47 protein-coding genes and 4 tRNA genes (2 of these 51 only partly in view) are annotated in these 57671 nt (G+C 62.8%); 32 read left to right on the forward strand and 19 right to left on the reverse strand.

Annotation, left to right across the window (positions count from 1 at the left end; genetic code table 11):
- Positions 1-837: the 3' portion of an HD domain-containing protein gene (locus ACYQ2T_RS04440; RefSeq protein WP_459898770.1), read on the forward strand. Its footprint begins 441 nt before the window's first position; only the last 837 of its 1278 coding nucleotides appear in the window; its start codon lies beyond the left edge, outside the window; the stop codon is at positions 835-837.
- Between the two features lie 172 nt (positions 838-1009).
- Here ACYQ2T_RS04440 and ACYQ2T_RS04445 read toward each other — a convergent pair whose 3' ends face one another.
- Complete coding sequence (locus ACYQ2T_RS04445; RefSeq protein ID WP_459898772.1) at positions 1010-1795, reverse strand: substrate-binding periplasmic protein; 786 nt, start codon at positions 1793-1795, stop codon at positions 1010-1012.
- A gap of 313 nt (positions 1796-2108) precedes the next feature.
- Between ACYQ2T_RS04445 and thiM the strand changes: the two genes are divergently transcribed.
- From thiM to glpB, 4 genes are all read left to right on the forward strand, one after another.
- Positions 2109-2939 (forward strand): hydroxyethylthiazole kinase, encoded by an 831-nt coding sequence (thiM, locus tag ACYQ2T_RS04450; RefSeq protein WP_459898774.1) that lies wholly within the window; start codon positions 2109-2111, stop codon positions 2937-2939.
- Positions 2936-3592, forward strand: coding sequence for a thiamine phosphate synthase (gene thiE / locus ACYQ2T_RS04455; protein ID WP_459898776.1), 657 nt, complete (start codon positions 2936-2938; stop codon positions 3590-3592). The genes thiM and thiE overlap by 4 nt, the downstream gene beginning before the upstream one ends.
- A 236-nt stretch (positions 3593-3828) precedes the next feature.
- Complete coding sequence (glpA, locus tag ACYQ2T_RS04460; protein WP_459898778.1) at positions 3829-5400, forward strand: anaerobic glycerol-3-phosphate dehydrogenase subunit GlpA; 1572 nt, start codon at positions 3829-3831, stop codon at positions 5398-5400.
- Entirely contained in the window at positions 5400-6698 is a 1299-nt protein-coding gene (gene glpB / locus ACYQ2T_RS04465) for a glycerol-3-phosphate dehydrogenase subunit GlpB (RefSeq protein WP_459898780.1), read from the forward strand. Before glpA ends, glpB begins: the two co-directional genes overlap by 1 nt.
- An 81-nt stretch (positions 6699-6779) precedes the next feature.
- On the opposite strand, the gene ACYQ2T_RS04470 is transcribed toward glpB, so the two are convergent.
- The 6 genes from ACYQ2T_RS04470 to ACYQ2T_RS04495 all read right to left on the reverse strand — a co-directional run bounded on the left by ACYQ2T_RS04470 (position 6780) and on the right by ACYQ2T_RS04495 (position 14124).
- Positions 6780-7526 (reverse strand): UPF0280 family protein, encoded by a 747-nt coding sequence (locus ACYQ2T_RS04470; RefSeq protein ID WP_459898782.1) that lies wholly within the window; start codon positions 7524-7526, stop codon positions 6780-6782.
- Between the two features lie 6 nt (positions 7527-7532).
- Entirely contained in the window at positions 7533-8750 is a 1218-nt protein-coding gene (locus ACYQ2T_RS04475) for a hypothetical protein (RefSeq protein ID WP_459898784.1), read from the reverse strand.
- Between the two features lie 149 nt (positions 8751-8899).
- Positions 8900-11074: a right-handed parallel beta-helix repeat-containing protein gene (locus ACYQ2T_RS04480; protein ID WP_459898786.1), complete on the reverse strand. Its 2175-nt coding sequence runs from the start codon at positions 11072-11074 to the stop codon at positions 8900-8902.
- A 179-nt stretch (positions 11075-11253) separates the two neighbouring features.
- A complete protein-coding gene (locus ACYQ2T_RS04485) occupies positions 11254-12366 on the reverse strand; it encodes a glycosyltransferase family 4 protein (RefSeq protein ID WP_459898787.1) in 1113 nt (370 codons plus the stop codon).
- A complete protein-coding gene (locus tag ACYQ2T_RS04490) occupies positions 12363-13463 on the reverse strand; it encodes a glycosyltransferase family 4 protein (protein ID WP_459898789.1) in 1101 nt (366 codons plus the stop codon). The genes ACYQ2T_RS04485 and ACYQ2T_RS04490 overlap by 4 nt, the downstream gene beginning before the upstream one ends.
- A 295-nt stretch (positions 13464-13758) precedes the next feature.
- Positions 13759-14124: a molybdenum cofactor biosynthesis protein MoaE gene (locus tag ACYQ2T_RS04495; protein WP_459898791.1), complete on the reverse strand. Its 366-nt coding sequence runs from the start codon at positions 14122-14124 to the stop codon at positions 13759-13761.
- 40 nt (positions 14125-14164) lie between these two features.
- Between ACYQ2T_RS04495 and ACYQ2T_RS04500 the strand changes: the two genes are divergently transcribed.
- A complete protein-coding gene (locus ACYQ2T_RS04500) occupies positions 14165-16783 on the forward strand; it encodes a tetratricopeptide repeat protein (RefSeq protein WP_459898793.1) in 2619 nt (872 codons plus the stop codon).
- Positions 16784-17209: 426 nt separating this feature from the next.
- On the opposite strand, the gene ACYQ2T_RS04505 is transcribed toward ACYQ2T_RS04500, so the two are convergent.
- From ACYQ2T_RS04505 to ACYQ2T_RS04535, 7 genes are all read right to left on the reverse strand, one after another.
- Complete coding sequence (locus tag ACYQ2T_RS04505) at positions 17210-17527, reverse strand: TusE/DsrC/DsvC family sulfur relay protein (protein ID WP_404844252.1); 318 nt, start codon at positions 17525-17527, stop codon at positions 17210-17212.
- A gap of 240 nt (positions 17528-17767) precedes the next feature.
- Positions 17768-19498, reverse strand: coding sequence for a YcaO-like family protein (locus ACYQ2T_RS04510; protein WP_459898795.1), 1731 nt, complete (start codon positions 19496-19498; stop codon positions 17768-17770).
- 5 nt (positions 19499-19503) lie between these two features.
- Positions 19504-20241 (reverse strand): class I SAM-dependent methyltransferase, encoded by a 738-nt coding sequence (locus tag ACYQ2T_RS04515; RefSeq protein ID WP_459898797.1) that lies wholly within the window; start codon positions 20239-20241, stop codon positions 19504-19506.
- A 94-nt stretch (positions 20242-20335) separates the two neighbouring features.
- Positions 20336-20410 (reverse strand) — tRNA-Gly (locus tag ACYQ2T_RS04520).
- Between the two features lie 7 nt (positions 20411-20417).
- A tRNA-Cys gene (locus tag ACYQ2T_RS04525) sits at positions 20418-20492 on the reverse strand.
- 179 nt (positions 20493-20671) lie between these two features.
- Positions 20672-20746, reverse strand: a tRNA-Gly gene (locus tag ACYQ2T_RS04530).
- 84 nt (positions 20747-20830) lie between these two features.
- Entirely contained in the window at positions 20831-21595 is a 765-nt protein-coding gene (locus ACYQ2T_RS04535) for a Rossmann-like domain-containing protein (RefSeq protein ID WP_459898799.1), read from the reverse strand.
- Positions 21596-21817: 222 nt separating this feature from the next.
- Here ACYQ2T_RS04535 and dksA point away from each other — a divergent pair, with 222 nt between their 5' ends.
- The 5 genes from dksA (at position 21818) to ybeY (ending at position 27793) form a co-directional block, all read left to right on the forward strand.
- The gene (dksA, locus tag ACYQ2T_RS04540) at positions 21818-22180 is read left to right on the forward strand and encodes an RNA polymerase-binding protein DksA (protein WP_404844256.1); all 363 of its coding nucleotides are present in this window, start codon (positions 21818-21820) and stop codon (positions 22178-22180) included.
- A gap of 50 nt (positions 22181-22230) precedes the next feature.
- A complete protein-coding gene (locus tag ACYQ2T_RS04545; RefSeq protein WP_459898800.1) occupies positions 22231-23754 on the forward strand; it encodes an NFACT RNA binding domain-containing protein in 1524 nt (507 codons plus the stop codon).
- A 94-nt stretch (positions 23755-23848) separates the two neighbouring features.
- A complete protein-coding gene (locus ACYQ2T_RS04550; RefSeq protein ID WP_459898802.1) occupies positions 23849-24838 on the forward strand; it encodes a PhoH family protein in 990 nt (329 codons plus the stop codon).
- On the forward strand, positions 24798-27347 hold the full coding sequence (locus ACYQ2T_RS04555; protein ID WP_459898803.1) for an HD family phosphohydrolase: 2550 nt from the start codon (positions 24798-24800) through the stop codon (positions 27345-27347). Before ACYQ2T_RS04550 ends, ACYQ2T_RS04555 begins: the two co-directional genes overlap by 41 nt.
- Positions 27347-27793, forward strand: a complete 447-nt coding sequence (gene ybeY / locus ACYQ2T_RS04560; RefSeq protein ID WP_459898804.1) for an rRNA maturation RNase YbeY — start codon at positions 27347-27349, stop codon at positions 27791-27793. The genes ACYQ2T_RS04555 and ybeY overlap by 1 nt, the downstream gene beginning before the upstream one ends.
- A gap of 194 nt (positions 27794-27987) precedes the next feature.
- Here ybeY and ACYQ2T_RS04565 read toward each other — a convergent pair whose 3' ends face one another.
- Entirely contained in the window at positions 27988-29223 is a 1236-nt protein-coding gene (locus ACYQ2T_RS04565; RefSeq protein WP_459898806.1) for an ISL3 family transposase, read from the reverse strand.
- Between the two features lie 970 nt (positions 29224-30193).
- On the opposite strand from ACYQ2T_RS04565, the gene argF reads away from it, so the two are divergent.
- From argF to ACYQ2T_RS04585, 4 genes are all read left to right on the forward strand, one after another.
- Positions 30194-31096: an ornithine carbamoyltransferase gene (gene argF / locus ACYQ2T_RS04570; RefSeq protein WP_459898808.1), complete on the forward strand. Its 903-nt coding sequence runs from the start codon at positions 30194-30196 to the stop codon at positions 31094-31096.
- A 22-nt stretch (positions 31097-31118) separates the two neighbouring features.
- Entirely contained in the window at positions 31119-32315 is a 1197-nt protein-coding gene (locus ACYQ2T_RS04575; protein WP_459898810.1) for an argininosuccinate synthase, read from the forward strand.
- 9 nt (positions 32316-32324) lie between these two features.
- Positions 32325-33713, forward strand: coding sequence for an argininosuccinate lyase (gene argH / locus ACYQ2T_RS04580; protein ID WP_459898812.1), 1389 nt, complete (start codon positions 32325-32327; stop codon positions 33711-33713).
- A gap of 229 nt (positions 33714-33942) precedes the next feature.
- Entirely contained in the window at positions 33943-34311 is a 369-nt protein-coding gene (locus ACYQ2T_RS04585; protein WP_459898814.1) for a bL17 family ribosomal protein, read from the forward strand.
- A 335-nt stretch (positions 34312-34646) separates the two neighbouring features.
- Here the strand turns inward: ACYQ2T_RS04585 and infA are convergent, their stop codons facing one another.
- Together infA and ACYQ2T_RS04595 are read right to left on the reverse strand one after the other, a co-directional pair.
- Complete coding sequence (gene infA, locus ACYQ2T_RS04590; RefSeq protein ID WP_078683826.1) at positions 34647-34865, reverse strand: translation initiation factor IF-1; 219 nt, start codon at positions 34863-34865, stop codon at positions 34647-34649.
- A 268-nt stretch (positions 34866-35133) separates the two neighbouring features.
- Positions 35134-35227, reverse strand: a tRNA-Sec gene (locus ACYQ2T_RS04595).
- A gap of 275 nt (positions 35228-35502) precedes the next feature.
- Here ACYQ2T_RS04595 and ftsH point away from each other — a divergent pair.
- The 9 genes from ftsH to ACYQ2T_RS04640 are packed head-to-tail and all read left to right on the forward strand — an operon-like array spanning position 35503 to position 45862.
- Positions 35503-37569 (forward strand): ATP-dependent zinc metalloprotease FtsH, encoded by a 2067-nt coding sequence (gene ftsH, locus ACYQ2T_RS04600; RefSeq protein WP_459898817.1) that lies wholly within the window; start codon positions 35503-35505, stop codon positions 37567-37569.
- Positions 37570-37571: 2 nt separating this feature from the next.
- Positions 37572-38456, forward strand: a complete 885-nt coding sequence (gene folP, locus ACYQ2T_RS04605; protein WP_459898819.1) for a dihydropteroate synthase — start codon at positions 37572-37574, stop codon at positions 38454-38456.
- 5 nt (positions 38457-38461) lie between these two features.
- Entirely contained in the window at positions 38462-39211 is a 750-nt protein-coding gene (gene cdaA / locus ACYQ2T_RS04610; RefSeq protein ID WP_404844268.1) for a diadenylate cyclase CdaA, read from the forward strand.
- A gap of 2 nt (positions 39212-39213) precedes the next feature.
- Positions 39214-40143, forward strand: coding sequence for a CdaR family protein (locus tag ACYQ2T_RS04615; RefSeq protein ID WP_459898820.1), 930 nt, complete (start codon positions 39214-39216; stop codon positions 40141-40143).
- A 57-nt stretch (positions 40144-40200) separates the two neighbouring features.
- Entirely contained in the window at positions 40201-41553 is a 1353-nt protein-coding gene (glmM, locus tag ACYQ2T_RS04620; protein ID WP_459898822.1) for a phosphoglucosamine mutase, read from the forward strand.
- Between the two features lie 58 nt (positions 41554-41611).
- Positions 41612-42481 (forward strand): UTP--glucose-1-phosphate uridylyltransferase GalU, encoded by an 870-nt coding sequence (gene galU / locus ACYQ2T_RS04625; RefSeq protein WP_459898824.1) that lies wholly within the window; start codon positions 41612-41614, stop codon positions 42479-42481.
- A gap of 60 nt (positions 42482-42541) precedes the next feature.
- A complete protein-coding gene (gene priA / locus ACYQ2T_RS04630) occupies positions 42542-44887 on the forward strand; it encodes a replication restart helicase PriA (protein WP_459898826.1) in 2346 nt (781 codons plus the stop codon).
- A 13-nt stretch (positions 44888-44900) separates the two neighbouring features.
- Positions 44901-45638 (forward strand): sulfite exporter TauE/SafE family protein, encoded by a 738-nt coding sequence (locus ACYQ2T_RS04635; RefSeq protein ID WP_459898827.1) that lies wholly within the window; start codon positions 44901-44903, stop codon positions 45636-45638.
- Positions 45635-45862 carry a DUF2905 domain-containing protein gene (locus ACYQ2T_RS04640; protein ID WP_459898829.1) on the forward strand — a complete coding sequence of 76 codons (228 nt, stop codon included), beginning with the start codon at positions 45635-45637 and terminating at the stop codon, positions 45860-45862. Before ACYQ2T_RS04635 ends, ACYQ2T_RS04640 begins: the two co-directional genes overlap by 4 nt.
- 96 nt (positions 45863-45958) lie before the next feature.
- Here ACYQ2T_RS04640 and ACYQ2T_RS04645 read toward each other — a convergent pair whose 3' ends face one another.
- Positions 45959-46873, reverse strand: coding sequence for a Smr/MutS family protein (locus ACYQ2T_RS04645; RefSeq protein WP_459898831.1), 915 nt, complete (start codon positions 46871-46873; stop codon positions 45959-45961).
- A 181-nt stretch (positions 46874-47054) separates the two neighbouring features.
- On the opposite strand from ACYQ2T_RS04645, the gene ACYQ2T_RS04650 reads away from it, so the two are divergent.
- The 3 genes from ACYQ2T_RS04650 (at position 47055) to ACYQ2T_RS04660 (ending at position 49283) form a co-directional block, all read left to right on the forward strand.
- Positions 47055-47777 carry a hypothetical protein gene (locus tag ACYQ2T_RS04650; protein ID WP_459898833.1) on the forward strand — a complete coding sequence of 241 codons (723 nt, stop codon included), beginning with the start codon at positions 47055-47057 and terminating at the stop codon, positions 47775-47777.
- Positions 47778-47845: 68 nt separating this feature from the next.
- Positions 47846-48607, forward strand: a complete 762-nt coding sequence (locus ACYQ2T_RS04655) for a hypothetical protein (RefSeq protein ID WP_459898835.1) — start codon at positions 47846-47848, stop codon at positions 48605-48607.
- Positions 48608-48980: 373 nt separating this feature from the next.
- The gene (locus tag ACYQ2T_RS04660; RefSeq protein WP_459898837.1) at positions 48981-49283 is read left to right on the forward strand and encodes a DUF4389 domain-containing protein; all 303 of its coding nucleotides are present in this window, start codon (positions 48981-48983) and stop codon (positions 49281-49283) included.
- A 78-nt stretch (positions 49284-49361) separates the two neighbouring features.
- Here ACYQ2T_RS04660 and ACYQ2T_RS04665 read toward each other — a convergent pair whose 3' ends face one another.
- Positions 49362-50738 carry an MATE family efflux transporter gene (locus tag ACYQ2T_RS04665; protein ID WP_459898839.1) on the reverse strand — a complete coding sequence of 459 codons (1377 nt, stop codon included), beginning with the start codon at positions 50736-50738 and terminating at the stop codon, positions 49362-49364.
- Positions 50739-51035: 297 nt separating this feature from the next.
- Between ACYQ2T_RS04665 and ACYQ2T_RS04670 the strand changes: the two genes are divergently transcribed.
- From ACYQ2T_RS04670 to ACYQ2T_RS04690, 5 genes are all read left to right on the forward strand, one after another.
- Entirely contained in the window at positions 51036-52190 is a 1155-nt protein-coding gene (locus ACYQ2T_RS04670; RefSeq protein ID WP_459898841.1) for a transporter substrate-binding domain-containing protein, read from the forward strand.
- A gap of 65 nt (positions 52191-52255) precedes the next feature.
- A complete protein-coding gene (locus ACYQ2T_RS04675; RefSeq protein ID WP_459898842.1) occupies positions 52256-53224 on the forward strand; it encodes a glucokinase in 969 nt (322 codons plus the stop codon).
- 175 nt (positions 53225-53399) lie between these two features.
- Positions 53400-54698: a TolC family protein gene (locus tag ACYQ2T_RS04680; RefSeq protein WP_459898843.1), complete on the forward strand. Its 1299-nt coding sequence runs from the start codon at positions 53400-53402 to the stop codon at positions 54696-54698.
- Positions 54699-54795: 97 nt separating this feature from the next.
- Positions 54796-56541: an ATP-binding cassette domain-containing protein gene (locus ACYQ2T_RS04685; RefSeq protein ID WP_459898845.1), complete on the forward strand. Its 1746-nt coding sequence runs from the start codon at positions 54796-54798 to the stop codon at positions 56539-56541.
- Positions 56538-57671, forward strand: the 5' portion of a protein-coding gene (locus ACYQ2T_RS04690; RefSeq protein WP_459898847.1) for an ATP-binding cassette domain-containing protein. The gene runs 552 nt beyond the window's last position; only the first 1134 of its 1686 coding nucleotides appear in the window; its start codon is at positions 56538-56540; its stop codon lies off the right edge, out of view. Before ACYQ2T_RS04685 ends, ACYQ2T_RS04690 begins: the two co-directional genes overlap by 4 nt.

A 57671-nucleotide genomic window follows, 5' to 3' on the forward strand; every position in this document is an offset into this window, starting at 1 on the left:
TACGCATCCAGCTGGGAGTTTGGCCTTATCCGCGGTCTTGGCACGTGGGATGAGGAAAAGGCGGAGATTGACGAGAACTTTGCCCAAAAGCTGGAGGCGCTGAGCGATCTTGAAGGCGTCAGCGAATTGAGTCAGGGCTTGGGGTTGAACGGCGAATCGCCGGATGCAACAAAGCCCACCCTGTCCCATTTTGCCCACCTGTGCGGGCAGCTTCGCTTTCAGACCAGATGGTCGCAGACCCCGCGCATCCCCGAAACCTCGGTGCTGGGGCACCTGTTTACCGTGGCGGCGTATTCCTACTTTTTCAGCATCGCCTCCGATGCCGGGCGCGCCCAGCGGGTGAACAACTTCTTTGCCGCCCTCTATCACGACCTGCCCGAGGTGCTCACCCGCGATATCATCTCGCCGGTGAAGCAGTCCGTGGAGCCTCTTGCCGACCTCATCAAAGAGTATGAGGACAGCGAGCTGGAGCGCCGCGTGTTTGCCCGGCTGCGCAGTGGGGACTACAGCGATATTGCGGACCGGCTGGAATACTACCTTGGCATCAAGACCGGCTCGGAATTCACCGCCACGGCGTGGGTGGGCGGCAAACCCGTGAGCGTGACGCGCGAGGAATTGGCCCACCAGTACGACAGCGCGGCCTTTGACCCCAAAGACGGCGAAATGATCAAGGTCTGCGACCACCTTGCGGCCTTTGTGGAAGCCTACACCGCCGTGCGAAACGGCATTACCTCCGACCAATTGCAGGAGGCCGTGTGGCGCATCAAGCGGCAGTACGCCTCGGTGAGCCTTGGCGATGGTCTGCATATCGGCGCACTGCTCGCGGACTTTGACTAGCTGTTGGAAGTCCCCGCGCGCGGTGTGTGCGGGTGGGAAGGAGGCGCCCCGCGCGAGTTTGGCGGGGCGGGACAGAGCGCCTGCGCGGCTGGCCGCATTCCCCAAAAGAAACGCCCCGGCGTCGGATGAACCGATGCCGGGGCGTTTGTCTGTGCGAAAAGGGGACGCCGGACTAATAGCCCATAGTGTAGCGGGCGCGGATGTCCTCGATACTGCCATCCTGAATCATGGAAATGATGGCGGGACCGATGGTGCGGGCGGCCTTCTGGTGCTTGGATTTTTTGGACACGGCAAAGTAGACCGGGGCATAGCCCTTGTAGCGGATGCCTGTGCGGGCGACGCGCCGGGCTTCGTCCTGATGTGTGGCCAGCCAGTAGCCGCCTTCGGCCTCGGTGGTGGCTACGGCGTGGACCTGTCTGTGCAGCAGGCGCGAGAAGGCGGTGTCCAGCGAGTTGTAGCGCTTTTTGGCAATGCTTCGGTCCGTGGCGAATGGCTCGAAGGTTTTTTTGCCGCGCTGTACGGCCACATAGTGCCAGCGCAGTTTTTCATACCTCGGATACTGGTCGGCGGTCTTTTTGAGGGCGTAGACCACGTGGTTGCGTCCGGTGAGGTAGGGCGGCGTAATGAGGTCGGCAAAGCGGTCAACGCCGCTTTCCTGCTGGATTTCCAACATCAGGTCCGCCGCGCCCTTGGCGAGCAGGCTGTAGCACTTTTTGCGGGTGGTGTGGGTAAAGCTGAGGTCAACGCCCGCGCGGGATGCGGCCTCGCGCAGGATGTCCACGGCGATGCCCGTGGGCGCGCCGTTTTGTTTCATGCTCCATGGCGCGTCGTCGCTGTAAGCAACGGTGAGGGCGGCCGCATGGGCAGCGCCCGCGCCAAAGATGAGAATCAAAACCAGCAGCAGGGCAGGGGCAATGCGCCGGAGGGTGTGGGGAAGGTGCGTGTGAATGTGGAGCATAGTCTCGGTGGTTGTGCGCCGGATGGTCCGGCTCTGTCGTTGCGTTATGGCGAAAGGCGCGGGGCGCGCCGCAGGGGGGCATGCTCAAAAGCAATCGGGCGGGGAAGAGCCCCGTCCGAAGGGCGCTGCGGAAGAATTGGCAGTGATGCCGAAGCGTTTTGCGCTGCCCCTTGCGGGGGCTGACTGTGCAGTATCTCGGCGTGAAAGACAAGCTGTCTCACGGGGGGCGGGTGGGAATTGTGGGGGCTGGGCGCTTCCAACTGCTGGGGATGCTGTGTAAAATGCCCCCCAACACTTTGCGAAGGAGACGCCAATGACGGAACTCTCACAGGTTTGGTCCAGCGTGTGCCGCGTGCGCGAGCGCGGGCCGCTGGTGCATAATATTACGAATTTTGTGGTGATGAATACCACGGCCAACGCCCTGCTGGCGGTTGGCGCGTCCCCCATCATGGCCCACGCGCCGGAAGAGATGGCGGACCTTGTGGGCATTGTGGATGCGCTGGTGCTGAACATCGGCACCCTGTCGCGTCCGTGGCTGGACAGCATGCAGTGCGCCGGCGAGCAGGCGCTCTCGCGCGGGATTCCCGTGGTGCTGGACCCTGTTGGCGCGGGGGCCTCGCGCCTGCGAACGCAGGCCGCGCGGGAGTTGACCGAACAGGTGCGCCCGGCGGTTTTGCGGGGCAATGCTTCGGAGATTTTGGTTCTGGCGGACGCGCTTGGCGTGCATCCTGCCGGAGCGGAAGAGGGCGCGACCAAGGGCGTGGACAGCACGCAGGAGACCTTGGCGGCGGCTCCCGTGGCCATGGCGCTGGCGCGTCAAACCGGCGCAGTCGTCTGCGTGAGCGGGGAAAAGGACGTCATCACCGATGGCGAGGCCCAGTGCATTGTCCACGGCGGGCACGCACTGATGCCGCGCGTGACGGGCCTTGGGTGCACGGCCACCAGCCTTGTGGGCGCGTATGCGGCCCTTGGCGGAACGCCCCTTGAGGCGGCGGTGGACGCCATGGCGGTGATGAGCACGGCAGGCAGTATGGCCGCCCAGCGCGCCGAAGGCCCGGGCACCATGCAGGTGCACTTTTTGGACGCGCTCTACACCCTCACCGAGGCGGACCTCAGCGCCCATGTGCGGCTGGAGTGGGCATGAGCGCGCGGTACACCTTTGACCTTGGCGTGTATCTGGTGACGGATACGGCGCTATGCGGCGAGCGCGGCGTGGAGCGCACGGTGCGCGAAGCCGTGGCGGGCGGGGCGACCCTTGTTCAACTGCGCGAGAAGCACCTTGGCACGCGCGACTTTGTGGACCGCGCCCGCGCGCTGATGGCCGCCATTGACGGTACGGATGTGCGCCTGCTCATCAACGACCGTGTGGATGTGGCCCTTGCCTGCGGCGCGCATGGCGTGCACGTGGGGCAAAGCGATATGCATGTGGAGGACGTCCGCCGCCTTGTGGGCCCGCGCGCCATCATCGGCCTGTCCGTGGAGACGCTGGACGACGTGCGCGTGGCCGAGACGCTGGACGTGGACTATTACGGCGTCAGCCCCGTGTTTGCCACCCCCACCAAGACCGACACCGCCGCGCCGTGGGGCCTTGAAGGGCTGCGCGGGCTGAAGGCGCAGACGCAGCGGCCTCTCGTTGGCATTGGGGGTATTGATGCCGCCAACGCGGCGGATGTGGTGACAAGCGGCGCGGATGGCGTGGCCGTGGTCTCCGCCATATGCGCCGCGCCTTCACCGCGCGGGGCGGCGGCGGAGCTTGCAGTGACCGTAGCGCAGGCCAAAGCGTCCCGCAGAGGCTAAGGCGTGGACGGTTGGCGAATGCTCCGGGTTGGCACTGCCGCCCCAGAGGAGCATGCAGGGCCTGTTTGCCGCGCCCGGAGGAGGAGAAAATGAGGTTGACAGTCCCGCGATGACGCGCAATATCCCTTCCAAAACGTGAATCTATATCATACCATAGAACTATGCGCCCTCGCCTTGGCGGGGGCGTTATCCTTTGCGGATGCACGCCGTGAATGGATGTGCATAAGGAGATAATCGTGCGCACACAGGTTCTTATCATCGGCGGCGGCGCCACAGGCACCGGCATAGCGAGAGACCTCGCCCTGCGCGGCGTCCACTGCGTGCTGGCCGAGGCGCGGGACATTAACGCCGGGGCCTCCGGCGGCAACCACGGCCTGCTGCACTCCGGCGGCCGCTACGCCTTCACCGACCCCGAGGCCGCCGCGGAATGCCGCGAGGAAGGCAACATCCTCAAGCGGCTGGCCCCCCATTGCATTGAAGAGACGGGCGGCATCTTTGCCGCTGTGGAAGGCGACGACGAAGCCTACGCCGCGGATTTCGGCTCCTACTGCCAGAAGGCCGGCCTCTCGGCCACGGCCCTTGACCCCAAGGACGCCCGCGAAATGGAACCCGTCCTGTCGGAAAAGGTCATTGCCGCATGGCAGGTGGAAGACGCCACCATCGACCCCTTCCGCCTGTCGCTGGACAATATGGCCCACGCTGTCAGCCTTGGTTCGCATTTTTTGCGCCGCACCAAGGTGACGGGCTTTGAGCGCGAGGGCGGGCGCATCACCGCCGCCAACCTTGTGGAAACCCGCACCGGACGCGAACTTCGCGTGGAGGCCGACGTTATCGTCAACGCCGCCGGCGCGTGGTCCGGCGAAGTGGCGGCCATGGCTGGCGGACACATCGAAATGCTGTACGCGCAGGGCACACTGCTCATCACGCACTCGCGCATGTCGCAGCGCGTGCTGAACCGACTGCGCAAGCCCGGCGACGGCGACATTCTCGTTCCCGGCGGCACGGTGTCAATCCTTGGTACCACCTCGGTGCGTGTGGAGAAGCTGGACGACATCCGGCCCACCATCGACGAAGTGGACCGGAACATCGACGAGATGCTCCCCCTTATCCCCTCCCTTGAGACCACCCGCTACGTGCGCGCCTACGCCGGCGTGCGCCCCCTCGTGAAAAGCGGCGGCAGCGGCAGTGACCGTACGGTTAGCCGTGGCTACACCCTGCTGGGGCACGAGGACGAAGGGCTGGACAACTTTATCACCATCACCAGCGGCAAGCTGACCACCTATCGCCTGATGGCCGAGCGCACCGCCGACCTCGTGTGCCAGCGCCTTGGCGTGAACGAGCCGTGCCGGACGCGCACGGAGCCGCTGCCGCAGGCCTCCGCCGCCCGCTGGACCGAGCCGGGCGTGGCGCCGAAGATTTGGCTCAAGGGCCACGAGCGCGACGACCACCTGCTGTGCGAATGCGAGATGGTGCCAAAGTCCGCCGTGGATGAAATCATCGACTCCCTGAACACCGAAAACGGTGTGACGCCGGGGCTGAAGGCCGTTGGCCGTCGCAGCCGTGTGGGCAAGGGCAGCTGTCAGGGCGCCATGTGCGGCCTGCGCCTGACCGGCCACATGTACGACCGCGGCATCTACTCCGGACCGGACGACCTTGACGGGCTGCGCGAGTTCATTGGCGAGCGCTGGCGCGGCAAGCGCTCCATCCTGTGGGGCCCGCAGCTGGCTCAGGCCGAATTGCAGGAGGCTATCCACTGCGGCCTGTTCGATTTGGAACTTCGCACTGAGAAAGGCGCAGGGGAGGAGTAATGCCTGAAGAAAACATTTTGCATTGTGACGTGATGGTCATCGGCCGCGGCATTGCCGGTATGGCCGCCGCCGTCTTTGCCAAACAGCGCGGCCTTCGGGTGGCGCAGGCTGGCGTAACCGGCGAAAGCGTCTACACCAGCGGCGTGATGGACGTTATGGCCGTGCACCCCGTGAGCGAAGGCAAGCTGTGGGACGATCCTTTCGCGGCCATGCGCGCCGTGAGCGAGGACGACCCGCGCCATCCCTATTCCCGCCTCAGCGAGGATGAGGTCCGCGCCGCGTTTGGCGAGTTCCTCGGCTTCTTTGACGAGCGGGGCTTTGCCTACCGCATGGCGGAGTCCGGCAACAGCGACGTGCTCACCGCCATGGGCACCCTCAAGCGCAGCTGGGCCATCCCCGAGACCATGTGGGCCGGCGCCGAAGTGCGCCGCGACAAAAAGCCCTGTCTGTTCATCGGCTTCCGTGGCCTCAAGGGCTTTAGCCCGGACCTGCTCGCGTCCGTGCAGGGCGAAAACTGGCCCGGCCTGCGCGGCGCGGTGGTGGAATTCCCCGGCAGCGCGGAAAAGGGCGAGATTTTCCCCCAGCAGATGGCGCAGGCGCTGGAGTTCTCCCGCAACCGCGAGGAACTGGCCGAGGCCATCCGCCCGCATCTTGGCGACGCGCAGGCCGTGGGCATGCCCGCCATCCTTGGCATCTACCATCCCCATGAGGTGATGGCGGATTTGTCCGAGCGTCTTGGCGTGCCGGTGTTCGAGATTCCGTCCCTGCCGCCCAGCGTGCCGGGGCTTCGCCTGAAGGAAGCCTTTGACAGCCGCATCGTTGATGACGGCGTGTCCCTATTCCGCCAGAAGAAAGTCCTCTCCGTGCGCCACGACGCGGACGCCGACGAATTCGTCATGGAAGTGGGCTTCAATGAGCCGGAGTACACGGTGCACGCGCGCTGTGTGGTCCTTGGCACCGGTCGCTTCCTCGGTGGCGGCCTGTTTGCTGAGCGCCGCAACATCACGGAATCGGTGTTTGGCCTGCCCGTCACCCAGCCGGAAGACCGCCATGCATGGCATGACAAGGACTTCCTGCGCCCCGGCGGCCACGCAGTGAACCGCTGCGGCGTGGAAACCGACGAATGCTTCCGCCCCCTCGGCGAGGACGGCGCGGCGGCCTACGCCAACCTCTACGCCTGCGGCGCCATCCTTGCGCATCAGGACTGGATGCGCGAGAAGTGCGGCTGTGGCCTCGCCATCTCCTCCGCCTACAAGGCGGTGACGGCCATTGCCGACACCCTCGGCGCGGCCCAATAGCCCGAACAGACGACGCAAAGAAAAACGAAAGCCCCGGTTTATGCCGGGGCTTTTTTGTTGGGGAAAACGGGGACGTGCGCGCTACAGGGCGGTGAGTTCCATGTCGCCCCAGACGGTGATGGAGCCGCCGCACTGGGCGAAAACGCCGTCAATGCCGTGCTTGCGCAGGGACTGGGCAATGTCGGTGACGCGTTTGAGGTCGCGCTTGTCCCGGAGGATGTTGCACAGGGCTGTGGCGGCGGCGTCGGCAAGGCTGGCGTTTGCGGAGCGTACGACGACGAGGTCGCCACTGCCGAGGCTGAGGGAGTGCCCGATGGTGGCGGAGGAGGCGCACAGGGACAGCGGAAAGTCGTCCGCGCCAAGGGCGAGGCCAATGCTGGCTTCCCCGCTGGGGTCGGAAAGAATGGCGCAGGTGCGCGGGCGCGATGAGCGCATGTACAGGTCGCCGCCGTTCTCCACAAGAATATCGCGGCTCAGCGGCGCAAGGCGTTCGGCCACCATTTGCGAAACGGTTCCGGCGACGGCGGCCATGGGGCCTACGCCGCACAGGCTGGCCGCGTGGGCCATGCGCTGAATGATGTCCGGCGCGGTCTCCGGCACGGGGACGGGCGTGAGGCTGGCGGCAAAGTCCGGCTGGAGGGTCATCCACGCCTTGAGCTGGCCGCGCAGGTCGTGCACGGCGTCGAGGGCCTGCGGAGCAAGGTCCTGCCCCGCAACGAGAAACAGGTCCGTCTCTTCGACAACGACCTGAAACGCGGCTTCGCCGTCGCGGGCGCGGACGCCGCTGCGGTAGGCGCGGTGGGTGCTGGTATGTCTCGGGCTGGTCATGGGGCGCTAAAAGACCACGACCACGCGGCACTGGTCAAGAACGTTGCCGCCCTTGGCGCTGGCAAGGGAGCGCAGCAGCGCGGCGTCCTGCGCGGAAAGTTCGATGTCTGAGCCGCGCCCGGTGCCGCGCAGGGTCAGGGGCGAGGCCCCGGCGCGGGCGGAGCGCTGGGCCGTGGCGATGTCGCGGTAATAGCGCACGTAGCCGGAATTGACGGCTGTGGTGAAGTCCGTACCCGGTCCCGGGTAGACGACGTTGCCGCCGGAGGTGAGGCGCGGCTTGAGGGAGGGCAAAAAGTCCGTTCCCCGCGCGTCAATGACGATGCCTGTGGCCTGCACGGACCGGGCAATGGATTCGGGCGAGGGCAGGGGAATGGCTCCGGCGCCCGGCGCCGGAGCGTTGGCCGCAAGGCGAGGCGCTGGCGGCGTGGACGGCGCGCTTGGCGTGGCCGGGCCTGCCGCCTGCGAGGGCGCGCGCGGGGCCTTGGGACCGCTGCGGGGGGAGGCTTGCGATGGCGCGGTGGCTTGCTGCTCAAGGGCGCGCAGGCGCTGGGCCATGTCCTCAAGGCGGTGCATGACGCGGTCCTTGCCTGTGGTGCCGTTCGCCGGGGCTGTGGCGGCCTTCTTGGGGACCTGTTGCAGCTGGGATAGAATATCTTGCATGGCGAGGAGTTGATCTTCCAGCGAGCTGAAACGGCGCTCAAGGCGGGCCTCGTCCGGCAGGTTGGTGCTGGGGCGGGCAGTGCCCGGCGCTGCGGCGTGGGCGCCGGGTGCGGCGCTGAGCAGGTCACGGGCGAGGGCGCCGGTGAGGGGCAGGCTGACGGTGACCCGCATACTGCCGTTTGCCCGCTGATTTTCCCGGTCCACCACCGCGCCGCGCAGCAGGCCGGAGATGGTGCTTTTGACGGTGTCGCTGGAGACGATGAGGTTGTCCACCACGGTGCTGGAATCTATACGCACGTTTTTGATGACTTCCAGCAGGTTGCGGCGCGCGTCCAGCACGGCGGCGCGGCGCGCTGCGGCCCGGGCGTGGGACGGGTCCGTTGCCGTATGCGGCGGAATGCCCGTTCCCGTGGCCACCACGCGTTGCCGGTTCCAGTCGATATACCCCATGGTGCCGATGAGTTCCTGCGTTGTGGGGTCCGCAAAGGCCGGGGCGCACAGCGCGGCCAGCAGGAGCGTGGCCAGCACAATGGCGCAAGGGCGCGGAATGGGGGCGTATCGCATGGCGGCGTCCTTATGGTGCTGGTGGCAATGGGGTGCGTTTTTGTTCAAAAGGCTATCCTTGTGTTCGCCAAGAGGGGCTCCAGCGGATCGTGAGTCTTGCCCCGTGCGCGGCGCTGTGTGCATTTGCCCGACGTGTCTCGTGGGGGCGGTTATGGCGCGGGGCAGCCCGATGGGCGGGCGTCCAGCGCGGGGTGGATGATGACGCGGCCAAGAATGGTGCCGCCATCCGGCCCCGCCGCAAAATGGTTGCCTGTCAGGTCCACGGCCACGGGGGTAAAGCTTTGTACGTCAAAGGGTGTGTTGGCGGAAAAACTGGTGCGGACAATGCGCGGGGCGCAGCCTGCGCCTTCCATGACCAGCCCGCCCATGCCGCCGTTGCCGTGGATAAGGGTGCAGGTAATGCTGGGCCGCGCGCCCGCGCCAAGGTGGACACCCGCCTGTGAGGAATCCTCAATGCGCAGTCCCGTGACCTCCGGCGCGCAGTTGCGGACCGTGAGGCCCGTGGCTGCGCCGGTGATGGTGACATGGCTCAGGCTGGAGCGCTGCGCGCCATCAAGGACCACACCGGGCCATGTGCCGGGGCGCGCTGTGGCGGCATTAGGGCCGAGGTGAATAGGTGTACCGGGCGCGCCGTGGCAGACCAGCGAGCCGCCGCGGACGGTCAGCCCGCAGTCCGGAGCAAAGCGCAGAGCCGCGCCGGGACCGATATGCAGTTCACCGCCGGGGATGACTTCCAGCGGCGCACTGACGGTGTAGGGGCCACGTTCAGCGGGTAAAAACAGCATGCCGTCAATCGTGCCGCCAAGGGTGCTGGATGTGGCGGCGGCGTCCACAATGTCCTCACGCGGGGCGGGAACGGCCTTTTCCGCGGGGCTGAATCCGCTGGTGTTGCCCGCGTGGTCGCGGGTTCGTACGCGCAGGAAGACGGGCAGAAAATCCGTCAGGCCGCGCAAGGTGGCCGCGGTGTCCTGCACCGTGGCGCGTTTGGTGAAGCCGGACTGTCCGGCATGGCTGACCCAAATTTCATAGGCGGCGATATCCGGCGCGTCCGGGGCGGTCCACGCAAGGCGCACGCCCTGCGGCATGGAGGCTGCCGTCAGGCGCTGGGGCGCGGGCGGGGGCATGGTGTCGATGGTGATGGGCGCTGGAGCCACGGCCTCGGCGCGTGCTCCGGTATCCGCCAGCAGAAAACCGCGTGGCCGCAGGCGTGTGGTCTGCGTCTGCGGGGTGGGCACCCATGTGCCTTCGTAAATTTCCAGCTGGTCGATGCGGGCGAGGGTGTCCGCCAGCACCTCCGGCGAGGGCGCAAGGCCTGCGGCGGCGTAGCGGTCGCGCACGGTGGCGAGGAGTTGTCCGCGCAGGTCGGCCTTCACGGCTTGCGGCACCGGCGCCATGGCAATGGCCGGGCCGTCTGGCGTCATGCGGGCGTAGGCGCTGCATCCGGGCGCGCCCGCCATGCGCAGGGGCACAATGTCGCCCTCGCGAAAGGCGCGGCGGTTTCCTGCAATGGCAAAGAGGTCAATGCGCGGCGGCGCGGCGTCCACGGCAAGGCGCTGGGTGGGCGTGGCGATGGTGGCGGCCATCTCGCGGAACAGCTCGTCGGTTTCGCGCAGCAGTTGCACATCACGCAGGTTCCACAGGGATGAAAAAGCCCCCATGGCAAGCCCAATGGGCGAGATGGACACCCCGCCGCCATACTCGCGGCTGACGTGCTCCGCCCGCCACAGCAGTGCGCCGTCGGACAGGCGCACCATGCGCGCCGTGCACCCGACGGACACCTGCGAAACAAGGCCCGCGTAGGCGCGGTCAAAATGCGTGACCGTACCGAGGATGACGGCGTCTACGCCGAGGGCGTTTTTGAGGCGGGCGGGATTGTCACCAAGGGCGCGGTGCACGGCCTCCGCCGTATGCAGGCCCGCGCGGGTGAGGGCGGCGTCCGTGTCGAGGAGCTCCATATCCTTGTAGGGCAGGGCCGCAAAGTGGCGGTACATGCCGCGCCGCACAATGGCGCGTGGGTCCTCCTGCGCGGGCAGGGTCCGCCATGCGTCGTCCGCACCCGTGAAAGGCAGCACGGCTACGGTGCGCGGCGGGGCGGTCAGGAGCGCGTCTGTGTTTTCGTATTCGCCGTTGAACACGGTGTAGGGCGCTTCGGAGACAGGACCGGACGCCTGCGGGGCGCGGCGCTGGCCGCCACACGCCGCAAGGGCGCAGACCATGGCGAGAACAAGGCTGAAAAGCGTGATGCGCTGACGGAACATGGGGTGGCGACTCCGGTGTCCTTGGTGGTTGGCATCGGGGGTGATGCCCTGCGGGGCATGATGCAAAAGCCGTCCCTGATCGCAGGAAAGTATGCCACGTCAGGCCCGTAGGGTGCAACGCATACTGCGCGCGATGGGGCGCGCGGCGCTGCGCCCCGTCCTGCGCGGGAAAATTGACGGCTGGCGGCGCATGGGCAGCGCTAAAGAAAAACGCCGCGCCCAAGTGCTGGGCGCGGCGGAACGCATCAGGCGAGCAGTTCGTCCACAAGGTCCAGATAGGGCGGCAAGCCCGCCTTGACCTCCTCCGGCCAGACAAAGGCGTCCGGGCGGGGGCTGTCCGCGGCGCGGTCTAACATGGCGGCAAGGCCTTCATGGTCGGCGGAGTCCTCCAGAATACGGTCCTCGGTGAGGAAGAAGCTGGAGCCGTTGTCGCGGGTGGAGATAACGCGCGCGCCGCTGGCAAGGGCCTCCAGCACGGCGTTGGAGCATGTGTCGTAAAAGGACGGCAGGCAAAAGATGTCGCTGGCCCGGTACAGGCCGGGCATGTCCTCCACGCGGCCCAAAAAATGGATGCGCTCCGCAACGCCAAGGGACTCGGCCAGCGCGCCAAAGCGCCCCGGATTGCGCCCGCCCGCCACAAACAGCTTAAAGTGCGGCGGCAGCATGGACAGCGCCCGCGTCAGGGTGCCAAGGCCCTTGAGGGCGAAATTCGTTCCGGCAAAGGAGATGGCGATATCCTGCGGGGCAAGGCCGTACTCCTTACGCAGGGCGGCGCGCTCATCTTCTGTGGGGGCGTTGAAGCGTGAGAGGTCAGGCTTGTTGTAGATAATGCGCAGGTCGCGCTGGCTCAGCCCGGGGTGCGCCTCAAGAAGCCAGTCGCGCACGCGGTGGGACACCGTAACGCACACGCGCTGGTTCTGCAGGGCTGTGGATTCCAGCTGGCGGATAAGCGCGTTGGCCGGGGCAAGGCGGCGGCGCGCCATCTTCCACGTGCGGGGGAATCCGGCCTCCCATGCGCGCTGGGACAGCCGCCAAAACACGGACAGCGGCCCGCCGCTCATACGCAGGACGTCCTGCGCGATGGTTTTGCCCATGGAGAAGGACAGGTCATAGCCGCGCCGGGTTCTGGCGCGCTCCGCCGCGTAGGCGTACCATGCAATCTTGCAGGCGCGCGTGAGCGGCGGACGCCCGACGATGACGGGGGTCACGCCCTCCGGCGCGGGCACTTCCTGCCGCGCGCAGATGAAGTCCACCGCGTAGCCGCGCTGGGCAAGGGTGGTGGCAAGGCGCAGGGAAAAGCCCTCCGCGCCGCCGTAGGACGACAGCTTGGGCAGCATGACGGCAATGCGCGCGCTCATGACTGCTCCCCGTACACGGCAAGGGTCTGCTGGAGAAAATCATCCCCGGACAGCGTGGCGATGCGCGCGTTTTGCGCGGCGCGCAGCTTCAGCAGAAACTCCGGCGTGGTGGCCGTCAGGGTGAGGATGGTAGCCAGCCCCTTCACGTCCGCAGAGGGGAACAGAGCCTCCGGGGTGAGCAGGTCGGGCATGACGCCAACGGGCGTACTGACCAGCGGGATACCGCAGGACATGAACTCCAGCGCGGCGCGGGCGATGGTTTCGGACCATTTGGAGGCGATAACGCCAACATCGCAGGCGCTGATGCAGGCGGCCACGTCTGGGCAGTGTCCGGTGATGACCGTGATGTCGTCCACTCCGGCGTCGGCAATCCACTGGCGGACCTCGGCCTCTGTGGTGGCGGTCTCGAAGCCGATAAGCATCAGGCGCACGGCGCTGACGCCGTTGCCGCGCATGGTGGCCACGGCCTGAATCAGCTCGCGCTGGCCCTTAACCTCGTCAAAGCGGCCCAGCAGGCCCACCACGTGGTGGCTGTCGTCAAAGCCGTAGTGCTTGCGCACGGCGTCGCGCCCGGACTGCGTGAAGGCGAACTTCTCGCGGTCCACACCGCCAAGGATGCAATGCAATCGCGCGGTGTTGATGCCGAATACATCGCGGAAATGGGAGTACATGACGGAGTTTGTGGCGATGACCGCGTCGGCGCAGGAGCCGTGAAGCCAGCGGTTTGGCGCGTTGTCCTTCGGCAGGCGCTGGTCGCCGCGCGTGCGGATAAGGCGGAAGCCGCCGCCCAGCATTTTCCACAGGCCCCACAGCACAAAGGATTCCCCGCGGTGGCAGTTGACCACGTCCGGCTTGAAGGAGCGGACAAGGCGGCCAAGGCGCGCGATAACGCGCAGGATGGTGCAGGGATTTTTGCTGTTGAGGGGGAGGGTTTGCACGTTGAGGCCCCAGGCGAGGGCTTTGTCGTGCGTTTCCGTCCCTTCGAGGGCGACGACGAGCACGTCGTGCCCGGCGTCCTGCAGCAGGCGGCTGAGGAACAGGGCATACCATGAGGTGGCGTTGAACCACCGGACGTTGACCACTTGAATGATGCGCATGTGGCCTAGTACGGATATTGCACAGGAATTGCAAGATGCTGCGTAGCCTCTTTTGCGGCGTCGGCCTTTTGGCGGCGGGCGCAGGGCAGGCGGCACGCGGCGGCAAGGCCCACATGGGGCGGATTGCCGCGTTCTCCCCGGCCGCGCCTGTGCGTTGTGCAGGGCCGGGAAGGGCCGGACAGGCGGTAGGATTTGCCTGTTCCGGGTGCGGAAAAAAAGGGCGCACAGGCGAAAAATGCCCGCGCGCCCCAGAACGCTGTGAAGGAGAGCCGCCACGCATGGCGGCGCTGGCCGGTTAGGCCAAGGTTTCCTTCTTTGTTACGGCTTCGGACTTGATGCGGTCGAGCAGTTCAGACAGAGTGGCCTTGACGTTCTCGCGGAAGTCGCCGGCCACAATGATGAACAGGGCGTCGTCGCCGGGCTTCATCATGCCGGAGTTGCCCTTGGCGATGCAGCGCCAGATGCCGGGCTTTTGCTGGTATTCGGCGCACAGGGCGTCAACTTTGTCCTGATCGGTGGTGATTTCCACACCCGTCACCACAGCCCCGTTCGACACACGGGAGGTGGCGCGCACAATGCCGTTGTGGCACAGCACCATGCCGACGTTTTTGGTGAATTCAGGGTCCTTTTTCAGTTCTGCTATAGTCTTGGAAAGGTCCATTTGTACTATCCTGTTGCGTTAGAGGATTTGAAAAGTGGCAATGCACAAGTTTTCGACACTGCTCAAGGACCAACCGTCCATTCATGAATCACGCATGTCCTCCAAGGGCTATGCGGTGTGGATGGTGTGGTCTGGAGAGCTGTCCAGCGCCATACCTTCCACCTTCCGCGACTTTGGCGGAATGGAAGTCTCCACGGCGGAAAACCAGTCGTTGTGGTTCTTCTTTACCACCGACGTTTTTCTTGCCATGGGGCGGCTTCAGGTCTGGGCCACGCTGAACGTTCTGCCTGTGTTCATTCAGGTGATGCCCACCTCGATGCAGGTAGGATTCCAGCTTGAGCAGGCGCTGTCAATTCCTTCGGACCTTTTTGGTCAACAAACGATGCCCCCGGACGATTTTCAGGTGCTGGTGCACCCGGACTTGCGCGCCGTGGTGGAGAGCATCCCCGGCATAACGCTGGAGGATTACGACAGAAATATCACCGGCATGGCCGCCGCCTCGTGGAAGCTCTTGCACGGTGACCCGCGCATTGGGTTCAAGTCGTCCCTTGGGTGGTATTTTATCCTGAAGCCCCTTGGCAATCCACAGGATAAAAAGTTCATGGAGGGCTGGCGCGCCTACTTCGCGGAGGTGGAGGGCATCCTCAAGCGCCTGAAGCTCAAGTATATCATCAAGGACGAGTTCCTCATCTTCTCGCTGGAGAATTTCGGCGCGCTCAAGACCTGGTGCAAGGAGATTCTCAATCTCGTGCAGCAGGTCAAAAGCAATGACGACCTTGCCTATTGGCCCACGGTTATGGCCGCAGTGGATAAGGCCGGGTACCAGTTCAATGAGGAACTGCCCAAAAAGGTGGCGGTGGACTGGGACAAGATGGCCCCGGATTTTCCGCACATGAGCTACGCCACCGCCTTTATGTTGGGCGAGCCGTTCAAGATTAAGGACGTCAGCTACAGCTTTGAGCGCAGCCGGTTTTCGGATTGGTGCTATGTGCACATGCTTACCGACGGCGAGGAGGGCGCAAGTGGTTCCCTCCCCATGGTCATGCCCGTAGGTATGTTGGCGGGCGAGGAGCATCCGTGCTTCTACTGCGGCATGCGCAACCACACCGAGGCCGAGTGCCCCAGCAAGTCGCTGGTGAGCATGGACGCGGAGGTGTGGAAGGTTCTCGCGCACATGGACCTTGACGAAATGAACGAAGCCCTTGCGCAGGCCGGGTCGCAGATTAAGGACGATGCGGTGGCCATGCTGCCGCAGTTGCTCAATGGCAAGGATGCGGCCTCGCACGTGACCAAGGTCATTTACGAGATGCACGCCCCCTCGCAACTGCGCATGGTGCCGCTTATATGGCGTAGCCTCGGCAAGGAACTGCCAAGCGGGCTGAACAAGCTGGCCCCGCCCGAAAGCACCACGCCCATCCGCGCCCTGACCCTGCTGCAGGAGGGGGACGCGGCGCAGGCCGAGCGAATGGCCAAGGAAGGGGCGCTGCGCAATCCGCGCGATTATCAGTACCGGACTCTGCAAGGCTTTCTTGCGCTGGAGCGCGGCGAGATAGAGCGCGCCATCAGCTTTTGGAAGGATGCCGAACTGCTGGGCGAGACCTCCCTCCAGTATGCCTACCACAAGTATTTGCAGGGACGCGGCTATGAGGTGCTGGGCAACTTTGACAAGGCCATGGCCCTGTACAAGGAAGCCGGGGCCATGTGCCCCAAGTGGGTGGAACTGCGCTACAGGCAGAGCGCCTGCTTGGTGAAAATGGGCTTTTCGGAGCACGTTGTGGGCCTGCTGGACGACATGGTGGACGAGAGCCCGCACATCTTCAACCGCATCCTTGTGGACCCGGAGATGGAGCGCGGGCACGTACAGATTATGTCCAGCCTGTGGGACCGCTGGGTCATGGCCGAGGAAGGAGCCAAGGACGCCCTTGAAAAGCTGAGCCAGCTTTCCGAGGAGTTGGATGACTGGTTTGGCAAGGACAAGGACTTCAACAAGGAAATGCAGCACCAGACCTCGGTGCTCATGGAGCTTGACGGCACCAACAACTTTGTCGTGTTCACCCGCATCATCAAGGGCCGCATGCAGTTGGCGCGCAAGCTCAAGAATAAAATCAATGCGGAGATCAAGTTCCTTGAAAAGCAGGGGAAGACATTTCGTGAACGGCTGAAGACCATCAATGATGAGATTTCATGGTTCCCGTTCCCCCGCGCCCTGCGTGAGTTTAACAAGGACTTCAACTTTTGCGTGACCAAGCTGAACTGGATTCACCAGCAGCACTTTCAGGTGGCGCGCAACTTCCGCAAGAGCCATGAGTATCTGGACGAGGTGGAGCAGAAGCTGAACCGGCTGGGCATGCGTCTTGTCACCCTGAAAATTGTGCGCGACTCCACACTGTTCGCCCTTATTTTGAGCAAGGGCTTTATGTGGCTGGAAATCATATGCCTCGGTCTGGCACTTATTCTGGTGCCTGCGGCGGTATATGTGGCGGAAGTGCAAGATATGAACTGGCTGCGCGAGCTTATTCAGGGGCAGCGCTGGGCCTTGCAGAAAGGGCTGGTGATTATTCTGTCCGTTGTGGCGCTCATCCTCGCCACCTTGCGCACGGCCATTATCTTTGAGAAGCGCAAGAAAGAACTCTTTGAGCGCGCCAAGGGGCAAACCTGACCCCGTGGCCGAAATGGCTATAATGGCGCGTCTGCGTCACGCGTACTGCGTCTTCTGCGCCGTCCTTTGGGGCGGCGCTTTTTTTGCTCCGCAGGGTTAAGGGCCGAGGGCCCTTAACGATCCCATTTATACGCCAGTAATGCGTCCCGGACACACGGCCTCTATCCGGCCCAAGCAACGGCGGCATATCTACGCGGGCAACCGTCCACACATGAGGTAAAGCCCATCCATCCCATTTTCGGGCTGGCTTCCAGCTCGAAAATATCGGGATTCTTAAGGGGCCGCGCCCCTTAAGCCAGCGGAGCTAACCTCTTGAACCCAGCGTTACGACCACGTCGTGAACGCCGCTCACGCTGGCGGGCGTAGGGCGCAAAAAAAGGCGGAAGCAAAAGCTTCCGCCTTATAAGGCCAAATCGATGTGTCGATTTAGACGCAGCCGGTGGGCTTGGGCAGGCCGGCCATCTTACAGGCTCCCTTACCGGGTCCGGAGGGGAACAGCTCGTAGATGTGCTTCAGCTTGAAGCCAGTCACCTTGGAGAGAATGCGGACCATCGGGGCGATGCCGTTCTTCTTGTAGTAGTCCTGCAGGAAGTCGATGACCTTCTGGTGCTCGTCGGTGAGGTCTTTGATGCCCTCGGATTCCTTAACGTACTCAACCCACTCGGGGCTCCAGTCTTCAAAACGCTGAAGGAAACCGTCTTCGTCGACTTCGAAGTTTTTACCCTGGAATTCAACAGTAGCCATGTTTCGTCCTCCTTAGGATGGTTACGAACGATAACCGTTCCTGCGCATCTCCTCGAATCAAGCGGAAGAGGGAGATGCACGCCTATAGTAAGCAGCGATCCGCTGCTCAACTGCTAGATAAACGGCGTTTAGCCGTGCGTAAAACTCGGCGGAGTCTACGACCACGCATTCTTTTTTGTCAATCCTTTTCGGACACAAATCGAGTTGAACTCTGCATGGTTGTAGGTCCCAAAAGTCTGCTTACCCACCAGTGAGAATCTCGTCAAGATGGGTTTTGGCAAACTCCAGCTGGGGGTCCAGTTCAAGGGCGCTGGCAAGGCAATGGATCGCCTCGTCGGTGCTGCCGAGATTTTTGTAACAAATGCCAAGATTTGCAAGGTCCATCGCCGAGCCGCTGTCCAGATCAAGGGCGGCCTTAAAGTCCGAAATGGCGTCGGCGTAGGCCTCGCGCTTAAAGCGCGTAACGCCGCGAAGGTTGAAGTATTCCTTCACCTCCGGGCAGTGCTCAATGGCGCGGTCCAGATGCGGCTCCGCGCCGGAGAAGTCACCGGACTGCGTGAGGGCGTAGGCCTGATAGAAGGCCGCAAGGCCCTTGTCGTCCGCGCTGTGTTGGCGCGGTTCGGCTTCGGCAAACAGCGTGGCTGCGCCGTCCGTGTCGCCCATGCGCAGGCGGATGAGTGCCTCAAAAAACGGCAGAAAATGTGCACCGGGGTACACGGCTTCCAGCACGGCCAGTCCGGCGAGGGCGTCATCCAGCTCCGCGTCCTCGGCAAGGATGCGGCCCACGAACAGGCCAATGCTGGCCTCGGGCGTGCGCTCGCGAAACAGGAAGCCGGGCACGAAGCTGTAGTTGGTGGGAATGCCGAGAGTCTCCTGCTGAGTGGACACGCTGTACAGGGGATGGCCCTTGGCCTTCAGCCCCGCGCACAGGTTTTTCAGCTCTGTGGCGATGTCGTCGGCCTCGATGCTGGGCAGGTCGGACAGGGGAATGGTCTCCCCGGCGGTGATATGCGCGGTGTCCTCAATGCGGAGGTATTTCGGCAGGCCGGATGCCTCGTAGTTGGCGCCGGTCTCAAAGTCGCCGGCCAGTTGGGCGACCTCGGTCAGGGCGCGGATGGCGGCCTTGGCCGGGGAGGCCGCGGTGCCGGCGGTGTAGACAATCTCGCTGGAGTCCGGGAAGGATTTGGGATCGTAGGCCAGTGCGGCTACGGTGGGCACGGGCATGCCAAAACTCATATCCTTGAGCCAGAACGCGATGCCATTGTCACGGAAGGCCGCAACAAGCTCGGCCAACACGGGATCATCCGAGGAGTCCGGATCAATGGTGGCCATGGTGGGGGCGCTGCGGTCCGCGATGGTGCAGACGTGGCGCTCCACCAGTTCGCAGCCGCCCTGCAGGATGGACTCGGCAAAGGTGTTGCCCGCGCTGGAGCCGTTGAACTCGTTGAGCTTTTTGAACCAGTCGAGCGGGACGTAGACCTCGCGGCCATCCAGAACGTCCGTGGCCGGGTAGAAGCGCCAGCGCACAAGGTCCATCACGGTGCGCGCGTCGTCCGGGCTGATGCTGTCCCCGGCGGAGGCGATGAGTTCCTCAATCGGAATGACCTGACCGGGCCACTTGGCTTCGGCTTCGGACAGGGTGAGCTTTTCGAATTGCTCGTCGTTATTCCAGAAGGAGAAGAAGCTGTAGCGCTCCGTGAGTTCCATCAGCGCCGAGGCCTCGGCCTGAATGGGGGATGCGCCTTTGCCCATCTGCTTGCGCGTGGGCATGACGCCGCGCGCGGCGTCGCCGCACAGGCTCATATAGACGGGAATGCCAAGGCGGCCGGTGTCGATGCGCCGGACCTCGGCCAGAATATCCGCACCAAAAGCGCCGAGGCGCTCCTTCACGCGGGAGACGGTTTCTTCGGGCGGGCAGGCTTTGTCCTGCTCGCGGGAATAGGCCTTGGGGCAGCTGGTGATATCAATCATGGGCGTCAACCGACCTGTTTGCGCGGTTTAAAGCGGTGGATGGAGCACAGGTGCTTTTCATCCTCGCCGTTTTCTCCGGTCATCTTGCAGCCAACGGTTTTTTCCGCGGAGTGGAATTCCTTGTCGGCCAGCTTGAAGAAGCGCACGGACTTGCGGTTAAAGCTCCGGCTGAGGATGACCTCGGCCTGCGCGGTGGGCGCGATGTGGGCTTGCATGAATTTCACCAGCCCGCGGTGGAGCTTTTCGACGTAGAGCACCTCGGACCCGACGATGTAGTCGAAGCGCTTGCCGAGCCTGTCCGTGGAAAAATCCGCGTACTGTACGTTGACGCGGTCCGCAAGCCCGTTTTTCAGGGCGTTGATGCGGGCAAAGAGCAAGGCGTCGGGCGAAATGTCGGTAATGGTGGTGGAAAATCCGCACTTTGCGGCAAAAAGACCGCAGATGCCAACGCCGCCGCCAATTTCCAAAAGTTCTGCGCCTTCGTCACAGGGCAGGGTGCAGATGAAGTGCGACAGCAGCATGGACGCGGGCCACACCTTGGCCCAGAAGGGCAGGTCCAGTCCGTCCTTGGGTGCGGCGCTGGAGATGCGTTCCACATATTCGGCCATATTGGCGATTTGCAGGATATCAAGGGTGTGGTTTCCGGCGGACACGGGCTCGAAACGGACCTCGTAGCGCTGGCTCGCGATGTCGAGCAGTTCCTCGAGGGACGCGTCCGGGGAGAAGGGGAGGGAGCTGGGCATTCGGCCTCCTTAATCTGGCTGGGGCAGGCGCGGCGTGCGCCCGCCGTGAAGGCAAAAAAAAAGCCGGCCCAAAAAGGCCGGCTTTTATGATCGGTGGAGCGGGAGACGGGATTTGAACCCGCGACTTCAACCTTGGCAAGGTTGCACTCTACCACTGAGTTACTCCCGCGAAATGTTGGAGGCGGCATCCGGATTTGAACCGGAGAATGGAGGTTTTGCAGACCTCTGCCTTACCACTTGGCTATGCCGCCTCATCAACCGAGGAGTTAGCGTATAGTCCGTGTAAAAGCATCAGTCAATGCCTTTTTTCTCCGGCGTGAAGAACGCCAACCCCGGTGAGGAGCCTACCCCGGGCCGCGCTGCATGGCAAGGGTGTCATGCGCCCGGTTGGGGCGGTGAAACATCGTGTTACCGATGTTGGTGTTTTCGGTGGAGCGGGAGACGGGATTTGAACCCGCGACTTCAACCTTGGCAAGGTTGCACTCTACCACTGAGTTACTCCCGCTCGTTTGAAAGAGCCGCCGTCGTTGCGGTGAGGAGGTGTCTATGCAAACTCGGGACTGCTGTCAACAGGGAATTTTCAAAAAGTTCATTTTTCCTGTGATTTTTCCCAGACAAGGCCGCGCACTCCGCCGAGGCGTTTGAAGGGTCTGCCCGCCTCTATGCCGCGGAAGGCGTCCTCGGTGTTTTCCACCACAGCCCCGGCAATGGCGCTGACGCCCATATCAAATAATACGGGCGAAAAGGGCGTGCTGGGGCCAAGCAACAATATATAGGCGTCCGGGCGGCAGTGGGCCAGCAGTTCCGGCAGCGTTCCATTGAGGAGCGTGGTGCCGGTAATGGCCACGCAGTCCGCCTGCGGCAGAACCGTGGGCGCGGCTGTGGCGGGCAGGTCACCGGGGCGCGGGGACAGCTCAAGGACGGAGAAGGCGGCAAAGAGACCATCCTCCTGAGCCATGCGCTCCACAAAGGGGAAATGTCCCACGACGGCAACGCGCCGTCCACGCCCGTGTTCGCGGATGAGGTCCTGCCCTTTGCGCCGGCTGGAGGCCTGCGGCACGGGCAGCAGGGCGTTTACCGCCGCGAGGGCGAGGGAGCGGTATTGTGGATGGGGCAGGTCCGCCTGCGGCGTGGCAAGGTGGGCGGCCATGGCGTGGAGCGTGCCCGGCAGGGCGTCCGGCAGGGGCGCAAGGGAGGCGGCCCCGCCCGGGGCGTGATGGTCCACGCGTGAGGCAATGCCAGCCCGGCGGCCCAAAACCCCCACCATGTGGGACCCGATGACGGACCGGGCGAGCGGAGCATCGGGCTCGGCCGTGGCGGAAGCGACAATTTGATCAAGAAAATGGGTGTTCATTCTTGCATTCTCCGGAGCAGAAAGTAATATCTGTAACGATTGGACATACGTCTGCCCACACGGGATTGCAAGGTGGCGCGCGTCGCGGCCTGGGGGGACGAACCCGCGAAATGCGTCATCAATGCTTTACTTTTCATTGCTTCCTGTTATATGCACTCGTCTTCAATCCCGCACGTTCCGCATCGGAACCGCCAGTGGACAGCCAAGCTCGGAGGGTTGATCATGGATCAGAAAGATATCGAGATGTTCCGCACCCGGCTCAATCAAATGCTGGATGACATCCTGCGCAAGGGTGAGGAAACCATAGTCGACATGACGGACGAACATGAAAGCTATGCGGACCCGGCAGACCGCGCCACTGCGGAATCCGACCGCTCGTTTACCCTGCGCCTTCGCGACCGCGAACGCAAACTCATCAAAAAGATCCAGGCGGCTATTGGACGCATTGAGGACGGTACCTTCGGTGAATGCGAGGAATGCGGCGAGGAAATCGGCGTACCCCGCTTGAAGGCCCGCCCCGTGACCACGCTGTGCATTAATTGCAAGAGCCGTCAGGAAGAAGAGGAAAAAGTGCGCGGGGATTAAGCCCTTAGTCCCCGGGCTGTGCGCGGGCACGACACCCGCGCGTCATTCATATGGAAGCAAATTTCTTCCGGTGCCTCGCGCCCCGGTTGGGGGAGACCCTCGCCGGACGACGCATCGACCGTATCTTTAACCCCGCGCCGGGGGTGTGGACCTTTAAGGCCCGCTCTGGCGCGGGGTCCTATCTTGTTTTCAGGGCGTCCAAAAAGGGCGGCCTGCTCTTTATTTCCAAGGAAAAACCAGCAAATCCGCCCCAGCCTACGGCCATCTGCATGTGGATGCGCAAGCGACTGGAGGGGCGCAGGCTTCTTGACGCCTGTGTTGATTGGCAACAGCGCAGCATCGCGTGGGAGCTGTCTCCCGGCGAAGGGCGCTATTTGCTGCTCAATGTGGAAAAGGAACCCGCCCTCGTGGACGAGCTTCCCGCTGCCTTTGGCGATGAGGCCCCGTGGCCGGACCCGCAGCGCGTGCTGACAGACCGCGACGTCTGGCGCGAGCATCCGCAGATTTCCCCGGCCCTGCGCCGCACCATTGGCGCACTGTCCGAAGCCCGCGCCGCCGCCATGATTGGCGCGCTGGAGCGCGGCGGATGCGGTCAGTTCTTCGTCTATCCTAAGGGCGAGAACACGCGCGGCGGCGAGGCGCTGGTCTGGCGTTTGCCCGAGCCTTTGCATGCCGGGCGCGAGGAGCAGGTGTGTGACGACGTGCTCACGGCCGCGGACCTGTGGGGGCGGACGGAACTTTTTCCCGAACTTGCCCGGTTGGCCGTTGCCGGTGAGCTGGAGCGCATCAAGGCCCAGCGCCGCAAGCTCAAGCGTTCGCTGAAGAAGCTGGACGCGGAGGAAGACCGTATGCGCGGTTTTGTGGCCAAGGCGGAGCAGGGGCAGCTGCTGCAGGGCTGGCTCTATATGTTTGACAAGGACGAAAAACGTTCCTACGTGGACCTGCCGGATGCCACGGGCGAGGACGTCCGCATCCAACTGGACCCGCGCCGCACTGTGCGGGAAAACATGGACCGGTTTTTCAAGCTGGCCGCCAAAGGCCGGCGCGGCCTCGGCTTTGCCGTGGAGCGCCGCAAGGCTCTTGAGGGCGAGCTTCAGGCGCTGGATGGCACATCCGCCGCCGTGCAGGAGGGCAAGCAGGCCCCACGCACCACAGGCGAGCGCGAAGTGCGCGGGCGGTTGCAGGGCCTCCAGGTTGCGGCGTTTCGCACCTCGGATGGCTTTACGGTGTACCGGGGCAAGAGCGCCAAGGGCAATCATGAGATTCTGTCCCGCCTCGCCAGTCCTTTTGATTTATGGTTCCATGCCGCCAACGGCCCCGGCGCGCACGCCGTACTCAAGCGCGATTATCCCGATCAGGACGTGCCGGATTCCAGCCTTGCCGAGGCCGCCGCGCTTGCCGGGCTGAAAAGCCACTACGGCAGTGCCGGAAAGGCCGAGGTCATGTGCGCCCTCGTGAAGTACGTGCGCAAGACCAAGGGTGCGGCCCTTGGGCAGGTCGCCGTGGACCGTGTGGAGCATACGCTGCATGTGGACCTTGACCCCACCATACAGGACGACCTCTTCGTCTGCTGAATGACTGGACAAATTCCCCGGTTGGACGGGGCCGGACAAAAAGGGTATCGTGTTTGCTCGCTTTGAGCATAACGGCCCGAAAAGATAGGATTTTATGCCAAAAGCACAGTGTGTGGAAAAGGCGCTGGAGTTCGACGAGCTTGAGCTTGCGCGCGAGCTGTTCGGCCCGCAGGACGCCAACCTTGCGGCGGTGGCCCAGAAGACCGGTGTGCGCGTGGAATCGCGTGGCAACCGCGTGCTTCTGCGTGGAGAGGACGATGAAATGGTGGCCTTTGCCGCCAACGCTCTCATCCAGATGTACGACCACCTGCGCGCCGGGAACCGCCTGTTTCCGGATGATGTGGACTGCGCCCTCGGCATTCTTGGCCGCGAACCGTCCGCCAATATAAAGGATGTGTTCGACGGCGAAGTGTTCGTGGTGACGCCGCGAAAGCGCATCACCCCGCGCACGCTGACCCAGCGCGACTATCTGCAGGCCATTCGTGAAAACGACATGACCTTCGGCATTGGCCCCGCCGGCACCGGCAAGACCTATCTTGCTGTGGCCATGGCTGTGGGCAGTCTGGTCCGCAAGGAAGTCAAACGCATTATTTTGACCCGCCCGGCTGTGGAAGCCGGGGAGAAGCTGGGCTTTTTGCCCGGCGACCTCGTGGAGAAAATCGACCCCTACCTGCGACCGCTGTACGACGCACTCCACGACCTCTACGATTTCGGCAAGGTACAGGAGATGATGGAGCAGGGCATCATCGAGATTGCGCCGCTGGCCTTTATGCGAGGCCGCACGCTTAACGACGCGTTTATCATCCTGGATGAAGCGCAGAACACCACGCCGGAACAGATGAAGATGTTCCTCACCCGCCTCGGCTTCGGCTCCCGCGCCGTTGTAACGGGCGACGTCACGCAGATAGACCTGCCCGGCCATGCCGAGTCCGGTCTTATCAATGCCACGCGTTGTCTGGCCGATGTGGAGGGCATCTCTTTTGTCCATTTCCATGACGGTGACGTCATAAGACACCCGCTCGTGGGAAGGATAGTGCAAGCCTATGAACGCCATAAAAAATCAGAAAAAGAAAAGCGCCGCTAAGCGCAAGAAGGGGACACCCCCTTCTTGGACGGCGCGGTTTATCCCGTCGTTTTCCGGTGCGGATGGCGGCGTGCTTGGCACGCTGTTTCTGCTTTTGGTCCTGTTGGTCCTCAGCGCGCTGGCCGGTGCGGATTTTTCCTCCGGTCCCCGCCTGTACCTTGAGGGCGAAATTGCAGACCGCGACATCATGGCCGACCGGGAGTTCCTTGTAGAGAACACCCGCGCCACACGCATCAAGCGCAAGCAGGCCGCCGCAGCCCAGCCGCAGGTTTTTGACCTGACGGACGACTCCTACGAGCAGCTGGAGCAGGACGTGTATCAGGTCTTCGAGACCCTGAACACGGCCCCCGTTGCCGAGCTGGAGGACGTGCGCTGGAGCATTGCCGAGGACCTGAACGCGGAAATTGGCGTCTCCACCTTTCAGCGCTGGCGGCGCGAGGATTTCCAAAACCTCGTGCTTGGCCGCGTGCTGCCGTGGATGAAGAATTATCTCGGCGAGGGCGTCGTGCGCGAAAGCGCGGCCCTGTCGCGCTACGATTCCGGCATCCTTGTGCGCAACCGTGTGTCGGGCATTGAGTCCCTGCGCGTGGATACCTCCAGCGTGGCGGATTTTGACGTCATGCACCGCGCGCTGACGCGCTTCCTCAAGGGCGAACTGAAAAAGCCCCTTGTGGTGCGCCGCGACATTTGGACCCTTGTCGGCCCGCTCACCAAGCCCAGCCTGACGCTCAACGCGCAGGAATCCGCCGAACTGCGGCGGCAGGTGATGCAGGCTGTGGAGCCGGTCTATTTCCACGTCCGCGAAGGCGAGATTATCGTCCGCCAGGGCGAGGCCGTCAGCGAAGCCCAGTACATGAAACTCAAGGCCATGATTGCCGACACGCCCCAGACCTACGGGCTGGGCCGCGCCATCGGCATCTTTGTCCTGAGCGCGCTCCTTGTCATGGGCGTTATCATGTGCACCCGCTTTGGCCTGTGCCGCGATCTGACAGGGCGCGATTTGGTCCTTGTCTCCATCGTGCTCTTGCTGTTTGGCGGTATGGCGAAGTTTCTGTCTTTGCTGGATGCGCCGCTGGCGCTCTCCGCCGGGGCTTGGACGCGCGATATTTTGCCCTATTGTCTCCCCCTCGCGGGGGCATCGGGCGTTCTTGCGCTCTTTTTCCCCTACGCCGTGTGCTTTTACGCCACCATCATTCTCGCCTTGGTGAGTACGTGGATGTTTGGCGGGCATTTGCCGCTGTTCACGTTCTATTTCCTTGGCGGCATGTTTGAGATGTTCCTCATCAAGAACTCGCACACCCGCTACGAACTGCTGCGCAGTGTGTTTCCGCTGCTCGGCGGGTTGCTGCTGGCGTGGTCCGGCGCGGCCATCGTGGAGGCGCGCGACATTTGGGCCATCGGCATCGGCAGTGTGTACGTCATCGTTTCCGGCGTGACCTCGCTGTTACTCGTTCTTGCCCTGTCGCCCATCGTGGAGTTCTTCCTTGGCTTTACCTCGCGCTTTAAGCTCATGGAGCTCATGAACCTTGAGCAGCCGCTGTTGCAGGAGCTGATGGTTGCCGCGCCCGGCACCTATCATCACTCCCTTGTCGTCTCCAATATGGTGGAGGCCGGAGCCCGCGCCATTGGCGCCAATCCGCTTCTTGCCAAGGTTGCCGCCCTCTATCACGACATCGGCAAAATAACGAAGCCGCAGTACTTCATCGAGAACCAGCTCTCCCGCGAGAAGAACAAGCACGACAAGCTCACGCCGTCCATGAGCGCGCTGATCCTCATCTCCCACGTCAAGAAGGGTGTGGAACTCGCCCGCGCGCACAAGCTCGGCTCCGAGATTGAGGACATTATTCAGCAGCATCACGGCACCACCCTGATTTCCTACTTCTTCCACAAGGCCAAGGAGCAGGCCGAGGCGCGTGGCGAAGAGGACGTGCGCGAAGAGGAATTCCGCTATCCCGGTCCCAAGCCGCAGACCAAGGAAGCCGGACTCATTCTGCTGGCCGACGCCATCGAGGCATCCAGCCGCGTGCTGTCCGACCCCACTCCCTCGCGCATCAAGGGCCATATCGAGACCGTTATCAAGCGCATTTTCTCCGACGGGCAGCTTGACGAGTCCGAGTTGACCCTCAAGGACCTGCATCACATCAGTGACGTGTTCCATCGCATTCTCACCGGCATATTCCATCAGCGCATTGAGTATCCCGGCACCGCCCAGCCCAAGCCCGAACCGCAGGCGCACGCCGAGTGCCCGCACTGCGCCGCCCGCGAAAAGGACGATGCACCAGCCATCCCCGTCGCCGCGGGCAAGCCCGAGTCCGCCGACAAGGCCCCAAAAAAGGACCAGCCCAAGGTGGCAGCGTCCAAGAAGGACAGCGCCGACAAGGGCGACAAGCTCGAAAAAGTGCCCGAGCGCGAGTACACCCTCGACATGTCCGGACGGCTCATCATGGGCCGTGACGGTGAGGGAGGGCCTCAGCTCAAGTTCACCAAGACGCGCCTCGGGAGCCAGTAATGCAGCAGGACGCCCAGCGCATCACTTTAGAAACGCGCGCCGCCATTCGCCCCGACATGCCGCTCTCGCGCCGCGAACTGCTTCCGCTCGTCGAGCTCGTTCTCGGCGTGCTTGGCATGGATGGCGCGCAGGTGGACATTATCATCGTCGATGATGCGGCCATGACCGGGTATCATACCTCCTTCAAGGGCCGCGTCGGGCCGACAAACGTTCTATCCTTTCCGGACAAGGACGCCTCGCGCCCCGACTACATCGGCCAAGTGGTCCTTTCCGCCGAGACCTGCGCCCGCGAAGCCGACCTTTACGGGCAGCGCCCCGTAGAGCATCTCGCCCGCCTGCTGGCCCACGCCTTTCTCCATCTTGCAGGGCTCCCTCACGGTGCCGAAATGGAAGGCCTCACCGAAGGCGCCGTTGATGCCGTCGCCATGCACTACAGCAACTGCTGAGGCGCCGCGCCAGAGCGCATGCGGAACGATAGTACGAGAAATGAAAAGAGGACGCCGGGATCGGCGTCCTCTTTTCGTTTTGGCAGGCCGGGTCGTAACGCCGGGTTCAAGAGGGTGCCTCCGGCGGCTTAAGGGCCATGGGCCCTTAAGAATCCCGAGGTTTTTCGGTCTGGAAGACAGCCCGAAAAAAAGGTTCATCTCCCAATTCCGGGGAAGGCTGCTCTGATTTTGAGAAAGAAGTACTCGTCGTCGAGAAAGCCGTAGGCCATCCGTTTGATCACCTTGATCTTGTTGTTGATCCCTTCGAGTAGGCTGGTGTGTAGCGGATATCGGCAGTGTGAGATAATGCCCGAGATGTAGGGTTTGAGGCGCTTAGCGAATTTAATGAGCGGCTCGACTCGGCTTTGCATGGCGCGGCGGTACCAACCTTTCCAAAACCGCTTGGCAGCTTTGGAGTATCGGTAGTCCCAGAGTCGCTTCAAATCCTCCTTGAGGATATAAACCTTCATCAAATTTTTGTTGGCTCGAAGCAGGTCATAGAGCCGGATTCGATCTTCCTGTCGCATGAGATTCTGCCTGTTGCGCAGGAGCAGCCATCGTGAGCCTTTGACAACCTTACGGGCGTCTTTGTCATGATTGAGGCGATTGGCCTCATCGTTTCGGACGCGGTCGATTACTTCTCGGCCATACTTGGCAACGACATGAAACAGATCGTAGACGATCTCGGCTTTCGGGCATTGCGCCTTCACCTCGGCGGCATACGCACCGTTCATGTCCATTGCAACGGCCTCAATTCGGGCACAACCATCACGGCCAAGCAGTTCAAAGAATGGTCGGATGCTCTCCCGGCTGTTGCCTCTTCCTACCCACAGAACCCGCTTGGTGTAAGGCTCGACGATGATCGTGGCGTAGCGATGTCCTTTGCGGATGGCAAACTCATCCATTGCGACAACCTTGACGCCTTTCAAGTCAATGGGATTGAGTTTTTCCGCTAGGTACCGCTTGTCGATTGTCTTCACGGTCTTCCAGTTCAGGCCGTAGCATTCCGCGATGTGCTTAATGGGAAGTATGCGGCAGAGCCGAACAACGGACTCGGCCAGCCGCCTTGTGACACGCGAATACCTGTCGAGCCAAGGAAGCTGCTCCAGCTTTGGTCCACAGACGGGACAATGGACCCGACGCCGGATAACGAGCAAATGCGTTGCCGCGTCGAATACAGGCAAGTCACGAACCCAGCGTTCGACATAGTCGTGAACTGCGCAGACAAGCCTGCCGCACCCGCTGCATCTCATTCGCCTTCGCCTGATTGGAATCAACTCGATCCAGACTTCGGGGTGCTTCCGAGCTTCGCTGGCTTCAAGACGCTGAACAGTTCCAACACGATACCCTTTCCAGTCTCCCAACAACCGGGTAATCTTGCCCTTGGACAACGGTGCCCTCCTTGTAGCTCTCGTCTGTTGTGCAACTGTCGAGATTACTGAGGGTTTCCGTTGTCCTCAATTTTTTATGTTTCCCCCGGAATTAGGAGATGAACCGAAAAAAAGGGGTGGGTGCTTTTGCGGGGAGGGGTGGGCAGTTGTCCGCAGTGGCCGGGGCTGACGTGGGGGCGTGATTGCAGCTGGGTGGGGCGAGGGAGACGTGGCGTATGAAGAGGATTCTTAAGGATGAAATCCTTAAGCCTGCGGAGCACCAAAAGGGTGGCAGAGCCGACGTGGTCGTAACGCCGAGGTCAAGAGGGTGCCTCCGGCGGCTTAAGGGCCACGGGCCCTTAAGAATCCCGAGGTTTTCGGTCTGGAAGCCAGCCCGAAAAAAGGGGTGGGTGCTTTCGAGAGGGTGGGCAGTTGTCCGTTGTGGCCGTGGCAGGCGCGGGGGCGTGATTGCAGCCGGGTGGGGCGAGGGAGACGTGGCGTATGAGGAGGATTCTTAAGGATGAAATCCTTAAGCCTGCGGAGCACAAAAAGGGTGGCAGAGCCGACGTGGTCGTAACGCCGGGGTCAAGAGGGTGCCTCCGGCGGCTTAAGGGCCATGGGCCCTTAAGAATCCCGAGGTTTTCGGTCTGGAAACCAGCCCGAAAAAAGGGGTGGGTGCTTTCGAGAGGGGTGGGCAGTTGTCCGCTGTGGCCGGGGCTGACGTGGGGGCGTGATTGCAGCCGGGTGGGGCGAGGGAGACGTGGCGTATGAGGAGGATTCTTAAGGATGAAATCCTTAAGCCTGCGGAGCATAAAGAGGGTGGCAGAGCCTCCACCGTACGCCACGCGCAATTTGCCAAAATGGTGAAAAATGGCGCCCTAGACGGTTTGAGCGGGGACGAGGCTTTACATTGCCATACGTTCGGCGTTAAATGGCCGTTTGTTTCGCGACTAGAGCTCTCTGGAATAGATCATTAGAACAGGGGATTGCCATGCCCAGGAATTTTTTGAGCATTCTCGACCTGGAGAAGACCGACGCCCACGCCCTTGTGCGACGAGCACACGAGATGAAGCAGGTGGATTACCGAAGTGACCTTCTGTCTGGCAAGACTGTTGCTATGATTTTTGAGAAGGCGTCCACCCGAACTCGCGTCAGCTTTGAGGTGGGCATCCGTCATCTGGGCGGGACCCCTCTGTTCATGACGCCTGCGGAGTCGCAGCTTGGCCGCAGCGAGCCGCTGTGCGATACGGCGCGGGTGCTTTCGCGGTATTGCGCGGGCATGGTGGTCCGCACGTTTGGTCAGGAGAAGGTGGACGCGCTGGCCACGTGGGGCAGCATCCCCGTGGTGAACGCCCTGACTGACGAATACCATCCGTGCCAGGTCATGAGCGATATGCTGACCATGTACGAGCGCACGCCGGACTTTTCGTCCCTGAAGGTGGCGTGGGTTGGCGACGGCAACAACATGGCGCATTCCTTTATCAATGCTGCTGTGCATTTTCCGTTTGAGCTGGCGCTTGCCGTGCCTGAGGGCTACGACCCGGACCCCGCCATCGTGGAGCGGGCAAAGGGCCTTGGCGCGCGGATAACGCTGACCCGCGACCCGCGCGAGGCATGCGCCGGTGCCCATTACATTAATACTGATGTATGGGCGTCCATGGGGCAGGAGGAAGAGCAGAAGGCCAGAGAAAAGGCCTTTGCCGGATTTATGGTGGACGACGCCATGATGGCGCTTGCCGCACCGGATGCGAAGTTCCTGCATTGTCTTCCCGCCCACCGTGGCGAGGAAGTGTCCGAGTCCGTTATCGAGGGGCCGCAGTCTGTGATTTTTGATCAGGCCGAGAACCGCCTGCATATGCAGAAGGCCATCCTTGAATGGGTTTTTTCCGACTAAGTATTTTTGAGTAGAGGAAGCAATGAGCAAAGACATCAAGAAAGTGGTCCTCGCCTATTCCGGCGGTCTGGACACCTCCGTCATTCTGGCGTGGATTAAGGAAACCTACGACTGCGAAGTCGTGACCCTCACCGCAGACCTTGGTCAGGGTGAAGAGCTGGACGGCATTGACGAAAAGGCGCTGAAAACCGGCGCTGTGAAGGCATACGTCGAAGACCTGCAGGAAGAATTCGCCCGCGATTTCATCTTCCCCATGTTCCGCGCCGGTGCGATTTATGAAGGCCGCTACATGCTCGGCACGTCCATCGCACGTCCGCTGATTTCCAAGCGCCTTGTGGAAATCGCCCACGCCGAGGGTGCGCAGGCCGTGGCCCATGGCGCAACCGGCAAGGGCAACGATCAGGTGCGTTTTGAGCTGGCCACCGCCGCTCTGGACCCGACCCTGACGACCATTGCCCCGTGGCGCGAATGGGACCTGAAGTCCCGTACGGACTGCATCAGCTTTGCAGAGGCCCACGGCATCGAAACGCCCATGAGCCACGCCAAGCCCTACAGCTGCGACAGAAACCTGCTGCACTGCAGCTTTGAAGGCGGCGAGCTGGAAGACCCGTGGAGCGAGCCGGGACCGTTCTCCCACGCCATGTGCGTGTCCGTGGAGGAGGCTCCTGACGAGGCCGAGGTCATCACCATTGATTTTGAAAAGGGCGACCCGGTTGCCATCGACGGCGAAAAGCTGTCCCCGGCCAGCATCATGTTGAAGCTGAACGAGCTGGGCGGCAAGCATGGCATTGGCCGTGTGGACATGGTGGAGAACCGCTTTGTGGGCATGAAGTCCCGCGGCGTGTACGAGACCCCCGGCGGCGCGATTCTGTTTGCTGCGCACCGCGACCTTGAGGGCGTCACCATGGACCGCGAACTCATGTCCCTGCGCGACTCCCTTATCCCCCGCTATGCCGAGATGGTCTACAACGGCTACTGGTACGCGCCGGAGCGTGAAGCCATTCAGGCCTTCATCGACAAGTCGCAGGAGCACGTGACGGGTACCGTCCGCCTGAAGCTGTACAAGGGACAGGCCATCCCGCTGGGCCGCAAGTCCCCGTACTCCCTGTATGATGCTTCCCTCGCCACCTTCGAGGCCGAGGACGTCTACAATCAGGCCGACGCCGCCGGGTTCATTACCTTGCAGGGGCTTCGCCTGAGAGGCTTTGCCAAGAAGTAGGAGCACCACATGTCTGAGACGAAAATGTGGGGCGGCCGCTTCGCCGCCAAGACTGCCGAGTCCGTGGAGCAGTACACCGCTTCCGAGCAGTACGACCGCGAGCTTTACGCCGAGGATATCCGCGGCTCCATTGCCCACGCGCACATGATGGGCGCGCAGGGCGTGCTGACCGCTGAGGAAGTGCAGACCATCACCTCCGGCCTGAATCAGGTCCGCGAGGAGATTGAGTCCGGCGCCTTTGTCTGGAAGCGCGAGCTGGAAGACGTGCACATGAACATTGAGGCGCGCCTGACGGAAATCATCGGCCCCCTCGGTGGCAAACTGCACACCGGCAGAAGCCGCAACGACCAGATTGCTCTGGACTTTCGCCTGTATGTGACCCGCCGCATGAATGAGTGGCGTGGCCTGTTGGCGGACCTTGTGGCCTCCCTTGGCCGCCGCGCGGATGAGCACCGTCAAACCCTGCTGCCCGGCTGCACGCATATGCAGCCCGCTCAGCCCGTGAGTTTGGCGCACCACCTGCTGGCGTACGCCCAGATGTTCATGCGCGACGCGGACCGGGCAGGAGACTGCGCCCGCCGCGCCAACGTGTCGCCCCTTGGGGCCGCCGCGCTGGCCGGAACCACCTATGACTTTGCTCCCGAGGCCGTGGCCGAGGAGCTGGGCATGGGCGGCGTGTTCGCCAACTCCATGGACGCCGTGTCCGACCGTGACTTCGTCATCGAGGCCGTGTTCACCGGGTCCATGATCATGGCGCACTTGTCGCGCCTGTGCGAAGAAATCATTATCTGGTCCAACCCCGCGTTCGGCTTTGTGAAGCTGCCTGATGCCTACGCCACAGGCTCCAGCATCATGCCGCAGAAGAAGAACCCGGACGTGGCGGAACTGATGCGCGGCAAAACCGGCCGTGTGTACGGCTCGCTGACCACCCTGATGACGCTGGTGAAGGGCCTCCCGCTGGCCTACAACCGCGACATGCAGGAGGACAAGGAGCCGTTCTTTGACGCGGACCGCACCGTGCGTGCGTCCGTGGGCATCATGGCCGATATGGTGGCCGAGCTGGGCTTTGACGCGGACCGTATGCGTCAGGCCTGCGCGCGCGGCTACCTGAACGCCACGGAGCTGGCCGACTACCTCGCGTCCAAGGGCATGCCCTTCCGTGAGGCGCACCACGTAACCGGTTCTGCCGTGGGCTACGCCGAGAAGCAGGGCAAGGGCCTTGAGGATCTGACCCTTGAGGAACTGCGCCAGTTCTCGGATATGATCGAGCAGGACGTCTTTGAGGCTTTGGCCTACGAGACGGCCGTCGCCCGCCGTGAAACCTCCGGCGGCACGGGACCGAACTCCGTGACCCGCCAGATTGAAACGCTGCGCGCGTGGCTGACGTCCATGGACTAGCCGCCGTTCAGGCAGCAATGACGCTATGGGACGCTCCGGTAACGGGGCGTCCCTTTTTTTGCGTCTTTTTGCGCGCAGCAGGGGAGGGGAAAGGCTATTTTATGACGACGGTGTGCGGTTTTTGGAGGAATGCAAAAGGAAAAAATTCCAGCGGTTGCGAAATGTAACGTCCCGTCCTATAACGGCATTATGGTGACAGATTCTCCCCTTCAACCTCGGAGTATTGACCATGAAGCGTGAAGATGTGTTGTCTGGCCCCGGTATTGGACGGGAATTCGTACGGCGTTTCGCAGGGCACCGGCCCATGGTGAAGCTGCTGATGAACACGGGAAAGATACGCACCAGTCAGGAGAAGGCCGAGCAGGTGCGGTTCGTCATGGACCGTTTGGTGACGCTGGCCACGGCGGATTCCGACGCCGCGCGCCGGCAGGCCTACAAGTATCTTAATGACAACCGGGCGCTCAAGCGCCTGTTCGACCATGTCGCCCCGTGCTGCCAAGAGGTAGAGGGCCACTATGTGCGCCTGACGCCCATCGGCGGAGCGGGGACGGCCGCGCCGATGACCATGGTGGAACTGCCCCTTGAGGAGAAACCCTAAAAGGCCACTGACCGAACACAGCGCGGCGCGTACAGAAACACCTTGCATTCCAGCATGCGGCATCTCGCCCATGCTTTGAAGGCGTCGCACGGTCTCCTCATATGGAGGCTGCTGGATTTGGGCGAGGCGTTCGCGCCGCCCTCTCGCAGCGACAAGTGAGAACATACCAATGAGAAACGCCCCGCAAGCCGGAAGGGAGGCTTGCGGGGCGTTGTCGTGCAACCTGAGTGTGTCGGCCTGAGGTTGCAAAAAACCGGAGAGAGGGAGAGAGGCTGTCTGTGTCGAGACAGGCTCTCCCCCTTTCTCCGGCTTCGCCGTGCGAAAGGGAATGAGGACTAGCGGGGGCGGAAGGTAATGCGGCCGCGGTTCAGGTCGTAGGGAGAAAGCTCCACGGTGACCTTGTCGCCGGGCAGAACACGGATGCGGAACTTGCGCATCTTGCCGGAGATGTGTGCCAGCACTTCGTGGTCGTTCTCAAGCTTCACGCGGAACGTCGCATTGGGGAGGGCTTCTTCAACGACGCCCTGTACTTCAATTGCTTCTTCTTTAGCCATATGTCCTCCATTTCAATATTCACGAGCATGCTGTGACAGCGATGCCAGACTTTAAGAGTAATGTGCCCACACATGATGGAGTGTGGACCGATAGCGCCTACAACATGCACGGACGCTCGTCAAGGTGCCGCGCCCTGTATGCAGAGGCGCCCACGGTGCGTTGCGCCGTGGTTTGAAGCCGAATGCGGATGCAATTTCACTCTGGGAAAATATCAGGGAATCCGGATTGGTACAAGATGCTCTGCGCTCAAGGCTGACTGCTTTTTCGTGGCGGAGGGACACAGGAGTCGAACCTGCCAATCGTTTCTCAACGATTCTACGGGTTTGAAGCCCGCGCCCATCACCGGATGAGACGTCCCTCCGCATGGGTAGGCGTGAAGTAACAGGTTTGGCCCAACTCTTCAAGCGGAAAGGCAATTCGGCCCGCCGCGCCAGCCCGCCCAGAGCAGGAATTGCCCCGGCCTGCGCGTGGACAGTGCCATGGGTGTATGTTAGCGTTTTACGATACGCCTTGCACGAAAAGGCAAAAATGGAAAAAACGCACCGCAGGCCATTGCCTGCCGTACCATCAGAACTTATACTACCGGATATCCTGCGAATCAGCGCAAACGCGCCAATGCCATAGAGGAGTTCCAACTTGAACAACTTCGCCAAGAACCTCTTTCTGTGGGCGGCCATCTGTCTCGTTATGGTCGTCCTCTTCAACCTGTTTAACCAGCCGCCTACACCCCAGCTGAAGTTCAGTTACACGGAACTGCTGGAGCGCGTGGACAAGGGTGACGTGGTTGAAGTGAAAATCCAGGGACAGCGCATCACTGGCTCCGTCGTGGATGGCCAGCGCTTTGTCAGCTACGCCCCTGACGACCCGAACTTTGTCCAGCGGCTTATCGACCGCAAGGTGCAGGTCACGGCGGAACCTGATGAGGAATCCCCCTGGTACATGACGTTATTTATATCATGGTTCCCAATGCTGTTGCTTATTGGCGTGTGGATTTTCTTCATGCGGCAAATGCAGTCCGGCGGCGGAAAGGCCATGAGCTTCGGCCGCTCGCGGGCCAAAATGATTAGTCAGGACCAGTCCAAGGTCACCTTTGAAGACGTCGCCGGTGTGGACGAAGCCAAGGAAGAACTCTCCGAGGTTGTGGAATTTTTGTCCCAGCCCAAGAAGTTCACCCGCCTTGGTGGTCGCATCCCCAAGGGCGTTTTGCTTGTCGGCTCGCCCGGCACCGGTAAAACGCTGCTTGCCCGCGCCGTCGCCGGTGAGGCTGGCGTGCCGTTCTTCTCCATCTCCGGCTCCGACTTCGTCGAAATGTTCGTCGGTGTTGGTGCCTCCCGTGTGCGCGACCTGTTCGTGCAGGGCAAGAAGAACGCCCCGTGCCTCATCTTCATCGACGAAATCGACGCCGTTGGCCGCCAGCGCGGCGCCGGTCTTGGCGGTGGGCATGATGAACGTGAGCAGACGCTGAACCAGCTCCTCGTCGAGATGGACGGCTTTGAGTCCAACGAAGGCGTTATCCTCATCGCCGCCACCAACCGCCCCGACGTTCTGGACCCGGCACTGCTGCGTCCCGGCCGTTTTGACAGGCAGGTTGTGGTGCCCACGCCCGACGTGCGTGGCCGCGCACGCATCCTTGAGGTGCACTCGCGCCGCACGCCCCTCGGCCCCGATGTGGACATCGTCACCATCGCCCGCGGTACGCCCGGTTTCTCCGGCGCGGACCTTGAGAACCTCGTCAACGAGGCCGCCCTGCAGGCCGCCAAGCTCAACCGCGATCAGGTTGTCATGGCGGACTTTGAGACGGCCAAGGACAAGGTGCTCATGGGCAAGGAACGCCGTAGCGTTATCCTGTCCGAAGAGGAAAAGAAGACCACGGCCTACCACGAGGCGGGCCATGCCATCGTCGCCAAGTCCATCCCGGGAACGGACCCTGTTCATAAGGTGTCCATCATCCCCCGCGGACGCGCGCTTGGCGTGACCATGCAGCTGCCCGTGGACGACCGACACAATTATTCGAGGACCTACCTCGACGCGACCCTCGCCATGCTGCTTGGTGGCCGCGCCGCCGAAGACATCATCTTCGACCAGCGCACCACCGGTGCCAGCAACGACATTGAGCGTGCCACAGATATGGCCCGCAAGATGGTGACCCAGTGGGGCATGAGCGAAGCCATTGGCCCGCTGTCCCTCGCCGAGAAGGACGACTCCGTGTTCCTCGGCCGGGAAATGACCCGCCATAAGAGCCTCAGCGAAGAGACTGCCCGCTTGGTGGACGCTGAAATCACCCGCGTGATTCAGGAAGCCAACAACAGGGCGCACAGCATTCTCACGGAGAATTTGGACATCTTGCATGCCGTGGCTGATGCGCTTCTGGAACGCGAGACCATCTCCGGTGCAGACATCGACAAGCTGATGGCCGGCGAGCCCCTGCCGCCCATGGAGAACGGTGTGGCCGTCCGCAAGCCCGGCGCTGCCGCCGCGGCCGAGGGCAAGACCACCACTGGCGAGGACCTTGACGACCAGCCTGCCCAGAGCGCCGCGCAGCCCGCGCCCGCCGAGGAGGGCCACAGCGCCGAGGCCACACGCCCCGAGGATGATGACACGCTGAAGGACGCCCATGAGGGCGAGGAGTTCACCCTTGAACCGGGTGAGCCCGAAGAGTCCCCAGAAGATGGGACATCCGACAAGCAAGGAAAGGACAACTAGCAATGCATGGTCGCGTTCACTGGAACGTTACGGGGGGTAGGGTCCTGGGCCCCGCCCCCTTTTTTGTTGTAGGCATCGTCAACGTTACCCCGGATTCGTTCTACGACGGGGGATCGCACGACAGTCATGAGGCCGCCGTGGAGCACGGCAAAAAGCTCATCGCCGACGGCGCGCACATCCTTGATGTGGGCGGCGAGTCCACCCGGCCCACGGCCGAGCGCGTGGGCACCGGCGAGGAACTGCGCCGCGTGGTTCCCGTTGTGCGCGAGCTGGCCAAATACATCCGCGAGAATGAGCTGGACGCCGCTATCTCCGTGGACACCTATAAAGCTGCGACCGCAGCGGCGGCTCTTGAAGCTGGTGCGGTAGTGGTCAACGATGTGTCCGGCTGCCGCTTTGATCCGGAGCTTATGGACGTGTTGGCGCAGTATCAGCCCGGGTATGTTTTGATGCATTGTCAGGGCCTGCCTGGCAGCATGCAGAACGACCCCTCCTACGTGGACGTGGTTGACGAGATTTCCGACTTTTTCGACCAGCGTCTGCGTCAGTTGACGCGGGCCGGCCTTGCCGAGGAGAACATTGTTCTGGACCCCGGCATCGGCTTTGGCAAAAAGTTGGAGCACAATTTGGAGATTCTGCGCAACATCGAGGCCTTTGGCCGCTTTGGTCTGCCCATGTTCATGGGCCTGTCCAATAAATCCCTGTGGGGCGACCTGCTGGGACTGGATGTGGACAGCCGCCAGAATGCCACGCAGGTTGGGACAGCCCTTCTGGCCGCACGCGGCGTGCAGATTCACCGCGTGCATGAGGTGGCCCCCACCGTGGAGACGCTTCGCATCGTGCAGGCCATGGACAGGCGCACCGCGCGCCGACACTACATGGAGTAGCCTGCATGCTGGAGCTTGGCGGATTCAGCATTTCGTGGATTGAGCTGGTGGACATCGCGCTTGTCGCGGTCATCTTCTACCGGCTCATCCTGCTGATCAAGGGGACCCGTGCGCTGTCTGTGTTCACGGGCCTCGTGCTTTTGCTCATCATCTTTTATTTCTCCGACGAGTTGGGACTGACCACCCTGCACTGGCTACTGGGCAAGTTCCTCGGCTCCATCTTCCTTGTCGTCATCATCCTGTTCCAGCGGGATATCCGCAACGCCTTGTCGCAGTTTGGGGCAGGGCGGATGTGGCGGCGCGCGCCGGTGGCGGAACAGGAGTTCAATACTCTTGCCGCCGCTGTGCTCTCCATGGCCGAAAAGCGCATTGGCGCACTGGTGGTCATTGAGAAGAACGTCCCCCTCGGGGACCTTGTGGCGCGTGGCGTGAAAGTGGACGGCGAAATGACCAAGGAGCTTCTGCTCACCATTTTTCATCCGGATACGCCGCTGCATGATGGCGCGGTTATTGTCCGCCGTGGACGCATTGTGGCTGCGGGATGTATTCTGCCGTTGGCGGTGGGCATCCGCAAAAAGCAGCACTATGGCACACGGCACAGGGCGGCCATTGGCATTACGCAGGAAACCGACGCCGTAGCGGTTGTGGTTTCCGAGGAACGCGGCGAGATATCCCTTGCCGTTGGCGGCCGCCTGACGGCCAGCCTTGACGAAGTGCGCCTGAAGCGCGTGCTGAAACGGGTATGGAATAAGTAATTATGCTGCGCAATTGGCAATACAGGCTTCTCGCCCTCGTTCTGGCATTTGCCTGCTGGTACCTCGTGACGGGCCAGCAGAAGGTGGAGACGTGGCTTGAGGTGCCGGTGGATATTGTCAACGCGCCCAAGGATATCGCCATCCAGTCCGGCTTGAAGACGCGCATCAATGTTCGTGTGCGCGGTTCCAAGCCGATGCTTCGTGGGCTGGATGCCCGCAGTCTGGCCTATCCGCTGGACCTTTCCGGCCTGCGCGCCGGGACCGTTGTGCTCAATTTCGACGCGAACCGCATCCCCGTGCCCAAGGCGGTGGAGGTGCTGGAGATTGACCCGCCCCGTCTGACCGTTGACGCGGACAGGATGGTCACCCGCCGCGTGCGGGTGGAGCCGCAGTGGAAGGGGAGCGTTGAAAAGAATTATTCCCTGCTGGAGGCATGGACCGTGCCTGCGGCGGTGAAGGTGCGTGGCCCGCAGGACCTTGTGGACGCGCTCACCGCTGTGCCGACCCTGCCGCTGGCAGGCAATGTGACCACAGCAGGCACCATGGAACGGGAGCTGGGCCTTGACCTGCCCGAATCCGTGGTGGCAGAACCCGCCGTGGTGAAAGCGAGCTTCCGCTTTGCGGAAAAGACGGAAAAGCTGTGGGTCAAATTGCCCCTTAAGGTGCTGCCTGAAAACCTTGCCAAAAGTGCGGGTGTACAGGTAAAGCCAAAGACCGTTCAGCTTCATGTGGAGGTTCCGGTGAGCCTTCTTGATAAAGAGGACTTCAAAAGCCTGTTCTCCACCTTCATTCTTCTGAACTCATCCATAGACCCGGGGTGGCATGTGGTGGAATACCGCACCAAGCTGCCACCGGGCTGTACGCTTATTAAGGCTGTCCCGCAGAAGGTAGACCTGCGGGTGAGCCGCCGCCTTGCACCAGAGGGTGGCTAATCCCCTATCATACGGCCCGCCACCGGCGCGGCGCCTCCTGATCTGACGAGGATACACATGACGCAACGCATATTCGGCACCGACGGCCTCCGCGGTCAGGTGAATATTTTCCCCATGCTTCCGGAACTGGCCCTGCGTTTGGGCCTTGCCGCCGGGCAATACTTTCGTAATGGCAAAAAGCGCCACCGCGTGCTCATCGGCAAGGACACCCGCGTGTCCGGCTACGTGTTTGAGACGGCGCTGACGTCGGGCTTTTGCGCGGCGGGCATGGATGTATTGCTGGTTGGTCCTATGCCGACCCCGGCCATCTCGTACCTGACCCGCAGCATGCGCGCGGACCTTGGGGTGGTGATTTCCGCCTCGCATAATCCCTTCATGGATAACGGCATCAAGTTCTTTGACCACAAGGGCTTTAAACTCCCCGACGAGGTGGAGGACCAGATTTCCGCCATGGTCATGAACCCCGATACCGCGTGGGACTACCCGGAGCCGGAGCACGTGGGCAAAGCCAAGCGCATTGGCGACAGCACCGGGCGCTACATTGTGGCGCTGAAGCATACCTTCCCGTCCGCGCTCACCCTCGACGGCGTAAAAATCGTCCTCGATTGCGCCAATGGCGCGACCTACAAGGTTGCCCCGCGCGTGTTTGAAGAGCTGGGCGCCGAGGTCATTAAGGTGGGCGTGGAACCCAACGGGCTGAATATCAACGACAAGTGCGGCTCTCTGTACCCCGAGGTGGTGGCTGACTGCGTGCGCCGCGAGGGCGCGGACATCGGCCTTGCCCTTGATGGTGACGGCGACAGGCTCATCGTGGTGGACGAAAACGGCCGCATCCTCGACGGCGATCAGATCATGGCCCTGTGCGCTATGGATATGATGGAGCGCGATGAACTGCCGGGCAAGCAGCTTGTCGCCACGGTCATGAGCAACATGGCGCTGGAGGTCTTCATGCAGGAGCGCGGTGGCAGCCTGCTGCGCACCGCTGTTGGCGACAGGCACGTTGTGGAGGCCATGCGCCGCGAGGGGGCAACCCTTGGCGGCGAGCAGTCCGGGCATCTTATCTTTTTGAACCACTCCACCACGGGGGACGGCATCCTTGCCGCCTTGCAGCTCCTACGCATCATGGTGGAGCGCGACAAGCCGCTCTCTGACCTTGCGCACCTTATTGAGCCCTTCCCGCAGAAGCTCACCAACGTGCACGTGGAGCGCAAAATTCCCTTCGACTCCGCCCCCGCGGTTATAGACGCTGTGGCCGGCGCGGAAAGCGAGCTTGGCTCGCGCGGTCGCGTGCTGCTGCGCTACTCGGGAACCGAGTCCGTGGCGCGCATTATGGTGGAGGGGCAGGATGACACCCTCGTTGAGCGGCTTTCCAGTCAGCTGGCCGAGACTTTGCGCGAACACTTGCGCTAAGTCGAAAAAAAGATAGTATATCATCGTCTTATATATACGATCCAGTAAGGAGACCAGCATGGACATCACGAAAGTCGTCATACCCGTGGCCGGATGGGGAACCCGTTCACTCCCCGCCACCAAGAACATTCCCAAAGAAATGCTGCCCATCTACAAAAAGCCTGTGGTGCAGTACGTGGTGGAGGAAGCCATCCAAACTGGGTTGACCGATGTCATTTTCGTCAACAACCAGAATAAAAAGATTATCGAAGACCACTTCGACTACAACTTCATCCTTGAGAATCTGCTGGAGCGCAAAGGCAAGCACGAACTGCTCAAGGAAATCCGCGACGTGGCCGAGATGGCGAATATCATCTCCGTGCGGCAGAAGCTGCAGCTTGGGCTTGGGCACGCCGTGCTCTGCGCCCGCGAGGTCGTCAAGAACGAGCCCTTTGCCGTTATGGTGGGCGATGACCTGATGTTTGGCGTTGACCCGGGCATCCAGCAGTTGGTGGATGTGGCCAAGGCCGAGCGTATGGCCGTTGTGGGCGTGGTGGAAGTGCCGCAGGAAAAGGTGGACCGCTACGGCATCATCAACGGCGAAGAATACGTCCCCGGCATCTTCCGCGTGCGCAGTGTGGTGGAAAAGCCCGCCGTGGAGGACGCCCCGTCGCGTATGGCTATCGTTGGCCGCTACGTGCTGACGCCCGAGGTCTTTGACCATCTGGACAAGGTGGAGCCGGGCGTTGGCGGCGAAATTCAGCTGACGGACGCGCTGGAACGCCTTGCTGCGGAAAACCGCCTGCTGGCGGTGCGCATGCGTGGCCGCCGGTTTGACGCAGGCGACTGGGCGGAGTACCTCACAGCCAACATCTACTTCGCATTGCAGGATGAAGAACTCCACGACGGTCTCGTGGCGAACCTTCTTGAACTCCTGCCTTGCAAATAATCCGTTGACCGGACATTCTGACCCCCGCCGGAATCCGTCCGGCGGGGGTATTTTTTTGTCATGAAACTCTGGCATGTAGCGCTTCCGTGCGCACCGTTTTCTATCCTGACCTACGCCCATCCCGCGTGCCTTGCCCCGGATGCCCTGCATCCCGGTCAGCGCGTGGTGGTGCCCCTTGGCCGTTCCTCGCGCCTTGGGGTCATCGTGCGTGAGGCGGACGCCGCCCCCAAGGGCGTTTCCATCCGCGAGATTGCCTGGCCCGCCGAGCAGGAGCCACTGCTTGACGCCCGTTTCATGGACCTTGCCGAGAACCTTGCCACCCGGCAGATGGTGGACCTTGGCCGCATCCTTGAGACGCTGCTCCCCCACGGCTACAGAACTGTCAAAATTTCCTTCAAGATATTCGATTCCCGCTTCCCCAAGCGCATGAGCGGTGCGGAACTCGCCGCCTTGTCACAGGAGGACCGCACGGCGCTGGCCGCGCTGTGGGCCGAAGGCCGTATGCAGGTGGCCGCGCGCAGTGTGGCGCAAAAGGAGCAGGAATACTGTTTTCTGACGCAGGACCCGCCGTGGCCTGTGCGTCCTACCGCCAAGCTCCAGACCGCGGTGCTGGAATACCTGTGGGACAACGGCCCCTCGCCGCGTCCCGCCGTCCTGCGCGACCTTGGCTCCAAGGTGTCCAACGCCCTGAACACGCTGGTGACCAACGGCGTGGTGAACATCGGCCCGCCCCCCGCATACCACGACCCGGATTCCTGCGTTATGGACGCCGTTACCGCTGATGTGCCGGACCTGTCTGGCGAACAGCAGGAGAGTGTGGACGGCCTCATCGCCGCCCTTGAGAGCGAGCGCCCGGAGACGCGCCTTGTGTTTGGCGTCACCGGCAGCGGGAAGACCCTTGTCTATCTGCGCCTTGCGGAAAAGGCGCTTGCCATGGGGCGTTCCGTCCTGCTGCTGGCGCCGGAGGTGGCCCTTGCCTGCCATCTGTACAAGGCCGTAAGCACGCACTTTACCGAGCGAAGCGTCCACCTGTACCACGGCTACCAGCCCCCGGCGAAGCGCGAGGAAACCTTCCGCGCCCTTGCCACGTCCACAGCGCCGGAGCTTGTGGTGGGCACGCGCTCGGCGCTTTTTTTGCCGGTGGGGCGCCTTGGCGCCATTGTGCTGGACGAGGAGCACGACACGTCCTTTAAGCAGGACGAGCGGTTGCCGTATCAGGCCAAGGAGGTGGCGCACTTCCGCACCCGTCAGGACGGCGGCGTGCTGGTGCTTGGCTCTGCCACACCGGACGTGAAGACCTTTCAGGCCGCGCGGCAGGGGGCCATCAAGGCTGTGACCATGGCTAACCGCGTGGGCGAGGGCACTTTGCCGGAGATTACGTTGGTGGACCTCAAGAACGAGCGCCCGTCCATGGGACCGCTCACGCCGACGGCGGCGGCCGCCCTCAAGCATGTGGTGGAGCAGGGCGAGCAGGCCATCATTATGCTGAACCGCCGTGGGTATTCACCGCTGATGTACTGCCTGAGCTGTGGGGCGGTGATGCGCTGCGGCAATTGCGACGTGGGCCTGACCTACCACAAGAACCGCGAACGCCTCGTGTGCCATTACTGCGGCGCAAGTAAGGAATTTCCCTGCACGTGCACCTGCGGCAGTTCCAACTTCTTGCCCATGGGCGAGGGGACGGAATCCATTGAGGAGACGCTGAACACCATCCTGCCCGCCGGAACCGGCGTGCTGCGGCTGGACCGGGACAGCACCCGGCGCCCCGGACGCATGGAGGCCATCCTTGACGCCTTTGCGCGGGAGGAGGCGCAGGTGCTGGTGGGCACGCAGATGTTGTCCAAGGGCCACCACTTTCCCAGCGTGACACTTGTCATTGTGCCTGACGGCGATATGGGGCTGAATATGCCGGACTACCGCGCGGCGGAGCGGACTTTCCAACTGCTGGTGCAGGTGGCGGGGCGCGCCGGACGTGGCGGCAAACCCGGCAACGTGCTCATCCAAACGCGCGACCCCAACCACTATTGCTGGGACTTTGTCCGGCGCAATGACTACAGCGGCTTTTTTGAGCGCGAGGTGGAACTGCGCCGCAAGTACAACTATCCGCCGTTCTCGCGCCTTGCCCTTGTGCGTATGAGCTTTCCCGCCGAATGGCCGCAGGGCGAGCAGCGCATTATGGAATTGGTGCGCCAGCTTGGCGCGGTGGGGCGCGAGCGGGGCGTGCGGGTGCTTGGTCCCGCGCCGTCGCCGTTGGCGTTTCTGCGTGGGCGCAAGCGCTACCAGTGCCTGCTGAAGGGCGAAGACTGGCCGTCCGTGCGGCAGGTCTACGCGCATGTGAAAAAGCACCTGTCCCAGCACTCCAAGATTCGCGTCTCCCTCGACCTCGACCCCGTCAACATGCTGTAGGCAGAAGGGATTCATGCTTTCCTCAACGCTTATCGTTGCGCTGGTGGTCTTTATCGGCGCGTTTACCCAAGGGCTGGCGGGCTTTGGCTTTGCCTTTTTCAGCCTGCCCATTATCTCGCTGGTGTTGGACTTTCAGACCTCGGTGGTTATCCTTGTACTGATGGCGCAGGTGATGAACCTGCTTATCCTCAAACAGCACGGTAGCCTGCCGCAGTGGGGCGACGTGCTGCCCCTGACGGCGGCAACCCTGCCCGGTATTCCCGTGGGCGTGGCTATGCTCCAGTATCTGCCGGTGTACGTCCTGCAGGGGACCCTTGGCATCATACTGGTGCTGTACTGCCTGTATATGTGGTTTGCCCGCCCGGTGCCCCGCGTGCTTGGCAAGGCGTGGATTGTGGTGGCAGGGTTCATTGCCGGGTGTCTTGGCGGCGCGCTCAACTCGCAGGGGCCGCCGGTGCTGATGTACGTTGCGCTTCAGCCGTGGGATAAGGACCGGGTGAAGGCCACAACAATCAGCTTCTTTATTGCCTCCGGGGTGCTGGTCATCGCGGCGCAGGCGTGGCGGGGGCTGATTACAGCAGACACGTTGGAGCTTTCCGCCCTGTGCCTGCCCGGCGTCCTACTTGGGGCCACCTGTGGCCGCCTTGCCTACCGCCGCCTTGGCGAAGGGGGCTTTCGGACGGTGTTTATCGGCCTGCTGTTTGCCCTTGGGCTGTTTATGCTGGTGAAGAGCGCAGGAGATGTTATATGACGGGCGAAACGGGAAAACTGCTCATCTGGCTGGGGCTGGCTATTGCCGCCGTTGGCGTGCTGCTGGTCTTTGGCGACAAGCTGCCATGGGGGCGCATTCCCTTTGGCCGCCTGCCCGGCGACATCAACATCCAGCGCGAGGGCTTTCGGTTTTCCTTCCCCATTGTGACATGCATTATCGTGAGCATTGTCCTGTCGGTGCTGTTTTCCATCTTTCGCAAGTAGCGCCGGGAGCACTTGGCGCTCCCCGCAAAAAAAAGCGCGGCCTCCTCATAACGAGGGGGCCGCGCTTTTTTGGTGCGGTAAGGCGAGGACTCGGCGTTACAGGTCGTTCCAGTCACCGGGGAGCTTTTCCCAGTTAATCTTGCCGATGGATTTTTTGTATTTGCGCAGCAGAACGTACAGCGCGCCGGGGCCGCCGTCGCGGGGCTGGGCGGACACGAAGGCCAGCACCACCTGCCGCAGCGGGTCGCGGGTGAGCCAATACTGCATCTCCTCGCGGATGATGCTGCGGCCCATGGGGGAGTTTTTGCCGCGTCCGGTGACCAGCAGAAGGTAGCGGTGCCCCAGCTGGTACTGCTTGCGCATGAAGTCGAGAAGCGTGTGGCACGCTTCGTCCACGGTCATGCCGTGCAGGTCAAGGCGCGCCTCGATGTCGTAGCTTCCGGCCTTGAGCTTGTTGAAAATTTTGGGGTCCAGACCTTGGACCTGCCCGTACTGGTAGCCCTCGGCGTAGTCCATATCAAAGGCGATATCGTCGTGCAGGAGCTTATGTACGCGCTCTCGGCTGAGGGCTTCCTCGGTGGAGAGCTTGGGCGCTTCCGGCTCTTTGGTCTTTTTGGGCACGGCGCGGCCGGATTCGCCGTCCAGCGTTTTGACGCCGGACATGGCGCTCAGGAACACGTCTGCCTCGGCGTCCGGGTCCACAGAGGCTGCGGGCGTGGGGGCGGGCTGGGCGGTTTTCTTGGGCGCGGGCTTTTCCGGGGCGCTGGCCTTGGGCTTGGCCGCCGCGGGCTTTGGCGCAGCATTTTTTGGGGGCACGCGTTTTGTGGTGTTCATGGGTTTCGTGCCTGTCATGGCGGAGAGGAACAGGTCGTCATCCTTGGCTTTCTCCACCTCGGGATCGGGCTTTTTCGGCTGAGGTGCGGGCTTGGGGACGCCTTTTTTTTCGTCGTCCTTCAGCTTGAGGCCTGCCTTTTTCAGTGCCGCAAAGGGCTTGTAATCTTGATCGTTCACCGTGGTCCTCCTGCGGCTTTTGTCACGCAGTGGGAAGGCGCTGTCAAGGTCCGCCCTCTGCGGTGTTTCGTCACTTTTGCTTTGCCCGGGCCATGTGTGGTGATAGTATCCCGTACAGGCTCCGCCCGAATTTTCGCTTGTGGCGGGCCTAAAAGGGCAGAGTGAACGAAGGAGGCCAGCGATGGGAGAAGAACGGCGACACGATGCGCAGGGCGGCGCGGGGGCTGCGCCTGGGGCGGCTGCGGAGGTGATGCAGCTCTTTGGGCAATATCTCCACGTGCAGGCGCGAAACAGACGCATCAAGCGGCTGACCGGCGTTTTGGTGCTGGGGCTGTTTGTGGTGTACGGCTCTCTGATTGCCGGACTGTTTACGCAGTTCAATCAGGAGGAATTTGTGGCGGCGCTGCGCGGGGAGGTGTTGGCCCTGCGTCCGCAGGCGGAGGTGATGCTCCGCGATGTGATTGAGGAAAACCGCGAGGAAACGCTGCGGCGTGTGGACAAAGCCGTGCAGCGTAATGCCCCGCTGGTGGCGGAGGCGCTGGACCGCGAAATTTCCCGCCTGGCCGAGGAAGCCAGCGTGGTCATGTACAACCGGGTGAACGGCTTTGTGAAGCGCCAGTTCGACACCCACGGCGCCGCGCTGTTTGGGCAATATCCTGAACTGGCGGACCCGGAGTACAGGGCCGATGTGGAGGAGCACATCCTCGCCGTGCTGGACCGGACCGTGGCGCGGGTGATGGATGACGAACTGCGCGGCATTGAAACGTCGCTTGAGGGTATGGAAAAGCTGCTGGCAATGCCCGAGGTGCGGGCGCGCGTGACCCTGATGCGTGACGACCCGGCGCACAGTTCGCGCTTTATTCAGGCGTTTATGGCGCTCATGGCCGGGCCGTATGCCCGCTAGGCGCGCTGTCGATATTTCCCGGTCCGGCCGGGTGAGTGCCGGGTGGACTGGCTGCGAGGAGGTGGCGCATGGCGCACGGACATGAAGAATTCGTATCCATGGAGCAGATGCAGTCGCGACTGGACGACGAGCTTGCGCGTGAGCGCAAGGCCAAAACGCGTAATATCGTCCTGGGCATCGTGCTTCTTGTGGGCGTGTGGTGGTACATGGGGTGGATTTACTCCAATCTGGGGCAGATGATGGACGAGGGCGAGATGGCCTCCATGCTGGGCGACTACGCGGAAGTGGAAGTCTTGCCCAAGGCGCGTCCCCTTGTGCGCGACTTCCTGCTGGAGGAGGTTCCCCGTGGGGTGGAGGATATTTCAAGGGCCGCGGTGGCGCGTTTGCCGCAGCTGCGCGCCGAGATGCTCAGCGCCTTTACCGCGCCGCTGGACGCCGAGCTGGCGGCGCTGGACGAGCGCATGACGGCGGAGATGCGGCGTGAGCTTGCCGCCAGCAGGCCACGCATTGAGCGCGTGCTTGCCGCACTGCCGGACGATCAGAAGCGGGAGCAAATGGCCGATGAACTGGCCGCCCTGTTCCGCACCTACTATTCCTTCCAGTCGCGCGAGATGGTGCGCGAGTTCCGGCAGGAGCTGGCAAGCGCGGAGCGGCATCTGCGGATGCTGCTGCTCACGCCGCCGGACGCGCTGTCACCATCGCAGGCGCGGCGGCAGGAACTGGTGTATCTGGCGCTGGCAACGCTGGAGAGCACCTTTGCCGGTGACGGCGCAAGCATAGTGGATGTGTTGCTTTCCGTGGCAACCGAGGGCCTTGACGACGAAAAATAACGCGCAGGTGCCTCGGCCAAAAGGGCGGCTTGCACTGGTGTGCGGGCCGCCCGCGTTGTATGACGGGGCGGGCCTGTCGTTGCGTGGTGTCCGCAGTCTTGGGGGGGGGGAGACGCGCCTTGCCTATGGCGCGGAGAGGTTGGGGGATGGCGGCGCCGCGCCGTGCGCCATGGTGCAGTCTTGCAGAGTGAAAGCGGTGCGGCATCGCGCGGGGACTGCACGAAGGCGGCGTAAAACAGTGCGTACGCAATGGACGTCTTGTGCACGGCGTGCAGGCTCTGGACAAGACGGCGGGCAGCGGCTATGGAAGCAATTCGCTGTCTGTGAAAATATGCTCAAACACGTTTCATTGTCCTGAGAGGAGGTTCATCCCATGTCCGATACTCCCGTTGAACGCAAAGCCGTGCTGATTCGCTTTTTGTACACCATTGTCATCTTCATTGCCTTTGAAGTGGTGCGCCTGTTGGCGGAGCTTGGTACGCTGGTGCAGTATGGCATCGTGCTTGTGACGCAGAAGGAGAGCGAGCCGCTGCGGTCGTTTTGCAATGCCATGTCGCGCTACGCCTACCTGTGCCTGCGCTACATGACCCTCAACTCCAACACCAAGCCCTTCCCCTTCGCCTCCTTGCCCAAGGATGTGGAAACGCCAGACACTCCCGTGGAGTACGGCAAGTAGAAGAGCTTGTCCGGCACGGTTGTGCCAGCCCGATACGCTGTTGCCGCCCCGTTTCGCCCCGCGCGAAGCGGGGCGTTTTTAGGCTGTTGGGGGCGGGGCGTTATCCGTGTGGGGCAGGCCGTACAGCACCGTGCGGGCGTAGACGAGGGCGAAGAGGGCGGCCGACCATGTCACGCCGAAGATGCCCCACCAGATGGCGGCCAGTCCAAAGTCGAACACATGGATGCTCAGCCAGAAGACGGCGGCGGGCGCGAAGATTTGACGGAACAGGCCTATCCAGATGGCGAACATGGGGCGCTTTAAGCCCTGCATGCACGCCACGTGGGCGTAGAGGACAACATAGGAATACAGCACAAAGGCGGCAATGCGCAGGTATTGTGTGCCAGCGGCTACAACGGCGGCGTCGTCCGTAAACAGGCCCATGAGCGTGTGCGCGCCGAGGAAGATAACCGCGGCGCCAATGCCCATCAGCCATGCCCCGTGAAGGAGGACCGTCCGCAGGGTCTGGCGGATGCGGTTAAAGTGCCCGGCGCCGTGGTTTTGGGCGGTGATGGACAGGACGGCCACATTCAGCCCGATGGTGGGCAGGAGCACGATTTGCTCCACGCGGGTGGCAATGCCGTAGGCGGCTACGGCTTCCTTGCCGAAGGAGGCGATGAAGTAGGTGATGATAAAGATGCCAAGGCCCACGGTGACCATATTGAACGCGGCGGGAAAGCCCTGATGCGCAATGGCCGCCAGTGGCCTTGCCTGCGGCTTGCATCCGGAACGCAGGCAGCCGTCCAGCAGGCCCGTTTGCCATGCCCGCCAGCCCAAATAGCACGCCCCCGCGGCCTGAATGACCACTGTGGCCAGGGCAATGCCTGTGATGCCGAGGGCCGGCAGACCAAACCCGCCGTAGATGAACCAAGGATCAAGGGCGAGGTTCAGGATGCTGCCCACGGCGAGGACGTTGCGGAAGGTTTTTGTGTCGCCCACAGCGTTCAGGACCGCGTTGAACATATAGGTCAGGATAAAGAAGACGGACCCGGCAAAGATGGGCCGCATATAGGCAAGACAATCGTCTAGATACGCGCCGGACGCGCCAAGGGTGCGAAAGAGGAGGGGCGAGGCCGCAATGCCCACCACCGTGATGGCCCCCGCCACCAGCAGGCCAAAGACAAGGGCTTGGCGCGACAGGGTGCGCGCTTCCTTCATGTTGTCCGCGCCAATGGCGGTGCCGATGAGGGCGGTTGCGCCGGTTTGCAGCCCACTGCCCATGGCAATGATGATGAAGAATACAGGAAAGGACAGCGATAGCGCGGCAAGGGCGCGCGTGTCCAAAAGCCCCGCGAAGTAGGTGTCCGTAATGTTGAACATGGTGTGGAAGAAAAAGCCGATGCTCGCGGGCAGCGCGATGCGCCGGACAAGTTCTGGCACGGGGCGTATGGTCAGCAGGTGGTCGTCGTTTCGCACAGGTTCTCCGCGTTGCGCCTCTGCGATAAGGCAGGCGTGTTGCGTTGTGGTCTCACTCCCAGGCCGTCCAGCCTTCACCGTGGGCGTTTGTCTTGGTATGGTCAAGAGGAATGCGAAGGAAGGGCTTTGATTGCCTTGGCGGAATTGGTAAAGAATTCCGGACGATTTGCCGAAAAGACAGGGGAGTGCCACGGCGCTGGGCCGTCTGCGTCATCTGTCAGCGCGTTAGAACGCGTAGGCTATGACGCCCCGGCGGCGCGAACCCCCCAATTGAGTCAACAAGGAGTTGCCAACCATATGTCCTCTTCGCTCAGGCGCGGCGCACTTGCCGCAATGCTCGCCGGTTGTATGCTGCTGGCCCTGCCCATGGCGGGCGTGGCCGCGCAGAAGGTGTCCTTTGTGTTCGACAGCCGCTTTGTGCCCATGTCCTACGTGCGCAACCAAAAGCCCATGGGCTTCGAGGTGGAAATCCTCAAGGCCGCACTCAACAGCACGGGGCTGAGCATCAGCTACACGCCCATGAAGGACTGGGACCGTGCGCAGGCCAACCTTGCCGGCGGCGTGGCCCATGTGGCCGCTGGTATGACGCGCACCCACCTGCGCGACAGGCTGTTCATCTATCCCCGCACGCCCACGGTGAATTTTTATCTGAAATTCTTTGTGCAGACGGGCTCGGACGTGCAGCGGGTGGACCAGATTCGCGGCAAGACCGTGGCGACAATCCGTGATACGCTGTACCAGCGTCTGCTTCAGGACTTTGGCGGCGTTATCGTCAAGCTGTACGACGACGGCGACAAGGCCCTTGCCGCGCTGGCCAAAGGCGAGGTGGACGCCTATTTCGGCGCGCAGAAAATTACCTACGACATGATGCGCCGGGAAAATTATACCAACATCCGGGCCGTTGGCGCTTCGCTGAGGCGCGTGCCTGTGTACTTTGCCGTCTACAAGGGCCAGCCCGAACTGCGCGAGACCATTGAGCGCGGCCTCAACCGCATCATGGCCAACGGCACCTACGACCGCATCTACCGCAAGTGGTTTGTGCCCGAACTCAGCACGGAGCAGCTCAAGGCCATGCTGAAGCAGGCGCAGGACGCGCGCGGCGCGGCATACTTCCCGGACCGTGGCCCCGGCGGCGGTGCGGTGGTTGTGTCCCGCTCCGGCAAGACCTACACCGCGGGCGACGTCAATGGCGGTCCCGCTGGCGGCTATACCGCGCTGGAGGCCGCTGTGATGCAGGCCGTGGCGGCGGGTGATCTTGAAATCCGCGCCGTGGCGGCCGTGAATGGCGAGGGCAAGCCCCGCTTCCTGTCCGGGCGCGAGCGCCAGCTGGTGCGCGAGTTTGGCCGCGACGTCCTCGTACTGTGGGAGCCATACCCAGATGAACTGGATACATGGATGATTGATAGGCTGCTGCCTTTTGGCGGCGGCGAAAGCATACGCGGTCAGCAGTAATCCCGTAACGGCCGGGAGCGCGCCTCCCGGCCCATCCCCACATGCTGTGGAGAGGAGAGGGTGAGATGGACAGCATTCTTGCGGCGGACATCGGCGGCACCAATGCACGTTTCGCCGTCTTTTCCCTGGATGGGGACGGGGCGCTGGTCATGGGCGAAAGCATCTGGCTGGAGACCGGGCGCTTTGCCAGCTTTGCGGACATGGTGGGGCAACTGGAGGTGGAGAAGTTCCCTCTGCTCCCGCGCGATGCCGATGTGGTGGGGCTGGCCGTTGCCGGTGCCATCCATGGGCGGACGTATAGCGACCCGCCGAATATCCCGTGGGATGTGGACCTTGCCGGACGCGACGCGCTGCTGTGTAAGGACTTCACCCTCATTAACGACTTTACGGCGCAGGCCTGCGCCTGCATGACGCCCGTCTTTGACGAGGCGCTTCTCATCCTGCCCGGCAAGGCCGAACCGGACACCACGCGCGCCGTTATCGGTGCGGGCACAGGCCTTGGCATGGCCGCGCTGGTCCCCGACGGCGCGGGCGGCTACCGCGTGATGCCCACTGAGGGCGGCCACAGCCTCTTCCCCTTTGTCAGCCGTGAGGAATTCGACTTTATGGACTTTGTCCGCGACAGGACGGGCCGCCGTCAGGTTATCGGCGACCTTGTGGTGACGGGCCTCGGGCTGAGCCTGCTGCATGAATTCTTCACCGGCGAACGCCTCGCCCCGGCGGAAGTGACCGCGGGGTTTTATTCCAAGTCCAAGATTCTGGCGTGGGCGGCGCGTTTTTATGGCCGCGCCTGCCGGAATTTTGCCCTGAGCACCCTTGCCCTTGGCGGGGTGACCATCAGCGGCGGCGTTGCGGCCCGTTCGCCGGAACTTGTCACCCATCCCGCCTTTGGCGATGCCTTCCGCTTTTCCGAAACTCACGCCGCTGTGATGGAACGCATTCCTGTTATGCTGAACGCCAACGAGGCCTCCGGGCTGTGGGGTGCGGCGCATGCGGCATTACACCATGTGCGTACGGGCGGGCACGTGACCTAGATCTGTTTTCGCTGTGCAGTGCATTTTCGTCCACAGTGCCTGCTGTCTGCCTGAAAAAGGCGTGATTTATCCCGTGTATTGTGGAGGTGGTATTGACTTTTTTTCTGTATCACCATACCACAAGACAATGAGTGTTCTTCGCATGTTAACGTGTTGACGCACTGAGGGGGATGCCTTGAAACGCCTCATTCTGGGTACGCTGGTACTCGCGGTGGTAATCGGTGGAGGTCTGCACAGTGCCCGGGCTACAACGCTCGGCGAACTGCTGCCCGGAATGATTGCGGAGCACGAGCGCCTGCACGCCGCGCAAAGCCGCGAGGACGCCGCGCAGTACCGCCTGCGGCAGGCCCGCGCCGCATGGTATCCGCGCCTCGACATCACGGGCGACGTTACCAAGGAAAACATCGAAAAGACCGGCGTTGCCGGAACGTCCCTCGGTCGCAATATCGAAAAGCTGCGCGCCACCCAGCTGCTGTGGGACTTTGGCCGCACCAACAGCATTATCGGCTCCAGCCGGGCCGGGTATGAGCTGTCCGAGGCCGAACGCGTCGCCGTCCGGCAGGCCCTGATTCAGGAAGGGGTCGCCGCCTACCTCAATTGCATCCGCGCCAGCAAGGTGCTGGCCTTTGCCCTCCAGTCCGAAGAAAACATCAAGCACCAGACCGGCATAGAGGAATCCCTCGTCAAGCGCGGCGCTGGGCTGTCGTCCGACGTGTTGCAGGCCAAATCGCAGCTTGCTGGCGTGGCCGCCCTGCGCGTTGTGGCCGAGGGCGACCTCGTCAACGCGCGCAACCGCTTCCGCGCCGTGTTCGGGCGCGATGTGACCGCCGACGAGATTGAATCCTTCATCCGTCCCGATGTCCCCTACGACAACGTGCCCGTTACGCTGGAGTCCGCCATTGCGCAGGCCATCAGCGACAATCCGAATTTGACCATGCTCCAGAAGAATGTGGACCTGACCGAGCACCAAATCGCCAGCGCGCGGTCCATGTTCTACCCCAGCTTCAATGCCTACGGCGAATACTGGCGCAAGGAGAACGACTCCGGCGTTGAGGAAATCAAGATTGAGCAGCGTGTGGGTGTGGAATTTGCCTACAACATCTTTGCCGGTGGCGGCGACATGGCCGCCCTGAGCGCCGCCAAGAGCGACAAGCAAAACGCCGCCAATTCCCTGAAGGATCAGGAGCGCACCATTGAGGAAGTGGTCCGTGTAAACTGGCAAAACCTGCTCACCGCCCGCGCCAAGGCCGAGTGGTTCCGCAACCAGGCCAATATCGAAGCGGAATTTCTGGAGCTGGCGCGCAAGGAACGCAAGCTGGGCAACCGCTCCCTGCTCGACGTGCTCACCGCTGAGGTCAACTACAACAACGCGCTGAGCGGAGCCATCTCCGCAGAGGTGGATCAGGACCTTGCGGCATTCAATCTGCTGTATGCCATGGGTGAGCTGGAGCTTGACCTGTTCGCCGCGCCCTAGCGCCCACCACGGTGGGTGACGCGCCCCAAAGCCGCTTGTGCCGGGCGCTCATCCGCGGCCCACGCACGGATCAAACCGGCAGACTGCATGCCACGGCATGGGCCTGTCGGTTTGTTGCATTTGGACCAAAGGAGGTCTTCCTCTGCCCCACGCCACGCCGTTTCCTTCCCTGACGGGGCATCTGGCCCGCCATCCCGCCCGCGCCGCTGAATTGCTGGCGGCCTCTCTGCTTATGAATCTTTTGGCCCTTGTGGATACCGTGTTTGTGATGATCGTGCTGCGGCGGTATGTGGCGCATGGTCTGGACGGAACCCTGTATCTGCTGGCCGGAGGAACGCTGGTGGCGGTGCTGGTGCTGTGGGGCGTGCGCCGGGCGCGAAACCGACTGGCCGCCGCCATGGACATGGGCCGCGCCGAAGCGGTGGAGGCCCGGACCATGGAGCATCTGGTTACCGCGCGGGTTTCGGGACTGGAGGCGGAGAGCGTGAGCGGGCGGGGCCTGATGAGCGATATTGCCGCTGTGCGCGCCGCCCTTGGCCCGCAAAATCTCTGCGCCACGTTGGACGCGCCATTTGTGGTGCTGTTCATTGTGGCCGTGTGGATGCTGCATCCGGTGATGGCCGTGGTGGTGGCTGTGGGCTGCGCTGTGGCCTGTGGCGGCGGGATGTGGACGGCGCGCCGTGGTGTGGCGCTTGCGCCGCGCCTTGAGCGTGCTGCGGACCGGGCGCAGCGTGTGGTGGCCAATATGACCGACGCGGGGGAGACCGTTCGCGCCTTTTGCGGCGGGGCGCTGGTGCGCGGCGCATGGACCGCCGCGCATCAGCGCCTTGCGCAGCTTCGGCGCGCTGCAGCGCATGTGGGCGGCACCGGGACCGCATTGACGCAAGGGGCGTCTGCGCTCTTGCGCGTTGGCGTGTTTGGCATTGGGGCAACGTATGTGGTCCGGGGCGGGCTGTCCGTGGCGGCGCTTATTGGCGTCAGTATGCTGGGGGCGCTGGCCCTTCGCGGTGTGTCGCAGTCCGTGCAGGCGTGGCAGAGCATCATGCGGGGGCGGCAGGCGTGGCAGCGGCTGGAGGAATTTTGGAGCCTGCCGCGCGAGGAGGAGCAGGGCGAGCCGCCGGCGCAGTGGGCCGGCGCGCTGCGCCTTGAGGACGTGAGCTTTGCATGGCCGGGGCGCAGTGCGCTGTTCTCGGGACTGTCCTGCAGCGTCCGGCCCGGAGATATTCTGCTGGTGACGGGACCGAACGGCGCGGGCAAGACCACGCTCCTTCGGCTGGTGGCGGGGCTTGTTGCGCCGCAGGGCGGTGCGGTGCGGGTGGACGGCGCGCGTTTGGCGCAGGTGCCTGCCTCGTGGTGGCGGCAGCAGATATGCGTCATGCCGCAGGAGGCCGTGTTTTTGGACGGCACCATTGCCGAGAATATGACCCTTGGCCCGCCGGGCGAATACGCCGTGGAGATGCAGGCCGCACTGGGAGTGGCTGGGATGCGGCGCTTTATCGATACCAGCGAGCATGGCGTGTCCGAGGTGCTGACCGGTGGCGGGGCCAAGCTCTCGCGCGGGATTCGGCGGCGGCTGGCCCTTGCGCGGGCGCTGGCGTCCGGTGGGCGCGTGGCGCTCTTTGACGAGCCAACGCAGAGCATGGACGCCGAGGGGCGCGCCTGCGTGTACGCGGCGCTCAATGCCATGGCGCGGGAAGGGCGCACCATTCTTGTGGCGTCGGACGATCCGCATATCCGCAAGGGCGCAACCTGCATGCTGGACCTTGCTGACGGCGCGTTTACGCGTGTGCGCGCCGCCGCCCGGTCCGCCCCAGCGTCCGGCGCGCAGGAGGTGCGGCAATGAAAGAGATGACCGCCCGCCTGACGCAGGCCGCGCCGCTGACCATGCGCCTTTTGGCCGCGACGGTGTGCGTGAATGTTTTATCCTTTGCCTCGCCGCTGTTTGTGATGCTCATCCTTGGGCAGTATACCAATACCGGATTTGACGGCACCCTTGTGACCTTTGCCGTGGGCATGGTGCTGGCGATGGCCTTGCAGGTGGCCTTGAAGCAGGTGCGTACGGCCATGGCCGCCGCCGTCAGCGAGGCCCCGGACGAGCGCCTTGCTGCGGGCGTGGCGGATGTGCTGACGCGGGCGCGCATGGGTGCGCTGTGGCGGGTGCCGGAGGCGCTGCGGCGGAGCATCCCCGCGCATCTCGACGCGGTGCGCAAGGCGTACAGCGCCACCAGTATTACCAGCGTGCTCGATGCGCCGTTCTGCCTCGCGTTTATTGCGGCGGCGTGGTGGCTCAGTCCGTGGGTTGGGGCGGTTGCCCTTGTGGGGGCGGCGGCGCTGCTAGGGCAGGGGCTTGCCGCAACGCGCGCGCAGCAGCGCACCATGCGCGAGGCCCTGCGGGAGGACATGACCCTGCGCGGCATGGTGGACAGCGCCCGGCGCGGCGCGGATACCGTCCGTCTGTTTGGGGGCGGCGTGTTTGTGCAGGATCGCTGCGCGCGGCAGGGGGCTACGGTTCGCGGCCTGAACATGGCGGTGGAGCGCATGCGTCTTGGCGGTATGAATGCGGCCATGACCATTCCCATCTTGGCGCGGGTGGCGGTGTACGCCGTGGGCGCAAAGGAAGTGGTGGTGGGCAACCTGACCGTGGCGGGGCTTATTGCGGCGAATATTCTTGTTTCGCGGGCGTTTGTTGTTGTGGCGCAGTTTGTGGGCACGGGCATGCGGCTGGCGCGTGGCAGGCAGGCCCTGCGCGATATCCGCGAGCTGTCGCGCGTGCCCCTAGAGGCGGGCAGTGGTACCGCGCTTCGGCAATTTTCCGGACGTCTGAGTCTGAGGGATGTCGCCTTTGCCTACCCCGGCAGCAGTGCGCCGCTGTTTGAATCCCTTACCGTTTCGCTGCCGCCGGGGACGGTGGCCGTGGTGCACGGGCCAAGCGGTGCGGGCAAGACGACCTTTGCACGCCTGCTGACCGGGCTT

This window comes from Desulfobaculum senezii (genome assembly GCF_054657395.1).

Coding starts and splice junctions, on each gene's coding strand:
- ACYQ2T_RS04445 (WP_459898772.1), bottom strand. CDS start 1,795: ATGCTCCACATTCACACGCACCTTCCCCACACCCTCCGGCGCATTGCC.
- thiM (WP_459898774.1), top strand. CDS start 2,109: ATGACGGAACTCTCACAGGTTTGGTCCAGCGTGTGCCGCGTGCGCGAG.
- thiE (WP_459898776.1), top strand. CDS start 2,936: ATGAGCGCGCGGTACACCTTTGACCTTGGCGTGTATCTGGTGACGGAT.
- glpB (WP_459898780.1), top strand. CDS start 5,400: ATGCCTGAAGAAAACATTTTGCATTGTGACGTGATGGTCATCGGCCGC.
- ACYQ2T_RS04470 (WP_459898782.1), bottom strand. CDS start 7,526: ATGACCAGCCCGAGACATACCAGCACCCACCGCGCCTACCGCAGCGGC.
- ACYQ2T_RS04475 (WP_459898784.1), bottom strand. CDS start 8,750: ATGCGATACGCCCCCATTCCGCGCCCTTGCGCCATTGTGCTGGCCACG.
- ACYQ2T_RS04485 (WP_459898787.1), bottom strand. CDS start 12,366: ATGAGCGCGCGCATTGCCGTCATGCTGCCCAAGCTGTCGTCCTACGGC.
- ACYQ2T_RS04490 (WP_459898789.1), bottom strand. CDS start 13,463: ATGCGCATCATTCAAGTGGTCAACGTCCGGTGGTTCAACGCCACCTCA.
- ACYQ2T_RS04495 (WP_459898791.1), bottom strand. CDS start 14,124: ATGGACCTTTCCAAGACTATAGCAGAACTGAAAAAGGACCCTGAATTC.
- ACYQ2T_RS04500 (WP_459898793.1), top strand. CDS start 14,165: ATGCACAAGTTTTCGACACTGCTCAAGGACCAACCGTCCATTCATGAA.
- ACYQ2T_RS04505 (WP_404844252.1), bottom strand. CDS start 17,527: ATGGCTACTGTTGAATTCCAGGGTAAAAACTTCGAAGTCGACGAAGAC.
- ACYQ2T_RS04510 (WP_459898795.1), bottom strand. CDS start 19,498: ATGATTGATATCACCAGCTGCCCCAAGGCCTATTCCCGCGAGCAGGAC.
- ACYQ2T_RS04515 (WP_459898797.1), bottom strand. CDS start 20,241: ATGCCCAGCTCCCTCCCCTTCTCCCCGGACGCGTCCCTCGAGGAACTG.
- ACYQ2T_RS04535 (WP_459898799.1), bottom strand. CDS start 21,595: ATGAACACCCATTTTCTTGATCAAATTGTCGCTTCCGCCACGGCCGAG.
- dksA (WP_404844256.1), top strand. CDS start 21,818: ATGGATCAGAAAGATATCGAGATGTTCCGCACCCGGCTCAATCAAATG.
- ACYQ2T_RS04545 (WP_459898800.1), top strand. CDS start 22,231: ATGGAAGCAAATTTCTTCCGGTGCCTCGCGCCCCGGTTGGGGGAGACC.
- ACYQ2T_RS04550 (WP_459898802.1), top strand. CDS start 23,849: ATGCCAAAAGCACAGTGTGTGGAAAAGGCGCTGGAGTTCGACGAGCTT.
- ACYQ2T_RS04555 (WP_459898803.1), top strand. CDS start 24,798: ATGAACGCCATAAAAAATCAGAAAAAGAAAAGCGCCGCTAAGCGCAAG.
- ybeY (WP_459898804.1), top strand. CDS start 27,347: ATGCAGCAGGACGCCCAGCGCATCACTTTAGAAACGCGCGCCGCCATT.
- argF (WP_459898808.1), top strand. CDS start 30,194: ATGCCCAGGAATTTTTTGAGCATTCTCGACCTGGAGAAGACCGACGCC.
- ACYQ2T_RS04575 (WP_459898810.1), top strand. CDS start 31,119: ATGAGCAAAGACATCAAGAAAGTGGTCCTCGCCTATTCCGGCGGTCTG.
- argH (WP_459898812.1), top strand. CDS start 32,325: ATGTCTGAGACGAAAATGTGGGGCGGCCGCTTCGCCGCCAAGACTGCC.
- ACYQ2T_RS04585 (WP_459898814.1), top strand. CDS start 33,943: ATGAAGCGTGAAGATGTGTTGTCTGGCCCCGGTATTGGACGGGAATTC.
- infA (WP_078683826.1), bottom strand. CDS start 34,865: ATGGCTAAAGAAGAAGCAATTGAAGTACAGGGCGTCGTTGAAGAAGCC.
- folP (WP_459898819.1), top strand. CDS start 37,572: ATGCATGGTCGCGTTCACTGGAACGTTACGGGGGGTAGGGTCCTGGGC.
- cdaA (WP_404844268.1), top strand. CDS start 38,462: ATGCTGGAGCTTGGCGGATTCAGCATTTCGTGGATTGAGCTGGTGGAC.
- ACYQ2T_RS04615 (WP_459898820.1), top strand. CDS start 39,214: ATGCTGCGCAATTGGCAATACAGGCTTCTCGCCCTCGTTCTGGCATTT.
- glmM (WP_459898822.1), top strand. CDS start 40,201: ATGACGCAACGCATATTCGGCACCGACGGCCTCCGCGGTCAGGTGAAT.
- galU (WP_459898824.1), top strand. CDS start 41,612: ATGGACATCACGAAAGTCGTCATACCCGTGGCCGGATGGGGAACCCGT.
- priA (WP_459898826.1), top strand. CDS start 42,542: ATGAAACTCTGGCATGTAGCGCTTCCGTGCGCACCGTTTTCTATCCTG.
- ACYQ2T_RS04635 (WP_459898827.1), top strand. CDS start 44,901: ATGCTTTCCTCAACGCTTATCGTTGCGCTGGTGGTCTTTATCGGCGCG.
- ACYQ2T_RS04640 (WP_459898829.1), top strand. CDS start 45,635: ATGACGGGCGAAACGGGAAAACTGCTCATCTGGCTGGGGCTGGCTATT.
- ACYQ2T_RS04650 (WP_459898833.1), top strand. CDS start 47,055: ATGGGAGAAGAACGGCGACACGATGCGCAGGGCGGCGCGGGGGCTGCG.
- ACYQ2T_RS04655 (WP_459898835.1), top strand. CDS start 47,846: ATGGCGCACGGACATGAAGAATTCGTATCCATGGAGCAGATGCAGTCG.
- ACYQ2T_RS04660 (WP_459898837.1), top strand. CDS start 48,981: ATGTCCGATACTCCCGTTGAACGCAAAGCCGTGCTGATTCGCTTTTTG.
- ACYQ2T_RS04670 (WP_459898841.1), top strand. CDS start 51,036: ATGTCCTCTTCGCTCAGGCGCGGCGCACTTGCCGCAATGCTCGCCGGT.
- ACYQ2T_RS04675 (WP_459898842.1), top strand. CDS start 52,256: ATGGACAGCATTCTTGCGGCGGACATCGGCGGCACCAATGCACGTTTC.
- ACYQ2T_RS04685 (WP_459898845.1), top strand. CDS start 54,796: ATGGGCCTGTCGGTTTGTTGCATTTGGACCAAAGGAGGTCTTCCTCTG.